Genomic DNA, 57,449 nt, shown 5'->3' on the forward strand with positions numbered 1-57,449 from the left:
CCCGCAATGGGATGGGTGCACACAATCCCCCTTGTAGGAGCTGCCGCAGGCTGCGATCTTTTGATCCTGCATTTGCGGCGGCCCCAAAAGATCGCAGCCTATCGGCAGCTCCTACGCCAATCGCGTGCACCCGCAATGGGATGGGTGCACACAATCCCCCTTGTAGGAGCTGCCGCAGGCTGCGATCTTTTGATCCTGCATTTGCGGCGTCCCCAAAAGATCGCAGCAATCGGCAGCTCCTACGCCGACCGAGGACATCCGCCCGTTCGAAGCATGTGCGAATCAACTGATTGCGCCAGGCGCATCCATCGGAATCTTGCTACCGCTGGCCGGTCCGCGCTCGGGTGTAGCAATTGCAATCTGACTGACGCGTTCGGTCTGGGGGGCGGCTTTAGGACGGTTTCACCGTCCAGCGGGAGCAAGCTCCCTCGCCACAGGCCTCCTAACGTCGGCGAAACAACGGTCGCGGCTCAATCGCCGAGCGGCCATACAACACGCTCATCCCGGCCAGGCCCTTGAGCGCGTCTTCGGCGGATTTGTCTTCACGCACCGCAAAGGCGTCGAAACCGCATTGGCGCATGTGGCTGAGCTGGTCGCGCAGGACATCGCCAATCGCCCGCAACTCACCCTGCCAGCCGAAGCGGGTGCGCAGCAGATAGGCCTGGCTGTAGGCGCGTCCGTCGCGAAAACTCGGGAAATCCAGGGCAATCAGCGGCAACAGAGTCAACCACGGCTTGAGGCTTTCCACTTCGTCGTCCGGACCTAACCAGACCGAGTCCTGGGCTGGGTTGTGCTCGATTCGGCGGCTCAGCCATAGCGCCAGCGGCAGGATCAGCGGCCCCGGGGGCAGATCGACGGCCATTTCCCTGATCAGGGTCCAGCGATCGTCATTGACCACCCGCGGCACACCCTCTTGCAAACGCAGCAGGTTGTTCATGCCGACACCTCCAGAGCCTTCGGATAGACCCCTTCCTTGAAGGGTTCCAGGCCAATGCGCTGCAAGGTGTCGACGAACGACTCTTCACTTTCCCGATAACAAACGAAGGTGGCAATGATGCGCTCGATGATCTCCGGCACTTCGGCCGCGCTGAACGACGGGCCGATGACCTTGCCCAAGGCGCTGTTCTTGCCCTGGGAACCACCGAGGGTGATCTGGTACCACTCGCTGCCGTTTTTATCGACGCCAAGAATGCCGATATTGCCGATGTGGTGATGGCCGCAGGCGTTCATGCAGCCGGAGATGTTCAGGCTGATTTCCCCCAGGTCGTGCAGGTAATCCAGATCGTCAAAACGCGCCTGGATCGCCTGGGCGATGGGGATCGACTTGGCGTTGGCCAGGGCGCAGAAGTCACCGCCGGGGCAGGCGATGATGTCGGTCAGCAAGCCGATATTGGCGCAGCCCAGGCCCTGTTCACAGGCCAGGCACCAGAGCCCATAGAGGTCGGCCTTGGGCACATCCGGCAGGACAATGTTCTGTTCATGGGCGATGCGGATTTCGCCAAAGCCGAACTGCTCGGACCAGTCGGCAACGGCTTCCATCTGCTCGGCGGTGACGTCGCCCGGTGGAGAGCTGATGCCAGGTTTGGTCGAGAGCACCACGCTGCTGTAGCCCGGCACTTTGTGCGGCTGCACGTTGCGCGAGACCCAGCGGGCGAAGGCCGGGTTCTCGCTCAGACGGGTGCCGAAGTCCAGATCGGTATCGGCCAATGCGCGATAGGCCGGCGGCACAAAGGCACTGGCCACGCGCTCGTACTCGACGTCGGTCAACTGTGCCGGACCGTCCTTGAGGTGTTGCCACTCTTCTTCAACTTCCCTGGCAAAAGCTTCAATACCCAGAGCCTTGACCAGAATCTTGATCCGCGCCTTGTACTTGTTGTCCCGCCGACCATGGCGGTTGTAGACCCGCAACACAGCCTCGACATAGGACAACAGGTGCTGCCAGGGCAGGCCTTCGCGAATCTGTAAACCAAGGATCGGTGTGCGCCCCAGACCACCACCGACTATCACGCGCAGGAGCATTTGCCCGTCAACGTCACGATAAAGATACAGGCCGATGTCATGCATCATGATCGCCGCCCGATCCTGCTCCGCCGAGCAGATGGCGATCTTGAATTTACGCGGCAGAAACAGGAATTCCGGGTTGACGGTAGACCACTGGCGCAGGATCTCCGCCAGGGGCCGCGGGTCGAGCAATTCGTCGGCGGCGACCCCGGCAAAGGCTTCGGTGGTGATATTGCGCACGCAGTTGCCGGAGGTCTGGATCGCGTGCATTTCCACTTCGGCCAGGCGTTCGAGGATCGAAGGCACCTGGGCCAGTTCGATCCAGTTGAACTGCATGTTCTGCCGGGTAGTGAAGTGGCCGTAGCCGCGATCGTAATCCCCGGCGATGCTCGCCAAGGTACGCATCTGCCGGGCGCCGAGGGTGCCATAAGGGATCGCGACCCGCAGCATGTAGGCGTGTTTTTGCATATACAGGCCATTCTGCAGCCGCAGCGGGAGGAACTCTTCCTCGCTCAACTCACCGCCCATGAAACGCTCGACCTGATCGCGAAACTGCGCGACCCGCTCAAACACCAAGGCACGGTCATAGTCATCATAGTGGTACATGGTCCTACCTCATCAGTGCTGACCCAACTCACACATCACGTAGCAGCTGCCGAGCCCGCGAGGCTGCGTTCGAGTAGCGCTCGCAATCCAGAAGACGCGGTATGACAGACACACCGCATGCTCGGGCCATACGACTGCTTCGCAGCCGAACGCAGCCTCGCGGGCTCGGCAGCTGCTACGTTCTTGTGTGGTGGTGACTATGGACCTGCGGCTCAGCACGTTACAGATTCAGATAAAGATTAAAAAACCATATCAGCGCCCTGCTGAGCTTTACTGGCAGGCCATTTTATCTGATCCGCATTAATGCGGTTTTTCTGAGTCTGTTTTGTTTCTCCCCTACTTTCTACAGTTCATGGCATGTCAGACCGGGTGGCCTGGCAAGACTTTGCAACCGTGGAAGAATTGACCATGAGCACAGCAGCAACCGGACAAGCCTATAACTACAAGGTGGTCCGCCAATTCGTCGTGGCAACAGTGGTATGGGGCATTATCGGGATGGCGATGGGCGTATGGATCGCCTCGCAACTGGTCTGGCCGCAAATGAACCTGGACCTGCCGTGGACCACCTTCGGTCGCTTGCGTCCGCTGCACACCAGCCTGGTGATTTTCGGCTTTGCCGGCAGCGCGCAGTTCGCCGCCAGCTATTACGCGGTACAACGAACCTGCCAGGTACGACTGTATTCCGACAAGCTGGCCGCCTTCACCTTCTGGGGCTGGCAGTCGGTGGTCACCATCATGCTGATCACCTTGCCGCTGGGCTACACCACCACCAAGGAATACGCCGAGATCGAATTCTCCGGCGCGGTATGGATGACGGTGGTCTGGGTCGCCTATGCCATTGTGTTCTTCACTACCGTGGTGCAGCGCAAGACCAAACATATCTACGTCGGCAACTGGTTCTTCGGCGCGTTCATCGTGGTGATCGCCATGCTGCACGTGGTCAATCACCTGGCGATCCCGGTGGACTGGTTCAAGTCTTACCCGGTGTATTCCGGGGCCACTGACGCCATGGTCCAGTGGTGGTACGGGCACAACGCGGTGGGCTTCTTCCTGACCACCGGCTTCCTCGGGATGATGTATTACTTCGTGCCGAAACAGGCCGGACGGCCAGTGTATTCCTACCGTTTGTCCATCGTGCACTTCTGGGCGCTGATCACCCTGTACATCTGGGCCGGACCGCACCATCTGCACTACACCGCACTGCCGGACTGGGCGCAATCGCTGGGCATGGCGATGTCCTTGATCCTGCTGGCACCGAGCTGGGGCGGGATGATCAACGGCATGATGACCCTTTCCGGGAGCTGGCATAAATTGCGCACCGACCCGATCCTGCGTTTTCTGGTGCTGTCATTGGCGTTCTACGGCATGTCGACCTTTGAAGGGCCGATGATGGCGATCAAGACGGTCAACGCCCTCTCCCACTACACCGACTGGACCATCGGCCACGTGCATGCCGGCGCTCTGGGGTGGGTGGCGATGATCACCTTCGGCTCGCTGTACCACATGATCCCGAAAGTCTTCGGCCGCGAGCAGATGCACAGCATCGCGCTGATCAACCTGCATTTCTGGCTGGCGACCATCGGCACCGTGCTGTACATCGCCTCGTTGTGGGTCAACGGCATCACCCAGGGCTTGATGTGGCGGGCGATCAACGACGACGGCACTCTCACCTACTCCTTCGTCGAGGCCCTGCAGGCCAGCCATCCGGGGTTCGTGGTGCGCTTTGCTGGCGGGGTGACCTTTCTCGGCGGCATGCTGCTGATGGCCTACAACACCTGGCGCACAGTGCGGGTCGCGGATCTGAAAATGGTCGAAAGTGAAGCGCAGATTGCTTAGGCAAGGGGTTTGAGATGATTGAAATCGCACTGGATGTACTGGGTGTGGTGTGCCTGTATCTGTCGGTGGAGTATTGCTTGAGGAATCAGTCGCCCGAAAGCCTCGACGAGGCGAGCCTGATCCCATTTGCGGATGACCCGGAGGTGGCGCGTTGGGTGGAATTGGCGACGGGCAAGTCCATCAGGGCCGTGGCGCCCGAGGGGGTGAAGGTTGGTTGGGGGAATGTGGAAATCTAAAGTAAGACACGATCCTGTGGCGAGGGGGCTTGCCCCCGCTGGAGCGCGAAGCGGTCCCAAAGCCTGAAACCGAGTTCTATCTGAAAAAAACCCGGTTGCCGCATTTACGACTGCTTCGCAGCCGAGCGGGGGCAAGCCCCCTCGCCACAAAAGCTCGCACCGGCCTGAATACTTACCCGCGCTCCCGCGGAATCAGACTCTGCAACTGCTGCGCCAGGAAATCCGCATCAAAGGCAAAGGTATCCGGGTCTTTCAGACCGTTGGTCTTGCGCCATTGCCAGTCGCTCGACGGCGGTTGGCACACCAGCGAGATGCTGCCATAGCGGGCGGCCGTCAGGCCCATCACCGCCAGCGAGATCAAACCGCCAGCACCCATGACGTCGGGCACGAATTCCACCGGTTTGCCGGCGATCTGAATCGTCAGTTTCTCGGTTTTGAAGGGTGAGGTTTCGACGACCACGTTCGGCCCGCAAGCGACATAAGCCTCGCGGCTCACTTCAAGCAGGTTCGGACTTTTCACCGGTTCCAGCCACTGTTCGATCTGATCGAACAGTTTACCGATGCGCACCGCCCAATCGGCCGATTGGGTCTCGAACACCTGCTTCTTGTGCGCTTCGCTTTCTGCGTAGTGGCGAAGCATTTCGCCCAGTTGCTTTACGTCGTCCATCGCGATGTTCCTTGGGTGAAGCATGACTGCAAGGTATTGATCATGGCAGATGCCGACCCGCCGCGTATGACTAAAACCCGTTGGGTCTATGACCCGCCAGCGCAGGCCCTCAACCGAGGATGGAATTGATCGGCAATCACCGGCACTGTAAGCGGCCCATGGAGAATGTTTCCCTTCAGGACATTTTCCTCGATATAGCGTTGCCATCAACAGGAGAACAGCATGCGCACCATCGGCCTGATCGGCGGTATGAGCTGGGAGTCCAGCGCCGAGTATTACCGGATCATCAACCAGCGGGTGCGGGATCGACTGGGACCGTTGCGTTCGGCAAAATTATTGATGTACAGCGTCGACTTCGGCCCCATCGAACAAGCCCAGCATGCCGGACGCTGGGACGATGCGGCGCTGATTCTGGTGGACGCCGCCCAGCGACTCGAGGCGGGCGGCGCCGAATGCGTGGTGCTCTGTACCAACACCATGCATTTAGTGGCCGAGCAGATTGAGGCAGCGATATCGGTGCCTTTTCTGCACATCGCCGACCCCGCCGCGCAAGCCGCAGTGGATGCCGGCGCCATGACCGTCGGCCTGCTCGGCACCGCGTTCACCATGGAGCAGGACTTCCTCAAGCAGCGTCTGGCCGCCCAGGGGTTGAACGTATTGGTGCCCGAGGCCGCCGAGCGCGACGCTGTGCACCGGATCATTTACGACGAGTTGTGTGTCGGGGTGATCAGTGACCGCTCGCGAGAAACCTACCAGCGGATCATCGAATCCCTGGCCGTACGCGGCGCCCAGGCCATCATCCTCGGTTGCACGGAAATCAGCCTGCTGATCAAACCCGAACACAGTCTGCTGCCCCTGCTCGACACCACCGAGCTGCATGCCCGGGCCGCGGTGGCGTTTGCCCTGGACGACTGACTCAGGAGACTGAGTGCGTACGGCGCAAGCGCGCCATGCTCAGCGCATCGACCAGGCCGCCGTCGCGAACGGCATAGTCGCGCAGCAGGCCTTCGGTCTCGAAGCCGAACTTGCGGTAGAGCCCGATGGCGGCTTCGTTGTCGGCGTACACCGTCAATTCCAGTCGCTGCAGGTTCATCCAGTTATCGGCCACCTCCAGCGCCGCGGCGAGCAATGTCGAACCAACGCCCTTGCCCTGCCAGGCCACCGCGACTGCCATGCCGATATTGCCGCAATGGCTGCGGCGGATCCGCGAAAACTGCTCCAGACCGCAATTGCCGATCACCGCGCCTTGATGCACGGCCACCAACTGCAACAGCCGCTCGTTGTCCGGGGCAATGCGTTTGCGCCAGACCTCGCGGGTCTGAAATGGCATTTGCAGCACCTGGCGGGCGACCGCGGGATCGTTGTAGAGCGCGGTGATGCCGTCGATATGGGCTTCGCTGAAGCGTTCGATGGTAATAGTGGGGTCGGTGGCGGGCATGGTGGTTCGTCCTTGAAACGTCGAATGGACCGCCGAGTGTAGAACTGAATGCAGGGGTGTGGCGAGAGGCCTCAAAAGATCGCGGCCTGCGGCAGCTCCTACAGGGCATTCGCCTACACCTGCGAAATTGCGGACGTACGTGGTCGGCGTAGGAGCTGCCGCAGGCTGCGATCTTTTAGCGATTTGAAGACCGTCGAAGATCAAGATCAAAAGATCGCAGCCTGCGGCAGCTCCTACATGGATTGCGCAAGACCTGTGGGAGCGGGCTTGCTCGCGAAAGCGATGGCCCAGACAACCTAGTTCGTGGGCTGCTGCCGAAACCCCACCGCCAGCCGATTCCAGCAATTGATGGTGGCCACCGCCACGGTCAGGTCGACCATCTCGCGCTCGCTGAACTCGGCCCGTAGCGCCGTGTACAGCTCGTCCGGCACATTGGAAGTCGGCAGCAGGGTCACCGACTCGCTCCAGGCCAGCGCGGCTTTTTCCCGAGCATTGAAAAACGGTGAATCGCGCCAGACGCTGATGGCGTACAACCGGCGCTCGGTTTCGCCCTGACGGCGGGCCTCGACGGCATGCATGTCGGTGCAGAACGAACATTGATTGAGCTGCGAGACGCGAATCTTGATCAGCTCCAGCAACGGCTTTTCAATCGACAGGCCAAAGGTCGCCGCCTCGAGCATGAGGATCCCCTTGAGGGCTTGCGGCGAGGCCGTGTAGTAATCCAGGCGGGGTTCCATGGGCATGACCTCAGGCTGACATTCCATGACTCAAAGCCTACGACCCAAGGACCCGACACCCTATAGCCAATCAGCGGTTTTTTGCCCAGACCACCCAACCCCCGCGAGCTACACCAACAGCCTTGTTGCGAGTAACCTTGCACACGACCGACCGCCTTCAGGACTGCCCATGGAACTTCATGTCGTCATCAAGGGCCGCAAGGACCTGGCCGAGCAGCTGTACCAGCAACTGCGCGGCGCCATCGAATCCGGCCGTCTGGCCGCCGGTGCGCAGCTGCCGCCCAGCCGCCTGCTGGCCGAGCAATTGGGGGTCTCGCGCAAGACAGTCTCAGACACCTACGCGCTGCTGAGCTATGAAAACTTGCTGATCGGCAAGATCGGTCGTGGCACCTTCGTCAACGCTCGCGCGGCCAAGGCCGAGCGCAAGCAAAGTGCCGCGGACCTGGCCTGTGCCCAGAGCCTGGACAAGTGGCAGAACCTGCCGGCGATCTTGCGCCACCCCACCCTGGAAGGCACCTTGCGTTGCGAATTCATCGGCGGCGCGACCACCCGCAATCAGTTCCCCCAGGAAGAATGGCGGCGCTGCACCCAGGACGCGTTGCGCCGGATCGCCTTGAGCGCCGGTTTCTACAGCCAGCCCGAAGGCCTGCCAGCCTTGCGCAGCGCCATCGCCGGGCATGTCGCGTTTTCCCGTGGCGTGGCCTGTCATGACGACGATATCGTGGTCTGCAACGGCGCCCAGCAAGCCCTCGACCTGATCGCCCGGGTGGTGATCGAACCGGGCAGCCTGGTGGCCATGGAAGATCCCGGCTACACCCCGGCGCGGCTGCTGTTCACCGCCCAGGGCGCGACAGTGGTCGGGGTGCCGGTGGACGCCCAAGGTATCCAGGTCGAGCTGATTCCCGACGGCACACGGCTGATCTACGTCACTCCATCGCACCAGTTTCCCCTTGGCATGCCGATGAGCCCGGAGCGCCGTGAAGCGCTGCTGGAGCGGGCTCGCGTGCTGGGCGCGATCGTGATCGAGGACGACTACGACAGCGAATTCCGCTATGCGGGCCGTCCCACCGATTCCCTGCAAAGCATGGACACCCGGGGCGTGGTCGCCTACGTCGGGACCTTCTCGAAAACCCTGCTGCCGGAGTTGCGGCTCGGGTATGCGGTGCTGCCACCGGCGATCCTCAACGCCGTGATCAGGGCCAAGCAGTTGACCGACTGTCACACCTCGACCCTGCCGCAATGGGCGCTGGCCAAGTTTATTGCCGAGGGTTATCTGCTCAAGCACATCCGCCGTTGCCATACGGTCTACGCCAGTCGCCGGGAACACATTCTCAAGCGCCTGAATGGCGATCTGGCGCCCTGGTTCGAGGTCGTGCCGTCGATTGCCGGCTTCCACATGGCGGCGCTGTGCAAGGTGGCGGTGGATATCCCGTTGCTGGTCGAGCTGGCGAAAAAAGTCGAAGTCGGGCTTTACCCGCTGGACAGTTTCTTCCACGACACGCCGGCCAAGAGCGGGTTGTTCATCGGTTTCGGGGCGATCGAAACCCTGGACATCGACCCGGCGCTGGACAAGGTCAGGGATATTCTCAAACAGATCGCCTGATTGGCTCAGTGGTTTTCCCGCGGATTGGCTATTGGTGTTGAAAGAGTGCAGCCCTACTCTTCTCCTCACGAACTCCCAAGCCCGCAACAGGAGAACCCGCCATGCCCGGCAGCGCGATCAATACCGTCCGGATCCAGGCCGTCCACGGCCGTTCAGATGAGCTTGGCCTGCACCTGGCGCGGATTGCCGAAGCGGTCCGTGAAGCCCCGGGCTGCCTCGACTACAGCGTGCAGCCGTGCCCGGTCATTGCGGGTGGGTGGATCGTCAGCGGTCACTGGCAGACCCGCCAATCCATGGAATCGCACTTCGCACTGCCAGCGCTGCAAGGGTTTATCGAGCTGATCGACAACCGAGTGGCCAGCCGTCTGGATTTCAATCACTGACTGTCTTTCCCGAGCATCACGCCTCCAACCACGTAAAGGTACCCATCATGAACTTCGCGACCTCGATCTTCGCCGGCCTGGCCATGCTGGCCTCCCTCAATGCCGTGGCCCACGACCCGGTCGACGGCAAGGAAAAGCTCAACATCCTGCAGGAACATCAACTGAGCAACGCACCGGGCCAGAAAGCCATGATGCTCACCGTCGACTACGCCCCGGGCCAGGCCAGCGTGCCGCATATGCACCAGGGCTCGGCGATGGCCTATGTACTGGAGGGTGAGGTCACCTCCCAGGTCAACGATGAAAAAGCCATCACCTACAAGGCCGGCGAATCCTGGTACGAAGCGGCCGGCTCCCGGCACCCGGTATCGGCCAATGCCAGCGCCACCAAGCCGGCGAAGTTGCTGGTGTTCATATTGATGGGTGAGAAGGACGAGGTGCTGACGCCGTTGAAGAAGTAATTGCGGTGTAGCTACTAAAAGATCGCAGCCTTCGGCAGCTCCTACAGGATTTGTATACATTCGCAATATCCCGGGTGTGCGCGGTCAGTGTAGGAGCTGCCGAAGGCTGCGATCTTTGCGGCACCCCACCCAATCCAAACCATAGCAACAAAAAAAACCCCGCATCTCTCGATACGGGGCTTTTTCATTCAGCACTCAATCAGGCAGTGGCAGCAGCCACCGCTTGATCGCTCTTCGCCAGCTCCGGCGTGGCAGCAATCACCGCCTGACCGCTCAACGCCAGATCCAGCAGCTCACGGTTGGCCACTGCATACATGGCGTAGTCGGTGCCGCTGGCGGCACGGATTTCCACCAGCATGGCGCGCCAGCGTTCGATCATGCCGTCGTGCTGGGCCATCCACAGCGCCAGGCGTGTTTCCACACTCTGGGTGCCGTCGCCCATTTGCAGGACCGAGATGGTGATCGCCCGTTGTTGCCAGTCAACGTCATCGCGGAACGCTTCGCGAGCCAGGGCCTGCCAGTTGTTTTCCACCGGCAGCGCACTGATCTGCTGCAGGTACCAGGTGATGTCCAGCCCACTGCCCACTGCGAAGTAGGCCTTGGCCACGTCCGCCGGGTTCTGACCGGTAACGTCCGAGGCTTCGATGACCGGCAGCAAGGTGTACAGGTGAGTCGTACCGGCAACCATGCGCGCCAGCAACTCCGGTACACCGGCGGCGACATACGCCTGATAACGGGTCTGCCAGCCTTCACGGGTCGGGCCTTCCAGCAGTTCGTCGAGCTTGAGGCCCAACGCCGCCAGGTGCGGACCGAAGTGTGCGACGTCACGGGCAGCGTTCTGCTCGTTGCGCCGGCTGCGCAGGAACCAGCGGGTAGCCCGACGGCCCAGACGCATCAGCTCGTCCATCAGCTCCAGTTGGACATCCGCCGATACCTGATAGTCCAGGGCTTCGATCTGACGGAACCAGTGCGGGAGGTGGAAGATGTCGCGCACGATCACATAAGCACCGGCCACGTTCGCCGGGCTCATGCCCGTGGACTCTTTCAAGCGCTGAACGAAGGTGATGCCCATGTGGTTGACCAGATCGTTGGCGATCTGGGTGCTGACGATCTCGCGTTTCAGACGGTGACGACGCATGGCTTCGGCGAACTTGCTGACCAGGGTCGGCGGGAACGCGGTTTCCATGTCGCGGGTCAGGTACGCATCGTCCGGCACCTGGGAGTTGAGCAGCGCTTCCTTGAGGTCGATCTTGCTGTAGGAGATCAACACCGACAGCTCGGCACGGGTCAGGCCATGGCCCGCCGCGACGCGCTCGTTGAGTTGCTCTTCCAGTGGCAGGAATTCGATGGCGCGATCGAGCTTGCCACGGCCTTCGAGGTCGTTCATCAGACGCTTGTATTCGGCGATCCGCACGTAGGCACGACGGGCCGCCAGGGACAGTGCCTGGGTCTGCTTGTAGTTGTTGCCGAGTACCAGGTTGCCGACTTCATCGGTCATGCTGCCGAGCAACTGGTTACGTTGCTTCTCGGTCATATCGCCAGCCTGCACCACTTCGTTGAGCAGGATCTTGATGTTCACTTCATGGTCGGAGCAGTCCACGCCACCGGCGTTGTCGATGAAGTCGGTGTTGGAGCCGCCGCCATTGAGGCCGAATTCGACACGACCCAGTTGGGTCATGCCGAGGTTACCGCCCTCGCCCACCACCTTGCAGCGCAGCTCGTTGCCGTTCACTCGCAGCGCATCGTTGGCCTTGTCGCCGACATCGGCGTGGCTTTCGGTACTGGCTTTCACGTAAGTGCCGATACCGCCGTTCCACAACAGATCCACCGGTGCCTTGAGCAAGGCGTTGAGCAGTTCGGTCGGGGTCAGCTTGTCGGCCTGGATGTCGAAGCGCTCTTGCATCTGCGGGGAAATCGCGATGCTTTTCGCGCTGCGGGAGAAGATCCCGCCGCCTTCGGACATGATGCTGGTGTCGTAGTCGGACCAGGCCGAACGCGGCAGGTCGAACAGACGCTGACGCTCGGCGAAGCTATTGGCAGGCTCCGGGTTCGGATCAATGAAGATGTGCAGGTGGTTGAAGGCTGCGACCAGTTGCAACTTGTCCGACATCAGCAAGCCGTTACCGAACACGTCACCGGCCATGTCGCCGACGCCGACCACGGTGATGCTGTCTTCCTGGACGTTGATCCCGCGTTCGCGGAAGTGGCGTTGTACGCCGACCCACGCGCCCTTGGCGGTGATGCCCATTTTCTTGTGGTCATAACCGGCCGAGCCGCCGGAGGCGAACGCATCGCCGAGCCAGAAGCCATAGTCGATGGCAATGCCGTTGGCGATGTCGGAGAAGGTCGCAGTGCCCTTGTCCGCCGCCACCACCAGGTACGGGTCATCATTGTCATGACGAACCACGTTGGCCGGAGGCACCAGAGCGCCGTCTTTCAGGTTGTCAGTGATGTCCAACAGGCCGGAAATGAAGATCCGGTAGCAGGCAATGCCTTCGGCCTGGATTTCATCGCGACCGCCACCCAGCGGCAGACGACGGGGCAGGAAGCCGCCTTTGGCGCCAACCGGCACGATCACAGAGTTCTTCACTTGCTGGGCTTTTACCAGACCCAGCACTTCGGTGCGGTAATCCTCTTCACGATCGGACCAGCGCAGGCCGCCGCGCGCGACGTTGCCGAAGCGCAGATGCACGCCTTCGACCCGTGGCGAGTAGACGAAGATTTCGAACTTCGGTACCGGCTTGGGCAGCTCAGGAATCAGGTGCGGGTTGAACTTGAAGCTGAAATAGGACTTGTTCTGACCGTTGGCATCGGTCTGGTAGAAGTTGGTCCGCAGGGTGGCCTTGATCAGGTCCAGGTAGCGACGCAGGATGCGGTCTTCGTTCAGCACCTGAACGTCGTCCAGTGCGGAGAGAATCGCATGCTCCAGGCGCAGCTGCTTGTCGTCGAGGTCATCGCTGGTCAGCTTGCGGGCCAGGTAGAAACGGGTCTTGAACAACCGGGTCAGCTCGCGAGCGATGTCGGTATGGTTGTTCAGGGTGCTGGCGATGTAGCCAAGGTCGAAGCCCAGGCGAATCTGCTTCAGGTAACGCGCATAGGCACGCAGCAACGCCACGTCGCGCCATGGCAGGCCAGCGGTCAGGACCAGACGGTTGAACCCGTCGTTCTCGGCATCGCCACGCACGATATGGACGAAAGCGTCCTGCAGCGTGTCGTTGAGCTGCTGGATGTCGAGGTTCAGGCCTTCAGCGGCGGTGAACGCGAAGTCATGGATCCAGAACTCGCGACCATGGACCTGGCGCAGGCGATACGGGAACTCACCGAGCACGCGCAGACCGAGGTTTTCCAGGATCGGCAGGACGTCGGACAGTGCCAGCGGGGTATCGGCGTGATACAGCTTGCAGTGCAGCTCGCGCTGGCCGGACACCTGCCCCAGCGGCTGATAGAAGCTCATCACCAGCGGGTTGGTTTCGCTCAGGCTCAGCAAGTGCTGCATGTCGACCACGGCCGAATGCGCAGCGAAACGCTCGCGGTAACCGGCCGGAAAACCTTTCGGGAAGTCCGCCAGCACGTTGGTGCCATGGGCTTCGCCGAAGCTTTCGATCACCAGGCTCGCGTAGTCGTCCTGCCAGCTGCGGCAGGCCTGCACCACTTCTTTTTCCAGCAACAGCGGGTCGATGTCCAGGCGATTCTTCGGGTCGACCCGCAGAATCAGCTGCACACGAGCCAGCACGGACTCGGAGAAGAAGGTCCAGAACTCACAATCCGAGGCTTTCAGGCGATCCATCAGCACTTGCTGGATCTTCTGCCGCACTTCGGTGGAATAGATATCACGCGGCACATAGGCCAGGCAGTAGCAAAAACGGCCGTACGGGTCTTTGCGCAGGAACACGCGGATCTTGTTGCGTTCCTGGATCTGCACGATCGACATCACGGTGGTGAACAGCTCGTCCACCGGGGTCTGGAACAGATCGTCACGGGGCAGTACTTCGAGCACCTGCGCCAGTTCCTTGCCCAGGTGAGCCTTGGCCTGGAAGCCGGAACGCTGTTCGATGATCTCGACCTTACGACGGATGTAAGGAATGACCCGCACGCTTTCGCCATACACCGATGAGGTGTACAAGCCCATGAAGCGGCATTCCTTGATGACCTTGCCATCGGCATCGATCTGGCGGATCGACACGTAGTCAGGGTATGCCGGACGGTGTACACGGCTTGGGTGGGCGGCCTTGGCAAACGACAGCGGTGTCGGTTCGCGCAGGTAGTTGACCGCGTAGTCTTCGATGCGCAGATCGTCGACGGTCAGGCCGGCGCGCATTAGTTTGGTCAGGCCGAGGAAAGAACTCTGGTCATATTCGATATGGCCGCCATTCTGGTCATCACCGACCACGAATTCTTCGTAACCGAGGAAGGTGAAGTGGTTGCCCACCAGCCACTCGAGGAAGGTCTTGATCTCGTGCTTTTCGTCGGCATCGATAGCGAACTGGCTATTGTCGATGCCTTCGATCAGTTCCTGGACCTTGGCTTTCATCGGTTCGAAATCGGTGACCGCGACGCGGACTTCACCAAGAACCTGCTCGAGTTCCTTGCTCAGGACATTGAGCTCGGCCACGTTGGCGCAACGGTCGATTTCCAGGTACATCAGGGATTCTTGCAGGATCCCCTCGCCCTGGGTGCCCTTGGGCAGGATTTCCAGCAGCTCGTTCTTGCTGCCGCGACGCACACTCAGCACAGTGGTCTGCAGGGTGTGGATGCTGTAGCCGCGACGGTTCAGCTCGGTGCGCACCGAGTCCACCAGGAACGGCAGGTCATGGTGCAGCACTTCGACCGCGGTATGGGTCGACTGCCAGCCGTGACGTTCGTAATCGGGGTTGTACACGCGCACTTGCGGTTGCGCGTGATCGAAGCGCTCTAGCAGGCGCCACGCAGAAAGAGTACAGCCTGCGAGGTCGGACAACCGACGCTGGGTCAGTTCGTCCAGGGAAATGATGCCGAAGAATTGTTCAGCGAACAGCGCCACTTGTGGCAGTGCCTGTTCACTGATGTGCTGCGCCAGTGCCGCTTGCAATTGGTGATGGAAGTCGGCTTTGCTGGCTGCGGTGAAGAACGACATCTGTGGTACTCCGCTTGGGCTTGTTATTGATGGAAGCGTCGCGTGTAAACCCCTTTCGGGGCAATCCGTCACCCTGTTCCTGATTCTCGGGCAGAGGAAACAGGGTACAGATGGGTGAAGCTGGACGAGACGTTCGGGTCACATTCACCTTCTTCGATGGGCATCTGCAAAAACGACTGTCGAACAGATCGACAATGCCTTTACAGGTATCCATCAGTTGCGCAGCTTAACCAGTGCGGCAAGGCCCGTGCTTGCGATGCTGCGACATATTCGGTCATCGGCACGTAACTCGCGTGCCGCGCATCGAACAACACTAGCAGTCGCGGAGGAAAACAGAGGCTTTATGGGGAGAATCCGGGCGCGTTAGTGCTGGAAATGACTGTCAACGGGTCAATTGTTCACGGCTGAGATCAATACCCGAGCTCAGGCCTATGACCGATGAGCAGACCATGGGCTATGCAGGAGCGAGCTTGCTCGCGATGGACGTTAACGATAACGCTTGTTTTCTGAATAAACGCGCCGCTCTCGAGTCCATCGCGAGCAAGCTCGCTCCTGCAATTTGGGCCATGGGCGCCCCTCGAGGTGGAACGGCTGGTGATCGAGCCTGTCCCGGTGGCCAGGCTCGAAGCTGTCAATCATCATGAATTGCCTGAAATTTGCTCAGGGTCGAACAGTCATAGCAGAGCATCTGCACCGAGACCTTATCCATCCTGACCTCGATATTGCTGGAGTCACACTCGCGGCAGAACAGATGCATGGGCTCAGCGAGGTCCGAGCCAGCAGCAGCGGAAAAAAACCGCGGCACCCACTCATCACGCCAATAGATCCCGGGAGACTTGGAAAACCCTGCGCCGCTGTCCTTGAGCACCACGTCATACAACAATCGATGCAACGCGGATTGCGGGACCCGGGAATCCCGATAGGCGCTCTTTCTCCAATGTCTGGTCAGCGCGTCCTGCGCCGTGCCCAGCATATTGTTTGGAATGGTATTGGCGGCATGGGATCGGCCTTTGGACTTGCCAGTGGCATAAAAATGCGCAGCGTTCTTTACCGCCAGCCTGGCGAAATAGTAAATCTCACTCACGGAGAAATCCTGGAGCAACTGACTTACGACTGACTCAGCCCGGGCCTCTGCATTAAAGACCAAATCAACTTCAGCGGCCAACAGGCGAATGTACTGAATAGACTCTTGCCTGGCCAAATCGAATACCAGGGAATACAGCTCACTTTTCCAGGCGGGTTGAATCACCCCGACCAATTCTTCATACAGCGCCAGATAAAGCGCTTGACGCGAACTTCGCGCGGAATCCAAAAGTGCCACATTCGCCAACCAACGCACTTTTGAATAGTCGAGTATTTTATAACCGGCCGCCGGATCAAACGCCTTGATATCCGAATCCGGATCCACCCTCAGCACACCGACCTTGTGAAGGCGCTTGAGCACCTCCTCCGACGCCGCGTCACTGGGCGCCAGCCGTTCCGCTCTGGCGGCTGAATCGAGAGACTCGACCGGCTCGCTGGCAACCGACTTCCTTACATCAAGCAGCGCCAGCAACGACAATTTCTGAACGAAGCCGAGGCTGTCGTAGGGCACCGGCGGGCAAGGCGCTCCGTACCTTTTCTGCAACTCGTCGCGGTTCATCTGCGCTTGTGCTGCAAGCTTCGCTTGGACGGCCTTGTAACATTCCACACAGGTACATGCGGTACGACGGCCGTAGTAGTACCCGGCGGAAAAAACCTGATGCTCGCAGCGCAAGCATTTGAAGGGCGGCACCGAGGTCGCGCTCGTGCCTTTGGCTCGTCGCTTGGTCCACATGGGGACATCGCAGTAAGGACACAGCAGGTCTTTACTGATAATGGGCGGTAACACTTTGAGCAAAGCCCGAGGCTCGATGGCGATTTTGTATTCGGCAAGCAGATCGGCATTTTTCTCCCCTGCCAGATAACGCTCGTATAACCTTTCAATATCGGCTTCGCAAAGATGTTTAATCTCCGCTGCCCACGCAAAATACTGTTCCATGCAATCCCGCTCCATACCGTCGAATCAGTCGAATACCACCTTAAATAAAATGAACAATGGACAGTAAAAAAACAATAACAAACCTGATAAAAACTCTTTTTTTCTTACGACCTTACTGCCTCCTACAACACCCTCGGAAACACCCTAAAACAATTGAATAAAATGCTTTCAGCAATGTCCTACACAATCATTTATCCGTTATTTTTTCTCTCGATATCACCCGCTACGCAAAATAGAAAGTTTGACGATTCATGAACGCAAACCAGCAGAAAATCCTTCGGGCTGGCAGAATTGCACTTTGTCAGCCTTCACCGCGCTCAAGCGCCAGGAACCTTCCCATGCAACTGACCACCGCCCACCTGATCGCCAACCCCTGCGATGACGAAGAAGACAACATGGCCATGCTCTGCTGCCACAGCGACAAGGGCGAGATGTTCCTGATGACCCGCTACCCGGACGAGGATGAAGTCGAGATCACCCTCGACGGCGAACCTTCGACCCTGGATGGCTTGAAAGTCACCCTCAGCGCCGACCGCCTGTTGATCGAAATCGGCGCCGCCGATGCCGATGCCCTGAATGGCGACGACCATCTGGAAATCCACCACGGTACCGCCGCCTCGGACCTGCCCGAAGTCGAAGAAACCCTGCAAAACATCCTCAAAGGCACTGGCATCTATATCAGCCAGCTGGCCTGATAAACCGCTTCGCGAGCATGGCCCGGGAGCAAGATCAAAAGATCGCAGCCTGCGGCAGCTCCTACGGGGGTTGCGTACAACCGATCAATCAGGGTTGTACCCGGTCGGCGTAGGAGCTGGCGCAGCCTGCGATCTTTTGGCGGTTTCGGGGATGCCGAAGAGCAAGATCAGAAGATCGCAGCCTGCGGCAGCTCCTACAGGGCTGGCGTCCGCAAGAGCACCATTTCCTCCCTGCCATGCAAAAAAACCTTCGATTACACAAATCCCCCGCACAAATGCCGAAAAACCCCTGATCGCCGTTAGTCGTCACCCCCTGCTATGGATTAAAGTAACGCCCCCAGCCCTGGCGTTATTCGAACGTCTTTGCTCACCCTCTCCAGGAACAGTCATCGATGGAACATCGTGAAGCGCTGCTTGCGCTGCGAACCTTTCTTTCAACGCAGATTCTCGGCCAGGAAAAACTCATCGAGCGCTTGCTCATTGCCCTGCTCGCCGACGGTCACATGCTGGTCGAAGGTGCCCCCGGCCTGGCCAAGACCAAGGCCATCAAAGAACTCGCCGAAGGCATCGAAGCACAGTTCCATCGAATTCAGTTCACCCCTGACCTGCTCCCCGCCGACATCACCGGTACTGAGATCTATCGCCCGGAAACCGGCAGTTTCGTGTTCCAGCAAGGGCCGATTTTCCACAACCTGGTACTGGCCGACGAGATCAACCGCGCCCCGGCCAAGGTCCAGTCGGCCTTGCTCGAGGCCATGGGCGAGCGGCAAGTCAGCGTCGGCCGCAGCACCTACGAGCTGTCGCCGCTGTTTCTGGTGATGGCGACCCAGAACCCCATCGAGCAGGAAGGCACCTATCCGCTGCCCGAAGCCCAGCTCGACCGTTTCCTGATGCACGTCAAGATCGGCTTCCCGGACGCCGCCGTCGAGCGGCGCATTCTGCAGCAGGCTCGCGGCGAAGCCCTGCATGGTGAAACCAAGCCTGAGCGGCGCGTCAGCCAGCAGGCGATTTTCGCCGCGCGCAAGGAAATCCTTGGGTTGTACATGGCCGATGCCGTGGAGGAATACCTGGTGCAATTGGTCATGGCCACCCGCACCCCGGCCAAGTTCGACCCCGAGATGGCCGAGTGGATCGCCTACGGCGCCAGCCCCCGCGGCTCGATTGCCCTCGATCGTTGCGCCCGGGCCCACGCCTGGCTGGCCGGTCGGGACTTCGTCAGCCCGGAAGACATCCAGGCGGTGCTGTTCGACGTATTGCGCCACCGCATCATCCTGTCCTTCGAGGCGGAAGCCGCGGGCATCGACCAGGACCGGGTGGTCCAGCGGATTCTCGACGTCGTAGCTGTCGCTTGACTCCGATGAACACCAACCTGGAACCCGGTATCCGCATCAGCCTCGCCGAGCTGATAGGGATGCGCCATCGCGTGCGTGAAGTGCAGTTGTTCTCCACGCCGAACCAGCGCAGCCCGCTGATCGGCCTGCACCACTCGAAACTGCGCGGACGCGGGGTGGACTTCGACCAGGTGCGGGTCTACCAGGCTGGCGACGATGTGCGGACCATCGACTGGCGCGTCACCGCGCGGACCCAGGAACCCCACACCAAGCTGTTCCATGAAGAGCGCGAACGGCCGATCTTCATCATGGTCGAACAGAGCCATCGACTGTTTTTCGGCTCCGGCCTGATGTTCAAATCGGTGCTCGCCGCCCAGGCCGCGGCCCTGATCGGCTGGGCGGCGCTGGGTCATAACGACCGGGTCGGCGGGCTGGTGTTCGGCGACAACGAGCACTATGAAATCAAGCCGCGACGCAGCAAGCAGAGCCTGTTGCAACTGCTCAACCGCCTGGTGCGGGTCAACCAGTCGCTGCACAGCGAAATCGAGCCGAACCGTGATGCCTTCGGTATCGCCCTGCGTCGGGCCCGGGAAGTGTTGCGTCCCGGCAGTCTGGTGATCGTGATCTGCGATGAGCGGGCCTTGGCCGATGGCGTCGAGCAACAACTGAGCCTGCTGTCCCGGCATTGCGACCTGCTGTTGCTGCCGTTGTCCGACCCGCTGGACCATGCCCTGCCCGCCGCCGGACTGCTACGTTTCGCCGAGCGTGGCGCGCAGCTGGAACTGGACACGCTGAACTACGAGTTGCGCCAGGCCTATCGCGCCCAGGGCGAAGCACGCATTGCTCACTGGGAGTTGCTCGCGCAGAAACTGCGGGTGCCGTTGATGCCCTTGAGCACCCAGAGCGAGATGGTCGACCAGCTGCGTGATTACCTCAATCCCCAGCGTCCGGGGAAAACCCGATGAGCAGCCTCGACCAACTGCAACCCTTGATCTCCCCGCCGCCGATTGGCTTCTGGCCGCCCGCGCCGGGATGGTGGCTGCTGTTGATCCTCCTGCCGCTGTTGGGTTTCGGTGTTTGGCAACTGCGGCACTTGTTACCGGGCAAACGTCCGTTGGTCCGTGCCGAGCAACCCCTTGATCCTTTGCGCGTGGCGGCCCTGGCCGAGTTGGCCCTGATGCCTAAACCCTATGACGGCGCGCCCGCTGGTGCCTGGCTGCAACAACTCAACGGGCTGCTCAAACGCCTGTGCCGCAACGATTACCCCTACAGCCAGAGCCACACCCTCAATGGCCGCAAATGGCTGGCGTTTCTCGACAACCGTTGCCCGGCTGCCGGCCTGACCCGCTGGATGGTGTTGGTCGAGGGCGCCTACAAACCCGAATGCAAACTCGATGACAAGGCCATCGCCGGCCTGACCCAAGCGGTCGACACCTGGATACGCAAGCATGTTTGAGTTCGCCTGGCCATGGATCTTCGCCCTGCTGCCACTGCCCTGGCTGTTGCGGGTGCTGCTGCCGGCAGCCGACAGTGGCGAGCCGGCACTGAAAGTCAGCTTTCTCGCCGACCTTGAGGGCCTGGCCCGACGTCGCGCCCGGGCCAATCTGCCGGCCTGGCGCCAGCAGACACCGTTTCTGCTGCTCTGGCTGCTGCTGTTGATCGCCGCCGCACGCCCGCAGTGGCTGGGTGAGCCCTTGCCGGTTGCCGCCAGTGGCCGTGACCTGCTGGTGGCGGTGGATGTGTCCGGTTCCATGGACTTTCCCGACATGCAGTGGCAAGACGAGGACGTCAGCCGCCTGACGCTGGTCAAGCACCTGCTGGGAGACTTTCTCGAAGACCGCGAAGGCGATCGAGTCGGCTTGATCCTGTTTGGCAGCCAGGCTTATCTGCAGGCGCCGCTGACCTTTGACCGCCGCACCGTGCGCATCTGGCTGGACGAAGCGCGGATCGGCATCGCCGGCAAGAACACCGCCATCGGCGACGCCATCGGCCTGGCCGTCAAACGTCTGCGCCAACGTCCGGCACAAAGCCGGGTGCTGATTCTGGTCACCGACGGCGCGAACAATGGTGGCGAGATCAACCCGATCACCGCGGCGCGGCTGGCCTTCGAAGAAGGCGTGACCATCTACCCGATCGGCATCGGCGCCGACCCGGACAGCGGCACGCTGAGTTTTCTTGGACTGAACCCGAGCCTGGACCTTGACGAACCGGCCTTGAAGGAAATTGCCGAAGTGACTGGCGGGCGCTACTTGCGTGCCCGCAATGGCGAAGAATTGCAAGCGATCAAGGAAACCCTCGACCAGCTTGAACCCGTCACCCAACAACCCACCCAGGCCCGCCCTGCCCAGGCGCTGTACCATTGGCCCCTGGCTGGGGCATTGCTGCTGAGCATGCTGTGGGTGGTTCGCGCGCGCTGGCCGGACAACCCCCTGCAGCGTTTGTTCATCAGGGAGCACTTTTTGCAACAACACCCTGACTGGCGCCAGCGGCTCAAACGCCTGCGACTGCGGAGGCGCCGATGATCGCCCTCTGGCCGCACTGGTTCCGTCCCTGGTGGTTGCTGCTGTTACCGCTGCTGGGCTGGTTGCTCTGGCAACTCTGGCACCGGCAAAAGCGCGCCGGCCGCTGGCAGATGATCCTGCCCCCGGCCTTTCACGCCGCCTTGCTCAGCGCAGGCAAAGCTCGCGAAAGCAAGTTGCCCTGGGTCGCCCTCGGCCTGGCCTGGGTTCTGGCGATTCTGGCCCTGCTCGGCCCGAGCTGGCAGCGGGTTGAACAGACCAGCCAGAAGCCCGCCGACCCGCTGGTGGTGCTGCTGGAACTGACTCCGGAAATGCTCGCCACGGATGTTGCGCCGAACCGCCTGGAGCAGGCCCGGCGCAAGCTGCTGGACCTGCTGCAGCAGCGCAGCGATGCGCAAACCGCGATCATCGTCTACGCCGGCAGCGCGCACACCCTGGTGCCGTTGTCGGATGATCTGGCCACCAGCCACAACCTGCTGGAAGCGCTGAAACCCTCGATCATGCCTGAGGTCGGCCATCGCGCCGACCTGGCAGTGGAAAAAGCCCTGACCCTGCTCGAACGCGGTGCCCTCGGCCAGGGCCGGGTACTGCTGATCGGCTCATCGCTCACCGAGCAGGAACGCCAAGGGATTCGTCAGACCCTCGGCGGCCAGGCACCCCGGCTATTGATACTCGGCATCGGTAGCAGCGAAGGTGCGCCGGTGGCTGAGGAAGACGGCAGTTTCCTCAAGGATGCCCAGGGCGCAATTCTCGTCTCGCGCCTGGACGGGCCAAGCCTCAAGGCCTTTGCCAACGAATTGGGCGGGCGCTACCGCCAGGCACGCCTGGACGATAACGATCTGCGCGGCCTGGGGCTGCTCGACGACCCGCGCAGCGTGCGCAATGACGGCCAGACCCTGCGCCTGGACACCTGGGCCGATCAGGGCTACTGGCTGCTGCTGCCGTTGTTGCTGCTCGCTGCTTGTGCCGGGCGCCGGGGCTGGCTGTTTTGCCTGCCATTGCTGTTTATGCTGCCGCAACCGAGCTACGCCTTCGAATTCACCGATCTGTGGTTGCGCCCGGATCAGCAGGGCCAGCACCTGCTCAAGCAAAAACGCCCCGCCGAAGCCGCCAAACACTTCGAAGACCCGCAATGGCAAGGCGTTGCGCTCTATGAAGCGGAAAATTACAGTGCTGCCGCTCAGCGCTTCGCCCAAGGCAGTGACGCCCACGCCCACTACAATCGTGGCAATGCCCTGGCCAGGAGCGGTGAACTGGAAGCCGCCCTGGATGCCTACGAACAGGCACTGGAGCGCCAACCGGACTTACGCCCCGCGCTGAAGAATAAAGCCCTGGTGGAAAGCCTGCTGAAACAGCAGCAACTAGCGGCGCAAAACCAGGCGCAAAAGACCGAGGACGCTGACGCCGAGCCCGCCACACAAAACCCGCCAGCGGACGCAGCCACTCAACCCTCGACCGCGGACGAACAGAAGGACGGCACGCAGGCGCCCTCGGCGGACAGCGATCATCAGGCACCCGGCACTCCACCACCGGGCAAAAACGAAGTACCGGGCAGCGAACCGGGGGACGAACTGAGCACCACGCCGCCCCTCAGGCCCGCCGAGGGCCGCATCGACAGCGAGCATCGGCAGGCACTGGAACAATGGCTGCGGCAGATTCCGGATGACCCGGGTGAACTGCTCAGGCGCAAATTCTGGTACGAACAGCAGCAACATCAGGATCAGGGAAAAACTCGATGACCCGCTTCACCGCCCTCTTGCTCGCACTCCTGCTCTGGACCTGTCAGGCCCAGGCTGCAGGGCTGGTTGCCAGCGTGGATCGCAGCCGCCTGAACTCCGGCGAAACAGTCGAACTGACCCTCGAGTCCAAGGATGTCACGCTGTTTGGCAAACCGGACCTGAGTCCGCTGGACGCACTGTTCGAAGTACGCGGCACCCGTCAGGTCAACCAACTCACCACATTGAATGGCGACACCCGCGCCACCACCCGCTGGATCATCACCCTGCTGCCCAGACACAGCGGCACCGTGGAAATCCCGCCGTTGCAACTGGGCGATATCAAAAGCCAGGCGATCAGCCTGCACGTGCTCGAAAGCCCGAGCCAGGACAACGCGAACAAGCTGGCTCCGGTGTTCATCGATGCCAGTCTCGACCAGGACAGCGTCTACGTGCAGGCCCAGGCGGTCCTGACCCTGCGCATTTATCACTCGGTGTCGCTGTATGACGACAGCAGCCTGACACCCTTGCAGATTGCCGATGCGCGTATCGAACAGCTGGGCGAGTCGCGCACCTACGAAAAAGTCATCAACGGCCTGCGCCATGGCGTGATCGAACAGCGTTACGCAATCTATCCGCAACACAGCGGCGAGCTGAAAATCCCGCCACTGATGTTCAGTGCCACCCTGGTCGATTCCCAACCGCTCCAGGAGCCAGCACCTTTTGGCCCGAAACAGGGCAAGCTGATGCGCGTCAGCTCCGCCGAGATCCCGCTGACCGTCAAGGCCAAACCCGCCGACTACCCGGCCAACATACCCTGGTTGCCGGCACGCAGCCTGAGCCTGAGCGAAAGCTGGAGCCCGGAGCCGGATCACAGCCAGGTCGGCGACTCCCTGACCCGCAGCCTGACCCTCAAGGCTGAAGGCCTGTCCGGCTCACAACTGCCGCCCCTGCCGGCCACCGATGTCAACGGTTTGCGCCGTTACCCGGACCAGCCGGTGCTGAGCAACCAGAACAGCGAGCGCGGGCTGATCGGCAGTCGCGAAGAGCGCGAAGCCCTGGTGCCCAATCGCAGCGGCCCGATCGAGCTGCCGGCGGTGGAAGTGGTCTGGTGGAACACCTTTGAGGATCACCTGGAACGCAGCAGCCTGCCGGCCCGGACCCTGCAAGTCGCGAACAACCCAACCCTGATGGTCGACACCCCCACCGGCAAAACATCAGCGACTTCGGCCGCTGGCAACGCCACTCTCTGGCGCTGGCAACTCAGCAGCCTGATTCTGGCCTGCACCACCCTGCTCGGCTTTGGCCTGTGGTGGCGTGCCCGTTGGCAACCGGCGATCCTGCGTGCCGCACAGACCGGCCCCAGCCCACGGACCCTGCTCGACGACCTCAAGCGAGCGAGCCTGGCCAATGATCCGCAAGCGACCCGCCAGGCGCTGGATGCCTGGGCCCGCCAGCAACCGGAAACCCTGGCCGACATGGCCGCACGCTTCGTGCCGCTGTCCGATGCTCTCGATGGTTTGAATGGTGCGCTGTACAGTGAAACCGGCCAGCATTGGCAAGGTGAAGAACTGTGGCGGGCGATCCGCGCCATCCCGATCACCGAGCGCGTTCAGGACCCAACGGGCGACAGCAGCAGCCTGCCGCCGCTCTACCCGAAATAACCTTTCTGGTCGAGCGCTCCCCCTGTGGCGAGGGGGCTTGCCCCCGCTGGAGCGCGAAGCGGTCCTAAAATCAGGCAATGGGTTCTTTCAGTTAGAATACAGGCACCGGTTTTACGACTGCTGCGCAGCCGAGCGGGGGCAAGCCCCCTCGCCACAGGGGTCCTCGGACAGCTTGAGAGGACCCACATCAACCACCCCCTCTCGATTTTTTGCCAGTAAACTCTCTGCCCTTTCGCCGTTATCATTTCCCTCACGGCCATACCTTATTTTCAAGCGGAGTTTACCTTGCGTCTGTTTCACACCTCCGACTGGCACCTTGGGCAAAACCTGCACGGCCAGGAACGCGATTTCGAACACGCCTGCTTCCTCGACTGGCTGCTGCGGCAACTGGCCCAGCACACGCCGGACGTGCTGCTGATCGCCGGCGATATCTTCGACACGGTCAACCCGCCGGTCAAAGCCCAGGAACGCCTCTACGACTTCATCGTCAGCGCCCATGAGCAGCAGCCACTGCTGACCATCGTGATGATCGCCGGCAACCACGATTCCGGTTCGCGCATCGAATTGCCAGCGCCGCTGATGCGGCGTTTACGCACGCATGCGCTGGGTCGGGTGCTGTGGCTGGATGATGGTCAACTGGACGCCGAGCGCCTGTTGCTGCCGCTGCCGGATGCCAGCGGCGAAATCGCCGGCTGGTGCCTGGCGCTGCCATTCCTGCGACCGGCCGAAGTCACCGGTGCGCATTTGGGCGACAACTACCTGCGCGGTATCGGTCAGGTTCACGAATGGCTGATCGAAGCGGCGAACGCCAAGCGCCAGCCGGGCCAGGCGCTGATCGCCATCAGCCACGCGCACATGGCCGGAGGTTCGGTGTCCGAAGACTCCGAGCGCAGTTTGATCATCGGTAACGCCGAAGCCCTGCCCGCCAGCCTGTTCGGGCCGAGTATCAGCTACGTCGCCCTCGGCCACTTGCACAAGCCGCAGAAGGTCAACGGTGAAGAGCGCATCCGCTACAGCGGCTCGCCGATTCCTTTGTCGTTCTCCGAGATTGGTTACCAGCACCAGATTCTTGATATCGAACTCAAGGGTGAAACCTTGATCAGCGTCGAACCCAGGTTGATCCCCCGCGCCGTCAACTTGCAACGCCTGGGCCCTGCGCCCTTGGCCGAGGTCCTGGGCCAATTGGCTGAGCTACCGAATATCGACCTGTTGGCCGATATCCAGCGCCAACCCTGGCTGGAAGTGCGGGTGCGCCTCGACGAGCCGCAGCCGGACCTGCGCCAGCAAGTGGAGACCGCGCTGCAAGGCAAGGCCGTGCGCCTGGTACGGATCGCCGCCGAATACGCTGGCAACGGCAGCCGCGAGGGTAGCGAGGATGGCAAGCAGTTGATCGAACTGGACCAACTGACCCCGCAGGAGCTGTTCAGCCGCGCCTGGAAGGAGAACTACGGCAGCGAGGTCGATGAACAGACCCTCAAGGACTTTGCCGTGCTGCTGCAAGACGTTCAGCTGGAGAGCGAATAACCATGAAGATTCTCGCGATCCGCCTGAAAAACCTCGCCTCCCTGGCCGGGCCGTTTGAACTCGACTTCACGGCCGAGCCATTGGCCAGCGCTGGTCTGTTCGCCATTACCGGGCCGACCGGTGCCGGCAAAAGCACCTTGCTCGACGCCTTGTGCCTGGCGCTGTTTGGCGCCGTGCCGCGGCTGAACAACACCGGGCGCGATGCCAAGGTTCCGGACGCCGATGGCGAAATCGGCACCGGCGACCCGCGCACCCTGCTGCGTCGCGGCACCGGTGAAGGTTATGCCGAAGTGGATTTCGTCGGCATCGACGGCCGCCGCTATCGTGCCCGCTGGGAAGCCAATCGCGCCCGGGACAAGCCCGGCGGCAAGCTGCAAACCAGTCGCCAGAGCCTGCGGGATATCGACCAGGACCAACTGCTGGCCAGTCAGAAAGGCGAGTACAAGACTCAGCTTGAAGCGGCGCTGGGCCTCAACTTCGAACAGTTCACCCGCGCCGTGATGCTGGCCCAGAGCGAGTTCAGCGCGTTCCTCAAGGCTGACGATAACGATCGCAGCGAACTGTTGGAAAAGCTCACCGACACGGCGCTCTACACCCGTCTCGGTCGCCGGGCCTTCGACAAGACCAAGGAAGCCCGGGAAGCCCACAAGGTGTTGCAGGATCAGGCCACCGGGGTGACGCCCTTGTCCGCCGAAGCCCGGGCTGAGCTCGATGAGCGCTTCAACCAGGCTCAGCAGCAACTCAGGACCCGGCAGGCACAGCTCAAACAGCTTGAATTGCAGCACACCTGGCTCAAGGATTTGCGCCAGTTGCAGGAAGCCCAACAGAGCGCCGCCGAGCAACTGCATAGTGCCCAACAGCACTGGGACAGTCTGGCCGGCGAACGGTTGAAGTTGACCCGCCTGGAGCAACTGGCCCCGCAACGGCATCAGTTCGCGCGCAAAAGCGAGCTCAGCGCCCAGCTCACACCGCTGGCCGCGCAGATTCAGCAGCACACTCAGCAACAACAAGCACAGCAGGCGCGCCAGACTCAACTCGAACACAGCCTGAGCAGCGCCCACACCGCGCTGACCGAGGCCCAGGGACAACACACCGCCAGTGCCCCGCTGCTGCGTCAGGCCTTTGAAGAGCAAAGCGCCCTCGCCCGTCTGGTCAAGGATGCCAGCCTGAGTGCCGAGCTCGAGCAACAGGCAGAGCTTGCCTGCACCCAGGGTCAGAGCACGATTCAAGGCTTGCAAGACCTGCAAAGGCAGGTCGCTTCACGCCTGCAGCGGATCGCCACGCAGCTTGCGCAAAGCACTCATCTGGCGCCGCTGAGCGATGCCTGGAACGCCTACCGGGATCGCCTGCAGCAGCTGATGCTGATCGGCAATCGCTTGAACAAGGGCCGGGCCGAGCTGGTCACCCTGGAACAGAGCGCCACTGACGCCGGCGAAGCACTCGCCGCCCAGCGCCAGAACCTTGAAGTCCTGTACAAAGAGGCCGGTGCGGAACCCGAAGCGGTGGCCGAGCAGATCCGGATTCTTGGCAGTCTGTTGCAGGACAATCGCAAACAGTTGCGGGCCTTTGAAGAGCTGACGCGACTGTGGACCAGCCATCAGGAGCTGGACAAGCGCGTAGCAGAGCTCCAGCAGCGGCAGCTTGAAGCTCAGCAAGAGCGTGATCGTCTGACCCGCGAAGGTGGAGAAGCCAAAGCCGAACTGGCCGTCGCCGAACAGACCCTGACCGTCACCCGCGAACTGCTGGAGCGCCAGCGACTGGCTCGTAGCGAAAGTGTCGAGCAATTGCGCGAACAACTGCAAGACCATCAGCCCTGCCCGGTCTGTGGCAGCGCCGAGCACCCCTATCATCAGCCCGAGGCGTTGTTGCAAAGCCTGGGTCGCCACGATGAAAACGAGCAAGCCAGCGCCAGGAAAGCCGTCGACTTACTCAATGAAAAAGTCACCGATCTGCGAGCTCAATTCAGTGGATTGATCGCTCAACAGAAAGAGTTAAGGCAACAGCAAGAACAACTCGCCGCTCAGCAACAAAGCCTGGCCCCCAGCCTCGAAGCGCATCCGCTGTCGACCCAGTTGCTGGCTCAGGACCCGGCCACGCGCGACGCCTGGCTGACGCAGCAAAGCAGCCAGCTGAACCAGAGCATCACTCAGGACGAGCAACGGCAAACCGCCTTGCTCACCTTGCAACAGGATGCCGCGCGGCTTGCGCAGCAACTGCGCAGCGCAGAAACGGCGAGCCAGCAAGCGACGCAACATCTGATCAGTCAGAAACAGGAACTAAGCAAGGATCAGCAGCGCCTGGACCAAGAGCTGACCGCCTTCAGTACCCTGCTCCCGACCGATACCCTGGAGGCCTTGCGCAACGAGCCCGCCGCCACCTTCATGCAGCTCGACCGACAGATCGCCCAGCGCCTCGAACAACTCGACCAGCAGCGCGATGAACTCAATGAACAGCAGCAGCGTCAGCAGACGCTGGAGAAAGAACAGGATCGCCAGCTGACTCGCGTCCAGCAGTTGGAAACCGCCCGGCAGCAGTTCGCCGCTCTCGCCGAGCAGCAACAGACTTGCCAGCAAAAACTGACGCAGTTGTTAGGCGAGCACATCAGCGCCGAGCAGTGGCAGCAGCAACTGGATCAGGCCGTCGAACAAGCCCGCAACGCCGAAACCGCCGCCAATCAGGAACTGCAAACCGTGCGCACGGGGCTGGTGCAATTGGCCGCCGAACTCAAGGCGCAGCAAGAACGCTTGCGGGCCCTGGAGGCCGAAGATCGCGAGCTGAGCGGCAAGATCGCCGACTGGCGCGGGTTGCATCCAGAGCTGGACGACGGTGGCGTGGAAGATCTGCTGAGGGTCGACGACCAGCAGGTCAGCGCATTGCGTCAACAGATGCAGCAGAGCGAAAAAGCCATTGAACAAGCCAAGGTCTTGTTGCAGGAGCGGGATCAGCGCTTGCTCAATCACCAGGTGCAACACAACGGCAATCTCGACGCCGAGCAGCTCGCAACGCAGCTGGCTGAGCTGCAAACCCTGTCCACCGCCAGCGAACACCGCTGCGCCGAACTGCGGGCCGAACAGGCCGAGGATCAGCGTCGGCATAACGCCAATCAGGCCCTGGCGCAGCAGATTGCCGACGCTTACACCGAGTACCAGCGCTGGGCACGCTTGAATGCCTTGATCGGCTCGGCCACCGGTGACACTTTCCGCAAGATCGCCCAGGCCTACAACCTCGACCTGCTGGTGCATCACGCGAATGCACAACTGCGGCAGCTGGTGCGTCGCTACCGGCTCAAACGCGGTGGCAGCATGCTCGGTCTATTGGTGATGGATACGGAAATGGGCGACGAGCTGCGCTCGGTGCATTCGTTGTCCGGCGGCGAGACCTTCCTGGTGTCCCTGGCCCTCGCCCTGGGCCTGGCGTCGATGGCTTCCAGCACGCTGAAAATCGAATCGCTGTTTATCGATGAAGGGTTCGGCAGCCTCGATCCGGAGTCGCTGCAACTGGCGATGGACGCCCTCGACGGTCTGCAGGCGCAGGGACGCAAGGTCGCGGTGATTTCCCACGTGCAGGAAATGCACGAGCGAATCCCGGTGCAGATCCAGGTCCGGCGCCTGGGCAATGGCCTGAGTACCCTGGAGGTGAAATGAGCACCGCGACCCTCTACTCCTTCCGCCGCTGCCCGTACGCTATTCGCGCGCGCATGGCCCTGCGTTACAGCGGGGTGGCGGTGAACATTGTCGAGGTCAGCCTGAAAGCCAAGCCGGCGGAAATGCTCGCGCTGTCCAGCAAAGGCACCGTGCCGGTGCTGAGCGTCGATGGCCGGGTCATTGAGCAAAGCCTGGAGATCATGCACTGGGCGCTGGAACAGAACGATCCGCTGGACTGGCAGCTCAAGAACGATCCCGTGGCACAGCAGGCGAGCGCCGCATTGATCGAAGAGAACGATCAGCTGTTCAAGGTGCATCTGGATCGCTACAAGTACGCCGATCGTTATCCCGAGCAGCCGATGGAACATTACCGTGGGCAAGGCGCGGTTTTTTTACAGAAGCTTGATAGTCTGTTGCAGCAGCATGGCTATCTGGTGGCTGATCACCCGAGCCTGGCGGACGTCGCCCTGGCGCCGTTCGTGCGCCAGTTTGCCCATGTCGATCGGGACTGGTTTGCGCAGACGCCCTATCGGCGTTTGCAGGCGTGGTTGCAGCGGTTTCTGGAGTCGGAGTTGTTTGTCAGCGTAATGGCCAAGTAGCGCTGATCCAAGAGAACACTTAACTGTGGCGAGGGGGCTCCTGTGGCAAGGGGGCTTACTGTGGCGAGGGGGCTTGTCGGAACGCCGCATCGCCCCGTTCGGCTGCGCAGCAGTCGTAAAACCGGCAAATGCGTTCTGTCTGGAAAACTGCGGTTACCGATTTCAGGGCCGCTCCGCGCCCCAGCGGGGGCAAGCCCCCTCGCCACAATAGCCCCCTCACCACAGGTGATGTTTGCCTCGAAGCTGCATTCTCAAACCACCCCCCACCGGGCAAACACGCGGCACATCTGCAGCGCCGAACAATCCACCTTGAACGGCCCCAAAAACTCGGCACTGCGCTTGATCGGCGGATTACCTACCAACAACCTCAAGGCCTTGGCGGTCTCGATGCTGTGAGCGATGCTGTGATTGCACTGGATGGCCCGTGCCAGCGAACCTGCCGAGCCCTGCCCCACCCCCAGCAATGAAAAGCCGTTGGTCAAGAATGCCATGAAGGCGACGACCCAGAGTTTGCGTCCTTTCATAACACCGCCACTTCCTCGGCTCGCGCCTGTTCAGCAGCAATGCTCAGTGTGCGATGTTCGAATTGAATGCCTGGGTGAGCGACTTGGATCGGCGGCTCGATAGAGTGCTGAATCTGGCCGGACAGCGCGACCACAAGGATCAACACCGCATACACCGCGAGGGCAATATAAGCGCCGTGCCTGGCAGAAGTCAGAAGTTTGCTGGCCATGGGATTCTCCGTGGGCTTGTTTTTCAGTGCCCACAGAATCGGTCAAATACCGAAGTATGAAAAACGACCTTCATGCATAGTAACTATCATCTTTGTTGATCCTGAATCCGGCGTGTTTCAGTCCTGCAGTAAGCGTTCAGGCGCAGCCTCCGGTTCGTCTGGAACGGGCCGTTCAGGCGACAGAATGGGGTTGAATAGAAAAAGCTCAAATTCAAGAAGTGGCCATACGCCATTACCAGGGGATTTTGTACTGACAGAGGATCGTGTCGCAAACGCTTTATGCAGGAGCGATATCACTCGGTTTTCTGCCGGCAACTATTCGCCGATCAGAGCCAGTGATTTCGCTCCTGCATAAATGTTGTCGTGCGCAGGTTTCAGTGTTGGATCTTGTGATCCAGAGCGGCATAGAAGTTGGCGCTTTGTTGCAGATATTTCTGGGTGTAGGTATGGGTGCCGGATTTTTTCTCGCTTATCTCAACGTTGGCACTGGCTGGCAGAGCCACGGTAGCCGAGATGGCGGAAGCGGCGATGACGGAGAAGATATTGAAGTTCATGGCGGTAACCCTCGTGGATTCAGTTGGCTGGCTTGCCCGTGCGGGCCGTGAAGCAAACTTACGCGGGAGGGTCGACTCTCTGAAATTCTTTGTAACAGTAACCCATATCAGCGTCATTGATAGAACTACGCAGGCCCCGGCGTTCGGGGCCTGCGGCTTATTGACGCAGCAAGAACCTGATATCGCTGGGGGCATCGAACGGCAGCTTTTGCACGGTTTTGCCTAACAAACCGGTGTTGGCATCGCGCTCCAGCACCACGATCTGGTTGCTTTTCTGGTTACCGATCAACAGGAACTTGCCGCTTGGATCGAGGCTGAATTCCCGCGGATGATCCCCTTCCACCGAGCGTCGCTGGATTTCCTTGAGCTCACTGGTCGCAGGATCGATGGCAAACACCAGCAACTGATTGGCGGTGCCACGATTACTGACGTAGAGGAACTTGCCATCCGCCGAGGCATGCAACGCACCGGCGGCCTTCTGTTCCATGGGTTGGCCGGCGGCCAGTTCGACGATCTGGCGCTGCACCAGCTTGCCAGCCTGATAAACGAATACCGCGACCTGCGCGCTCATTTCCATGGTCAGCCAGGCATGCTTGCCATCGCTGCTGAACAGCAGATGTCGTGGCCCGCTGCCCGGCGGCAATTGCACCGAGGCCGGGGTGGCAGCGGTCAATGGCTGCTCGGGATTGGCCTTGGGGTCGTAGCGGTAGACAAAAATCTTGTCCGCCCCCAGGTCGCTGGAAAATACGTACTGACCGTCCGGCGATGACACCGTCGAATGCACATGCGCCGACATCTGCCGCTCGGGATTGACCCGACTGGACGGATGACTGCTGAGCTGCACCGGCGGCGCCAGCTTGCCATCGGCCGCCACGGGCAAGACCGCGAGGCTGCCGCCTGGATCCTGCGCCACCGAGTAGTTACTGACGAACAGGTAGCGACCGTCAGCGCTCAGGCTGGAATGGGTCGGCTCGTTGCCGAGGGACTGGACCTGATTGATCGGGCTCAGTTGAAGGCTCTTCGGTTCAATGGCAAAACTGCTGACACGGCCGACCGGATCAGCCTGGCCCGGACCGTTCTCGTTGACCACGAACAGCTGTCGTTGATCCCTGGACAGGGTCAACCAGGACGGGTTGGCGCTCTTCACCACCTGCAAGGGTTTGCCATCGAGCTGACCGGTGCGGCTGTCGAACTGCAAGCGATAGAGGCCCTGGCTTTGCCCCTGGGTGTAGGAGCCGACCAGCAGCTCATAGCTATCGACCGCTGCGGCCTGTGCCGATAACGCCGCGAGACTGCCAGCCATCAGCAATGGCCAGAAGTTACGCATCTTCATGCTCGTCATCCGCATCATCCCCACCCCCGAATGCGCTCATGCACACCAGCCGGTGCTCACCGGAATCACCGGTGATGGTCCAGCTTTGCAGCGTCTCATCGAAGGTCGCGGCCTGGACCTGGGCCATAGTGAAAACCCAGCGCTTGGCTGCCCGGCCGTCCATGCATTCGATGTGCAGTTGATCCTCTTCGTCGAGCGAGAAATCAAAGGCGTGCAGCCCGTCGATTTCCAGCATGTCGCAGGTTTCGAGGACGTTGAGCAAGGTGTCGGTAGCGGCAGTCATGGCGATCAATCATCAAGGGGAAAGTGGCAATGATAGCCCATGATCGAACTTCAAACCCCGGACCAATCGCCGAACACAAAACCCTGTGGCGAGGGAGCTCGCTCCCAAAGCAAGATCAAAAGATCGCAGCCTGCGGCAGCTCCTACGCAGACCGCGTACATCCGCAATTTTGCGGGTGTCCCCCCGCAGATCGCATACACCCGCAATTTTGCGGGTGCCCCCCCGCAGATCGCATACATCCGCAATTTTGCGGGTGCCCCCCCGCAGATCGCATACATCCGCAATTTTGCGGGTGTACAGAAATCCCCCGTAGGAGCTGCCGCAGGCTGCGATCTTTTGATCTTGCTTTCAGCGAGTACAAAAAAGCCGCAACCTGAGTTGCGGCTTTGTTGTTTCAGCTAACCCTTAATGGGCAAACAACGAATTACCCTTCTGCCCCGCCAATTGCTCCGGTTTGATCAGGAACCGCGCCAGCGCCGGCAACAGCCACAACGCGCCGAACATGTTCCACAGCAGCATGAAGGTCAGCATCAGACCCATGTCGGCCTGGAATTTGATCGCCGAGAAGATCCAGGTTGCCACGCCGATGGCCAGGCACAGGCCGGTGAACAGCACCGCTTTACCGGTGGATTTCAGCGTCTGGTAATAGGCCTCTTGCAGCGGCAGACCGGCGCGCAGGAAGCTTTCGAGGCGGCTATAGATGTAGATGCCGTAGTCGACACCGATCCCCACCCCCAGCGCCACCACCGGCAAGGTCGCGACTTTCACGCCGATGCCCATGAAGGCCATCAGGGCGTTGCCGAGCACCGAGGTCAGTACCAGCGGCAGGACAATGCACAGGGTCGCTGCCCAGGAACGGAAGGTGATCATGCACATGGTCGCTACGCAGATGTACACCAGGATCAGGATGATCAGTTCCGACTCCCTGATCACTTCGTTGGTGGCTGCTTCGATCCCGGCATTACCCGCGGCGAGGATGAATTCCAGGCCGTCCTTGTTGTTCTCCTTGGCAAACTCCTGCACCGCATGCACCGCCCGATCCAGGGTTGCGGCCTTGTGGTCGTTGAGGAACACCAGTACCGGCGCCAGCGAGCAACTGTTGTTGTACAGGCCATCGGCGCGAGCAATGGAGTTGTTCAGCACATCCGGGTTGCGCGACAGGGTTTCCCATTTCAGGTTGCCTTCGTTCATGCCCTTGATCATCTGCTTGGAGACGGTCACCAGGGAAATTGCCGACTGCACGCCTTCGGTGTTCTGCATCTTCCACATCAACTCGTCGATCGGCGCCATGGCTTCGTAGCGCGAGCAGCCTTCGGACTGGGTCTTGACCATCACCACCAGCACATCGGAGCTGGTGGAATAGTTGCTGATAATGAAGTTGTTGTCCTGGTTATAGCGCGAGTCGGGACGCAGTTCCGGCGCGCCTTGATCGAGATCGCCGATCTTCAGGTTCTGGCTGTACCAGAGGCCGCCGCCAAAGGCCACCAGCGCCAGGGCGATCGACACCGGCGCGACTTTCGGGCTGGCAAAGTTCGACAGCAGGCGCCAGAACGGATGCTCGCGCACCGCGTCTTTCTTGCTGCGCTCGATGGCGCGCCGGCTGATGCCGACGTAGGAAATCGCTACCGGCAGCAGGATCAGGTTGGTGAACACGATCACTGCCACACCGATGGAAGCACCGATGGCCAGTTCACGGATCACGCCGATGTCGATGATCAGCAAGGTGATGAAGCCCACCGCATCCGCCAGAATCGCGATCATCCCCGGCAGGAACAGTTGCCGGAAAGTTCGCCGCGCCGCGGTCAGGGCGTTGTCGGCCTCACCCGACTGCAAGGCGATGCCGTTGATCTTCTGCACGCCGTGGGAAATACCGATGGCGAAGATCAGGAACGGCACCAGCATCGAATAGGGATCGAGGCCGAAACCGATGGCGTGCATCAGTCCAAGCTGCCAGACCACCGCCACCAGCGTGGTAATCAACACCGCAATGGTGCTGCGAATACACCAGGTGAACCAGTACAGCAGCACCAGGGTGATGACGAAAGCAATGCCGAAGAACATCACCACCATGATCAGGCCATCGATCAGGTCGCCGACTTTCTTGGCAAAACCGACGATGTGGATCTGCACGTTGGGGTTCTGCGCTTCGAACTTGTTGCGGATCTTGTCTTCAAGCTCGTGAGAAAACTTCTGATAGTCCAGCGCGAGCAACTTGCCCTGGTCTTCAGGGTCCGGGTAAGACTCCAGCAACGGGATATCGACGATGCTCGACTTGAAGTCGTTGGCCACCAGCCGACCGACCTGGCCAGACTTGAGCACGTTGTTGCGCAATTGATCGAGACTGTCGGCCGAGCCGTTGTAGCTCTGGGGAATCACTTCACCCCCGGCGAAGCCTTCCTCGGTCACTTCGGTCCAGCGAATGCTGGGGCTCCACAGCGACTTTAGCCCGGAACGGTCAACCCCGGAGATGTAGAACACCTCGTCGTTGATCTGCCGCAGGGTCTCCATGTACTCCTTGGAGAAGATGTCGCCATCGGTGGCTTCCACCGAGATCCGCACGGTGTTGCCGAGGTTGGCCAGGTCATTGCGGTGCTCGAGCATCTTCACGATGAAGGGATGCTCGAGCGGGATCATTTTTTCGAAGCTGGTGGACGGTTTGATCAGCGTGGCCTGCCAGAACAGGAACACACTGACCAGCAGGCAGATGACGATCACCGCCGGGCGGTTGTTGAAAATCAGGCGTTCGAGAAACGTCGCCTTGTCTGTTTGATGACTGCTCATGGAAATCCCCCGCCTTCTTATTGTTTGCCCAGCTCAGCGCCGGTTGGCGTGGTAGCGCGAACGCCGCCCTGTCCTACCAGAATCAAGTTGCCATTGCCCGCTGCCGTGACCGCCGATAAGGAAATGCGGTCGGGCCGATTGAATACGCTGAAGGTCAAACCGTTGTCGCTGCTGCGCACCACGCTGCCGCCGTTGCCGACGATCACCAGCGAGCCGTCGTCGAGCAGGGTCGCGCCGGACAGGCCGAACTCCAGTGCGCCACGGGCCGCCTTGAGCTCAACCGGCTCCCAGGTCGTGCCGAAATCAGTGGAACGGAACAGATTGCCGCGCAAACCGTAGGCCAGCAGCGTGCCGGGCTCGGCGGTGCCGATCACCCCGAACAGCGAGCCCTGGTACGGGCCTTCGAGGCGTTCCCAGGTTTGCCCCCAATCGGCGGAACGGAACATGCTGCCCTGCTCGCCGACGATAAACAGACCGGAATCCTTGACCGCGGCGATGGCGTTGAGGTGGTACTGGTCTTCGTTGTCCAGGCGCTCGCTGGCATTTTCCCAGTTCTTTCCGCCATCGGTGGTTTCCAGCAGTGCGCCATAGGCGCCTACGGCAAAGCCGTTGTTGCCATCCTTGAACCAGACGTCGAGCAATGGCGCTTCACGGGTCAAGTCTTCGTATTGCTTGGTCCAGGTGCTGCCGCCGTCTTCGCTGGCGAGGATCTGCGCATCATGCCCGACCGCCCAGCCATGTTTGGCGTCGACAAAAAACACCGCCGTCAGCAGCTGGCGGGTCGGTACTTTGGCCTGGGTCCAGGTCTTGCCCTGGTCATCGGAACAGAGAATGTGACCGCGGTCCCCCACGGCCACCAGTCGCGCGCCGGCCTGCACGACATCGAGCATCAGGCCTTTGGCGGACTTCGCGGATTCAATCGAGTAGACAGTATCGACCGCCGCCGTGGCAGCGGCCTGGACGGGCGCCGACAGTACGGCGACGCCCAACAGCGAGAGCGCTGTAGCCAGCAACGCGAATCTGCGTAACGCCGGCGGGCGGCAAAAACCCACACCCATGACAGGCTCACTCATAGACCTTCCCCCATTATTATTGTTAGGTCATTCAACCTTTCAGGGCGCCGTTCAGGGCAGTTCTTTCTGATTTGCCGTTTCGGATCGTTATCCTGAAACCTGCAATCTAGAGCCCCTTCGGAAGCTGGCCTATCCTATCCAGCTTTGGAAAGTCCTGACAATCGATACGACGTTATGTTTTGTTAACCCGGGGCTTGAGAGTAGTGCCTGAATGGCTAGGTATTCGCTGGATTGATGAATAAAGGCCGTTAAATGGCCTTTATCAAGGAGGTGGGAGGCTGGATGGAGGTTTCGCGGACCCCCGCGACATCATGGCTGTGCACAAACCCTGTGGGAGCGGGCTTGCTCGCGATGGACTCAAGGGCGGCGCGTTTATTCAGACAACACGCGTAATCGTTAACGTCCATCGCGAGCAAGCTCGCTCCTACAGGGGATGTGGGTACATTCGCGAGAGACAGGGCAGCTGTCAGGCCGCTTTCGCGAGCAAGCCCGCTCCCACAGGGTCCGCTGGACACCTGGGGAGCCAGGACCCATTCAGGCCAAGCTTTTGCTGACCACTTCAAAGACGTCGCTGGAAAGCTCACCGGACGCAAGAATCCGCTCCAGCTCGCTCTTCATCAGCGCCTGACGAGCACTGTCGTACTTGCGCCAGCGAGTCAGCGGCGCCAGTTGCCGCGAAGCGATCTGGGGGTTGAAGCCGTTGAGCTGGATCACCAGATCCGCCAGGAAGCGATAACCGGAGCCATCCGCGGCGTGGAAGTTGATCAGGTTCTGCCCGGCAAAGGCACCGACCAGGGCGCGGACCTTGTTCGGGTTCTTGATGTTGAACGCCGGGTGCTGCATCAGCGCCTTCACTCGCTGCAAGCCGCCTGGCAAACCGCTGCCGGCCTGGACACTGAACCACTGGTCCATGACCAGCGGGTTGTCCTTGAAGTTTTCCGCGAAGGTCGCCAAGGCCTTGGCCTTCTCTTCGTCGAATGGCGAATTGACCAGCACCGCCAGCGCCGTCAGGCGTTCGGTCATGTTGTCGCAAGCGTCGAACTGCTCCAGGGTCGCCGCCAGAACTTCCGGCTTGCCGTTGAGCATCAGGTAGGACAGCACAATGTTTTGCAGACTACGCCGGGCAAAGTGCTCGGCTTCGGCGATGTAAGGGGTGTTTTTCGACAGATCGCGATTGGCCTGGTAACGCAGCCACAAGGCTTCGAACAAGCCGTCGGCCAACTGCGCGCGAGCGAACTCGCGAGCGGCGTGGATCGCCTCCACATCGGCCACTTCGCTGATTTCGGTGAGGTAGGCTTCGCTCGGCAGCGAAAGCATTTCCGCGACCATCGCCTGATCCAGCGTCTCGTCCGCCAACACAGCGCGCAATGCCGTCACCAGACGTTGATCCATCACCAACGCCGTGCCTTGCTGGTGCTGAACGATCAATTCCTGCAGTACCTGCACCGACAATTGCTGGCCGGCTTCCCAGCGATTGAAGCCATCGTTGTCGTATTGCATCAGGAACATCAACTGGTCGCGATCGTAGGGGAAGCTCAGTTTCACTGGCGCCGAGAAACCGCGCAGCAGGGAAGGCAATGGCTTTTGCGCGATATCGACGAAGGTGAACGTCTGCTCGGCTTCGGTCACCGAGAGGACCCGCGAGGTGCCCACCGCGGCGGTCTCACCGGCCAGGCGCAGGGCAATGCCGTCACCCTCGGCGTCCAGCAGGCCGAGTTCGACCGGGATCACGAAGGGCTGTTTCTCAACCTTGTCCGGGGTCGCCGGGTAGCTCTGACGGAAGGTCAGGCTGTAGGTTTTCGCGGCACTGTCATAGGCCTCGCTGACGGTCAGGCGCGGCGTGCCGGCCTGGCTGTACCAGCGTTTGAACTGGGTCAGGTCGACACCATTGGCATCTTCCATGGCCTTGATGAAATCGTCACAGGTCACGGCCTGGCCATCATGGCGTGCGAAATACAGGTCGCTGCCTTTGCGAAAACCCTCGGCGCCAAGCAAGGTGCGAATCATCCGCACCACTTCCGAGCCCTTCTCGTAGACGGTCAGGGTGTAGAAGTTGGAGATTTCGATAAAGCTTTCCGGGCGCACGGCGTGAGCCATGGGGCCGGCGTCTTCGGCGAACTGGTGGGTGCGCAGATAAGCCACGTCCTCGATGCGCTTGACCGTGCGCGAGTTCATGTCCGCAGAGAACTCGGCATCGCGGAACACCGTGAAGCCTTCCTTGAGCGACAGCTGGAACCAGTCGCGACAGGTCACGCGGTTGCCCGACCAGTTGTGGAAGTACTCGTGGGCGACCACCGCTTCGACCCGCTGGTGCGCAGCGTCGGTGGCGGTTTCGGCACGGGCCAGCACGCAGCTGGAGTTGAAGATGTTGAGGCCCTTGTTCTCCATGGCGCCCATGTTGAAGTCGTTGACCGCGACGATCATGAAGATATCCAGGTCGTACTCGCGGCCATACACCTCTTCGTCCCAGCGCATGGATTTCTTCAGGCTGTTCATTGCGTGCTGGCACTTGTCGATGTTTTCCGGCTCGACATAAATGCGCAGCGCCACCGAGCGCTCGGTCATGGTGATGAAGGTATCTTCGACGCACCACAGGTCACCGGCCACCAGCGCGAACAGGTAGGCCGGTTTCATGAACGGGTCTTCCCAGGTCGCCCAATGCCGCCCGTCTTCTTCCGGACCGCTGCCAATCGGGTTGCCGTTGGACAGCAGCACCGGATAGCGATGCTGCTCGGCGATGACCGTGGTGGTGAACTTGCTCATCACGTCCGGGCGGTCGAGGTAGTAAGTGATCTTGCGGAAACCTTCAGCCTCGCACTGGGTGCAGAACATGCCGCTGGATTTGTACAGGCCTTCCAGGGCGGTGTTGGTTTCCGGGTGGATCCTGACGCTGGTGTCGACCGTAAAGGTTTCGCTGGTCGGCTGCAGGGTCAGGTGATGCTCCGTCAACTGATAGCCGGTCAACTGGTCATCGGTGGCGCTCAGGTCGCGGTCATCCAGTTGCACCGACAGCAATTCCAGCTGCTGGCCATCGAGCACCAGCGGCGGCAGGCCCGGGCCACGTTCCGGGTTGCGGCGCATCAGCAGTTGCGCATGGACCAGGCTGTGGTCCTCGAACAACTCGAAGGTCAGGTGCGTCTCGTCGATCAGGTATTCAGGCGCCTGATAGTCCTTCAGGTAGATCATCTTCGGTTGTTCGGTGCGCATGCTGGAGTCCTTCTACTGATGCACGGCGAGCTGGTAGGCCGTGTATTTACGAATATTGATAACGCCGGTATCGAAGATCAGGTACTGGCCCTTGATCCCCATCAGCGTGCCTTCGGCAATCGGATTCTTGTCCAGATTGAAGCTGACGATCTTGGCCGGGTACTGCTCGACCGGATAACGGATGTCGATCGGTTCGACGTCATTGATCACCTGCATGGCCTGCAGGCCGAAGCGTTCCTGCAAACCCGACAGACCGTCGGCACAGCTGTCGAACAGCTGCTGACGAACCTGTTTGAGATCCACCGCCACGGCATCGCCCTTGAGCAAGGCGCGCCAGTTGGTTTTATCGGCTACCTGACTGCGAAACAGATCTTCGACGAAACCCGATTGCTGGCGAGTCGAGACCCGCATGATCGGCAACGCCTGGCTGGCGCCCTGGTCGAGCCAGCGAGTCGGCAGCTGGGTGGCGCGGGTAATCCCGACTTTGACGCCCGAGGAGTTGGCCAGATAGACCACGTGATCGGTCATGCAGAACTGCTCGCCCCAGGCCGGATCGCGACAGGTACCGGCGTCGTAGTGGCAGCGCTCAGGGCTCATGATGCAGATATCGCACTGGGCCAGCTTGGTCATGCACGGGTAGCAGTAACCCTGACTGAAACTGGTTTTGGTCTTGCGCCCGCAATGGGTGCAGTGGATCGCCCCCAGGTACTCGAGGCGCACCGTGGTGCCGATCATTGGATTGACCGGCACCTCGATGTCGCCCAGACGGAATGCGTACTGAACGGCCGACGCGTCGAGACGCGCCGACATCTTGCTGATTGCACCGCGGCCAATCTCGATCAATGGGTGGCGTCCGACTTGAACAGCAGGTTCGGTACCGGTTCCGACTTGGAGCCACAATCCTGCGGGCCGCCCATGTAACCGGTACGCTGATCTTCCGGCAAATTGTGGATTTCCCAGGCGATCATCGCCTGCAGCGACAGTTCGCGCTGCTCGGCAGTCAGCTTGCCGCCGTCCGACCATTTGCCGATCTCTACCGCCAGCTTCAGGTTCCGGTAGATATCCGGGGTGATGTTGTTGATCATTTCGTTAAAAGAGGACATCAGGTTCTCCGCGAACTCTATTCATACGGCAATTTTTAGACGGCCAGTTTACGTCGGCTGAACAAGCCACCCAACAAACCGGTAAAGCATCCGACGAGCAACCCGCCGACATGCGCCGCATTGGCAATTTCACCGAAACCGATCATCGAGATCAGCCCGGACATACACAGCAGCAACCACACCAGCATCATCACCAGCACCCCACGGGGCAGGCGATAAGCCGGATTGGGCGACAACAATTGATAGATCCAGCAATGCCCGAGCAACCCGTACAGCACTCCTGACAGCCCGCCAAACAAGGTCGGACCGCTGAAATAATATTGCGCGTAATTGGACACCAGGCTGAACAGCAGTGTCAGGCCCAGCAGGTTGATACTGCCCTGGCGTATTTCGATGCGCCGGCCCAGCTCCCAGTACCACATGCCGTTCATGGCCAGGTGCAGGAAGCCGAAGTGGATCAGCATCGGCGTCACCAGACGCCACCACTGCCCCGCCGCGAGGCTGTCGGCCAGTGGTGTGAACTGGATGTACTCGCCGATGATGCGAAATTCGAGGAAGGTCAGCCAGCGCATGATATCAAGGTTGTCGCCGAGCATAGTCACGCCGCCAACAATCAGGCTGAGCAACAGGATCAGCGCGGTCGCCGGGCTGTGGCGCAATTGCTCGACGAAACCCGGTCGCTGGAATGCGGCCTGGGTGTCGGGAATGTCCAGTTGCTGATCGGGATCGCCGGCAGGGAAACGCTCATACAGTGAGCGGACATCCTCACTGATCGCGTCCGGCACCCAGAGCACCTGCTCACCGGCTTCTTCGCTGACCCGATGGGGAACCCGCATGCGCTGCAGCAGTTTGACGAACCCGCTCAGATCGACTGCCAGCGGCAGGCGTAACACCGCGACGGCACTCATTGCAGGACCTCCGGGCGTTCGACATCGACCCAGACGAACTTGCGCGGATCGAGGCGGGTTTCCTGGTCCAGCCGGTAGGCGACCAGTTTGCCGTAGAGCACTGCGCTGTAGTCCAGGCAGGCCAGGTTCGGCCGGATCGGTGCCGGCTTGCCGCTGCGCCAGTAGTGACCGACGAACAACAGCGGCTCGTCGACGCCATAGCGCAGCAAGGTGTTTTTCTCGATGGACGACAGCGGTGTCTGGGCAATCGGCTCAGGTAAGGCGTCAGGTTGGAACACGATGTCTCCGTAGGTTTGCGGGTCGTCTTCCCAGAACTTGGTGCGGAAAAATGCCCGGGTCAGGCCGTCGCCGCTGGTCATGGTCAAGCCGTGGGGCAAGCGCATGTCGGTGCCGCGCAACAGCCGATCGAACACCGTGCAGGCAAAACTGCCGGGCACGGCGGCAGCCTGGAGGAAGTGTTCGTCGATGCAGCCATTATGATATTGCGCCCGCAACGGCCCGATCAGCCCGGCATCCCAGCAGGCATGCACCACCCGAAAGCGCCCGGCATCGACGAACAGCGGCATCTGGTAGAACCACTGGAGGAAGTCGTGCCAGTCCGCCGGGTGCTGATCGAATTGGGTCAGGGTTTCGTTGATCAACCGCGCATGCCGTGGGGTGTGTTCGCGCACGTATTGCTTGCCACTGCCCGGTGGTGCCGGGGTGCTCCAGCCGAGGGCGTTGAACTCATGGTTGCCCATGATGCACAGCGCCTGCCCGGCTTCGGTCATGTCGTGGACGATATGCAGCGCTTCGCGAATCCGCGGGCCACGGTCGATGATATCGCCGAGGAACACCGCCATGCGCGAAGAATGGTGCCAGGTACCGCCCACCTTGTTATACCCGAGCTGGTCGAGCAAATGTTCAAGGGTATGAGCGCAACCATGCACATCACCGATCAGGTCGTAGCTACGCGCGGGATCAAGCATCAGTCGCCTCCACCACCCAAGCGGCTGCCCCAGCCGAGCTTGGTCCGGCAAACTTCATAATAATTGTGGTCCAGCGGATGGATCAGCCGCAGTTTCTGCGCTTTCTTGCTGATGGTGATGGTGTCGCCCGGCGCGCAGGTGAAATGGTTCTGCCCGTCACAGGAGACTTGCGGGTAGATCTGCATATCCTTGGACACGACGATTTTCAGCTCACTGTTGCCATCGACCACAATCGGCCTTCCAGACAAGGTATGGGGGTACATCGGCACGATAACAATGGCATCGAGTTTGGGATGCATGATCGGCCCGCCTGCCGACAGCGCATAGGCGGTCGAGCCGGTCGGCGTCGCGACGATCAGGCCGTCGGCCTTCTGGCTGCAGACGAACTGGCCGTCGATGTACAGCTCGAACTCGATCATCCGCGTCGACTTGCCGGGGTGCAGTACCACATCGTTGAGCGCATCGCCCTGGCCGATGGCCTCGGCGTGGCGGCGGACTTCGGCCTGCAACAGGAAGCGGTTTTCCACCAGGTAGTGGCCGTCGAGCACCTCGGCGACTTTCACTTCCAGTTCGTCGGGACGAATATCGGTCAGAAAGCCCAGGCTGCCACGGTTGATCCCCAGCACCGGAATGTTGTGGCGGGCCAGCGCCCGGGCGGCGCCCAGCAGGCTACCGTCACCGCCGACGACAATGACCATGTCGCAGACTTCACCGAGCATCTTGCGCGATGAGGTTTGCAGGCCGTGACCTGGCAGGACTTCGGCAATGGTGTCCTCGAGGATCACGTGCATGTGCCGGTCGAGCAGAAACCTTTTCAGCCGGCGAACCGTGTCGAGTACCTGGGAACTGCCCAGGCGACCGATGATGCCGATATTACGAAATTGCTCCATGGGGTTCCTGCGAAGTTCTGGGACGGGCCGAAAAGGACGATTATGGGCGAAAGCCGCCCGCAGACAAAATCCTTTCAACTTCAAGGGTGTGTTCCGGCCAGGCCGACGCGCCGGTGATTTATCGAGAACACAGCCTTATAGGCTATGCTCGCAGAATGATCCTGTTCCCCGGCTTGCTCAGTTTACCCCGCCAGTTGCGCCACCCTGAGGTGCGCGACCTGGCATGGGTCATCCTCGCGCCGCCGATGCTCAGTGAAACCCCGTGGCCGCAGCGCCATCCGCTGGCCGGCAGTGATTGGGTAGAGGCGCCCGAACAGCTTGCACTGTGGCTTGAACAGCTGGATCAGGACAGCAGCCCGTTGCGCCACTGGCTGGCTCTGGGCCCGACCCGTCGTCTGGGCCTGTATTACGAGCGCCTGTGGCAATTCGCCGTGCAGCACGCCCCTGGCATCGAATTGATCGCCGCCAATATGCCGATCCGTCGTGCAGGCCACACCCTTGGCGAACTGGACATGCTGCTGCGCGATCGCGACGGCGTGCACCACCTGGAACTGGCGATCAAGCTCTATCTCGGGCCGCAACAGGGCGATGGCCATGACACGGCGCAGTGGCTCGGCCCCGGTTGTCATGACCGGCTGGACCGCAAACTGGCGCATCTGAGCCAGCATCAGTTGCCGATCTCTGCCCGCCCCGAAAGCCGTGAAGTCCTTGCCGCTCTGGATATCCAACAGTTCAGTGCACAGTTGTGGCTGGGCGGATACCTGCTGTATCCATGGCCAGGCAAGGCCCAGTCGCCGGCCGGCGCGCACCCGCAGCATTTGCGCGGCCGCTGGCTGCACCAGCGCGACTGGTCGAGATTTGTCGTTGAACAGCCACCGGGACGTTGGCAACCCCTGCCCCGCCATGCCTGGCTGGCACCGGCGCATTATCCCCCCGATCAGACCTGGGATGCCGACCAGTTAAATGCCTGGCTGGCCGCTCTGGAACCCCAGGCACCGGCGCAGTTGATGGTGCGCCTGACAGAAAATGCCACGGGCGAATGGGAAGAAGCCGAGCGCTTGTTCCTGGTGGCGGATCTTTGGCCGAATGTGCCGGGGTCAGGTTGAAATCGGGTTGTTGTTGAGGGCCTCATCGCGAGCAAGCCCGCTCCCACAGGTTTAGAGTCGATCACACCATGGTGGGTTGACCCAGATCTAATGTGGGAGCGAGCTTGCTCGCGATGGGGGCAACCCGGTCTAAGGATTGCCCACCGACAACCGCACAGCCAACGCCGCCAATGTCACCAGCAACACTGGCACGGTCAGCACTATCCCGACCTTGAAATAGTAGCCCCAGCCGATCTGGATGTTCTTGCGCGACAGTACATGCAGCCAGAGCAAGGTCGCCAGGCTGCCGATCGGGGTGATTTTCGGCCCCAGGTCACTGCCGATGACGTTGGCATAGATCATCGCCTCCTTGACCACGCCAACAGCCTGGCTGGCATCAATGGACAGCGCGCCGATCAGCACCGTTGGCAGGTTATTCATGATCGAGGACAGCAATGCCGTCAGCAAGCCGGTACCCATGGCCGCGCCCCAGATGCCATAGCCGGCAAACCAGTCCAGCAGACCGGCGATGTGCCCGGTCAACCCGGCATTGCGCAGGCCATAGACCACCAGATACATGCCCAGCGAGAAAATCACGATCTGCCACGGCGCCTCTTTCAGCACCTTGCGGGTGGAAATCTTGTGCCCGTGGGCGGCGACTGCCAGTAGCAAAGCCGCGCAAACCGCCGAGATGGCACTGATGGGAATCCCCAGTGGCTCCAGGGCGAAGCAACCCACCAGCAAAATCATCAATACCCACCAACCGGCGATAAAGGTCGGCTTGTCGTGAATGGCATGCTCAGGCTGTTCCAGCTGATCCGGGTCGTAACGGCGCGGAATGTCGCGCCGGAAAAACCACATCAGCATCCCCAGGGTGGCCGCGACGCTGACCAGGTTCACCGGCACCATCACCGCCGCGTACCGGTTGAAACCGATCTTGAAGAAGTCCGCCGAAACAATGTTCACCAGATTCGACACCACCAGCGGCAGGCTCGCGGTATCGGCGATAAACCCGGCGCCCATCACGAATGCCAGGGTTGCCATCGGAGAAAAGCGCAGGGCCAGCAGCATTGAAATAACGATGGGCGTCAGGATCAACGCCGCTCCGTCATTGGCAAACAGGGCCGACACCAGCGCCCCCAGCAATACCATGAAGGCGAACAATCTGCGCCCACTGCCACGCCCCCAGCGAGCGACATGCAAGGCTGCCCAGGCAAAAAAGCCGGCCTCATCCAGCAACAGGCTGATGATGATCAACGCCACGAAAGTTCCGGTGGCATTCCAGATGATCTGCCACACCAATGGAATATCGCTCAACTGCACGACGCCAGCGAGCAACGCCAGAACCGCGCCGAACACCGCGCTCCAGCCAACCCCCAGGCCTTTGGGCTGCCAGATCACCAGGGTAATGGTCAGCAGGAAAATCGATAACGCTATCAGCATTCAAAACAGCCTTGGTTAAGTGTAAAAGTGTTCTTTTGAATGGTTCAGCAGCAACGGACAGGACGGCTATCCATGGCCTGCAGGCGCTGAAAGTCGGCGGCGAGCCAGGCACTACTGGCCTCCAGCGCGCCTTTCAACAGCGTCGTGACCCATTCGGATAATTGCGGGCGCAGGCGATAAAACACCCACTGCCCCTGGCGCCGATCAGCCAGCACGCCGGCGCCGCGCAGTTGCGCCAGATGACGGGAGATTTTCGGCTGGTTCAGATCGAGCGCGGCAGTCAACTCGCACACGCACAACTCGCCTTCGCGCGCGATAAGCAAGGCGATCCGGCTGCGGGTTTCATCGGCCAGGGATTTGAAGATCTCGACGAGGCTGGGTATTTCGAACATGGCTGGGGCAAGCGTCTTGATGCAGAGAGCGGCGAATATATGGATATTCGCATATTCAGTAAAGCAGAAAGTCGATCCGTAGCACTAGCGAAGCCTGCGTTCGGCTGCCCGTAGCAGCTGGCGAAGCCTGCGTTCGGCTGCGCAGCAGTCGTAAAACCTGCCACCGCGGCGGAGCAGATGCAACGCGGCGACTGGATTACGACTGCTGCGCAGCCGAACGCAGCCTTCGGCAGCTGCTACGAGTATGTGCGAAGCCGAATGCAGCCTTCGGCAGCTGCTACGAGTATGTGCGAAGCCTGCTGCGGCCATTGACCTCAGCGGTGCTTCTTGTGCTGCTCGACCCAGGCCCCGTAGGCATTGATGAATTTCTGCAGGATCGGCCGGACAGCCTCGGAAGGCTTGCCCGCGTCGTCGAACGCGGAGCCGGCACCGCTCAGATAGGTTTCGGGTTGCTGCATGCACGGCACATCGAGGAAGACCAATGACTGGCGCAGGTGGTGATTGGCGCCAAATCCGCCAATCGCTCCCGGTGACGCGCTGATCACTGCACCCGGTTTGCCGCTCCAGGCACTTTTGCCATACGGGCGGGATCCGACGTCTATCGCGTTCTTCAATACACCCGGCACCGAGCGGTTGTATTCCGGGGTCACGAACAGCACCGCGTCGGATGAGCTCACCTGTTGTCGGAAAGTGCTGTAGGCTGCCGGCGGTGCGGCATCAATGTCTTCGTTATAGAGCGGCAAATCACCAATCTCGATGATATTCAGTTTGAGATTGGCCGGCGCCAGCTCTGCCAATGCCATTGCGACCTTGCGGTTGATCGATTGTTTTCTCAAACTACCGACCAACACTGCAATCGTGTAGACGTTGCTCATTGAGGGATTCCCGACTTTCTATCTATAGGAGCCTGTAGTTATAGATGATTCGGGCGGCATCACAACCGACCTGTTTCAAGGAATCGCTGCCCATGACTATTTTTTTCCGTCAGGAAAACTTACCGCGCCCAACTACGGTCTACACAGCCGCAAATTGAGTGATTTATCCCTAGAGGTTCTAAGCAGATGGCAGCAGTACTCGTTGGACAATTCCATGCAAGAGACGCGGAAGGCCGTGTCTATTCGGTGCATGAGTTCCAGGAATCCACCCCGTCGTCCGATGGCCTGGCCGGCTCGGAACCTGTTATCACCTATCGCCTGGCCATTGGCGATCGGGTCGACAAACTGAATGCTAACGAGTTTCAGTTGAAGCAGTCGGGCGTTACCATCACTCGTGAACCCGAAACCTACGTCGCCTCATAACCCCGTGTTATGAGCGGAAGTCATATGCGCGGACTTGGGTTAGGATTCAGTCACTGAATCCCTCACCCGCTGGACATGGACTTCACGCATGCGTTTACGTCATATCGAAGTGATCCAGGCGCTGCTGCAAACCAGTCATCTGGGCACTGCCGCCGAGTTGCTGCAACTATCGGTGGCCGAGGTTGAAGCGATTCTGCGCGATGCCGAGGACCAACTCGGCTTCATGTTGTTCGCCAGCGTGCGCGGACGGCTGCAAGCCACCCGCGAAGCACGAGAGCTGCAGATCGAGATCGCCCGTGTCTACGAAGCGTTCGAGCCTTTGCAGCGCCTGGCCAGCAGCCTGAAGCAATATCAGGCCCCGCCGCTGCGAATCATCTGCACTCCCCCGCTGGCACAGCAACTGCTGCCGCAAAGCATCGCCAACCTGCGGCGAAATTTTCCCGATGTGCCCTGCAACCTCGCCAGCCAGCCCACCCGTGAGATCGTCAAAAGCCTGCTGTTGCGCGAGAGCGATCTGGGCTTGAGCCTGCACAACCCGGACCATGGCGACCTGCACTGCGAAGCGCTGGCGCAAGGCAAACTGCAGCTGCTGGCCCCCCATGGCTGGCTGCAACCCAAGCAAAAATACCTGTCCGTGCAGGATCTGGCTGGCCAGTCGATGGTCGGCCTCGAAGGTCATGACCCGCTCAGCGTGATGCTCGACAGCAAGCTGCAAGCCTTGCGCCCGGCACCGGTGATCCAGATCCGGGTGCAGACCCATCAGATGATGCGCAGCATGGTCGAGGCCGGGGAAGGCCTGGCCATCGTCGATCCCTTTACCGCTCTCGGCGCACGCGCGGGTGGCCTGGATGTGTGCCCACTGTCACCGCCGGTACCGATCACGCTCTATTCCCTGAGGCTCAAGGACAGCACGCCCTCCCCCGCCTTGCAGGCCCTGCTGGAGATTGTCACGGAGAAAGCCGCGGCGATGCTGGCGGGTTGATCACTGGCTCATTCCAGTGGGTTTTCAAACAGCCGATACCAGAAAATCGCCACCTCGGCGGTGTGCGGGTCGATCCCGCGATAGCGCAGGTGATCGATGCCACCGATCACGTAACCACAGCGCTCATAAAGCCGGCAGGCGCCGAGGTTGTTGTTCTGGGTTTCCAGCATGATGCCCGGCAACTTCTTCTTGCGACTCCAGAACTGTGCGACGTCGAGTAACGCCTTGGCCACCCCATGGCGACGCGCCGGGGCATGCACCGCCAGCTCATCGATATGGGCATAACCGTTCCAATTGGTGCTGACCACCACATGTCCCACGGGCTGATCATCGAGCCAGGCCATGAAAATAGCGCTGTCAGCGGCGTCGCGATAACTCTTGAACTCCTCCGGGTCGATGCCATAACACTTGCGATAAGGCGCGATTTTCTCCACCGGCCATTGGTCGACGCTTAAACCGACTTGCGCCGCCGCATAGGTACTGACCTCAAAACTGAAGTCACTGCCCCAGATGTAAGCTGCGAAGCCGTCATCGGCCACTCGCACCGACAAGCCAGGGTATTGGGGATTGATCACGGGTCGCATGGCGGGAAACGTCCTCAAACCTTTATGCAATCGACGGTATAGCACCGTCCATTGCCTTCGTCTTCGTGCTGCAAGCCATGCACATCCGCGACAAAGCCGGGAAAGCTGCTGTCGAAGGTGCGGGCGAACGCCAGGTAGTCGACGATCGAGCGGGTCGACTCGGTGAACCGCTCGCCCGGCATGATCAGCGGAATGCCCGGCGGATACGGCACCAGCATCACGGCAGCGATCCGTCCCTGCAGGGCGTCGATGGACACCGCTTCAACCTCGCCACGTACCAGCTGGTCATAGGCATCGGCTGGTTTCATGGCAATCTCCGGCAGTACCGTGTACATGCGCTTGAGGTGTTTGGCCGTGGCATTGCTGCGATAACAGGCATGCAACTGGTCGCACAGATCCCGCAGGCCCATGCCCTGATAACGCGCAATGTCCTGTTTCGCCACGCACGGCAGGCAGGTCGCCAGGCTGACGTTGGCGTCGTAGCTGCGCTTGAATTCCAGCAGTTCGGTGAGCAGCGTGCTCCACTTGCCTTTGGTGATGCCCATGGAGAACAACACTAGAAACGAATATAGCCCGGTCTTCTCCACCACCAGACCGCGCTCCCAGAGGAACTTGCTGACCACCGCCGCCGGAATGCCGGACTCGCTCAAGGCACCGCCAGCGGTCAGCCCGGGCATGACCAGGGTGACCTTGATCGGATCGAGCAGGACGTAATCTTCGGCAATATCGCCAAAACCATGCCAGTCGGCTTCGGGCTCCAGCAGCCAGTCGGCGGTGATGACCCGGTCGATACCTGCAACCGACGGCGGCTGCCAGATCGAAAACCACCAGTCATCCGCAGCGATATGTTGCCGCAGATTGGCCAGCGCCCGGCGAAAACTCAGCGCCTCATCGAACATTTCCTGCAACAGCGAACGCCCCGCCGGACCTTCCATCATCGCCGAAGCGACGTCCAGCGAGGCGATAATGCTGTACTGCGGCGAAGTGGAGATATGCATCATGAAGGCTTCGTTGAACCGGTCACGGTCCAGCTGCCGTGCGCCGCCGTCCTGCACGTGGATCATCGAGGCCTGGCTGAACGCCGCCAACAACTTGTGGGTGGAATGGGTGGTGAACACCAGGGGGCTGTCGGCGCTGCGCGAAGTGCCCATGCCGTAACGCCCGGCAAAGAACTCGTGAAACGCCGCGTAGGCGTACCAGGCCTCGTCGAAGTGCAGGACCTCGACGCTGTTGCCCAGGGTCTGCTTGATCAGCTCGGCGTTGTAGCACAGGCCGTCGTAGGTGGAATTGGTGACCACCGCCAGCTTGACCTTGGGTGGCCGGCCCTTGGTCAGCGGGCTGGCATCGATCTTGGCCTTGATCGACTCGGGGCTGAATTCGCTCAGCGGAATCGGCCCGATGATCCCCAGCTCATTGCGTTCCGGGCACAGGTACAGCGGAATCGCCCCGGTCATGATGATCGAGTGCAGGACCGACTTGTGGCAATTGCGGTCCACCAGCACCAGATCGTCGCGCCCGACCATCGAATGCCAGACGATCTTGTTCGCCGTCGAGGTGCCGTTGATCACGAAAAACGTATGGTCGGCGCCAAAATTGCGCGCTGCGCGGGCCTCGGCTTCAGCCAGGGGACCGGTGTGATCGAGCAGCGAGCCCAACTCTGGCACCGAGACCGACAGGTCCGAACGCAGGGTATTTTCCCCGAAAAACTGATGGAATGCCTGCCCCACCGGGCTCTTGTGATAGGCCACGCCACCGCCATGCCCGGGAGTGTGCCAGGAATAATTGGAATCGGCGGTGTGTTGCACCAGCGCCTTGAAAAACGGTGGCAACAGGCCATCAAGGTAGTTGCGTGCGGCGCGCGCCACTTGGCGGGCGAGGAACGGCACGGTGTCTTCGAACAAGTACAGAATGCCGCGCAGCTGATTGAGCTCGCTCATGGCATCGGCCGGGGCGTTTTCCAGGGTCACCTGCTCGCCCAGGGCGAAAATCGGCAGGTTCGGCGCACGGACCCGGGCCAGGCGGATCAGCTGGGCCATGTTCTGTAGCAGGTGAGTATTCTCCCTGGCGTCTTCGGCCGCAATCAACATGCAGGACAGACCGTGGTGCGTCGAGGCCACCAGGCGGCCTTCGGTGTAATCCACCGCAGAAACAATGCTGAAGCCTTCCTGCTCCAGCTCCCGGGCGATTCCGCGGACCCGATCACCGGCGACGGTGTCGGCCTTGATGTCGCGGTGCACGATAAGGACGGGGAATTTCAAGTCTTTATACATGGGGCGGGTGTCCTGAGACGGCAGACCGCAGCCTGCCAATGACTTCAGGGTAGAGGGTTGAAGCTCCTGTGGCGAGGGGGCTTGCCCCCGCTGGGTCGCGAAGCGGCCCTGAAACCTGCAATCACATTTCGCCAGGAACACCGCATTCACAGGTTTTGCGGCTGCTGCGCAGCCGAGTGGGGGCAAGCCCCCTCGCCACAGAAAGCTCCCTCGCCACAGTCAGCACCGCAGGATTAACCCCTGGCCTCAGCCAACTGCACCCAAAGCGCTGGAGCTCCGGCAGACTTGGCAATTGCTTCCATCCGCGCCAGATGTTCGGCCAGATCGGTTTCACTGGCACGAATGATTCGGGTCGGCTGGCGATCGGCGGGCAGACGGCGGATCTCGGTGGCGGAGTTGTCCGCCCCTGCGCCGGAACCATTGCCATCCGAAGCATTACCGGCCAGGGACAGACTGGTCTGGCCGCCGGTCATGGTCAGGTAGACGTCGGCGAGGATCTCCGAGTCGAGCAAGGCGCCGTGCAGCTCACGACCGGAGTTGTCGACGCCATACCGCTTGCACAAGGCGTCGAGGCTGTTGCGTTGCCCGGGGTGGCGCTCACGGGCCATCATCAGGGTGTCGAGGATCGTGCAGTGCTGAGTGATATCAGCCCGATCCTTGTGCCCCATCAGGGCGAATTCATTGTTGATGAAGCCGACGTCGAACGCCGCGTTATGGATGATCAGCTGCGCGCCCTTGATGAACTCGAAGAATTCTTCGGCCACTTCAGCGAAACGCGGTTTGCCCACCAGGAATTCGTTGGTGATGCCGTGCACGCCAATGGCGCCTTCATCACTTTCCCGGTCCGGCTGCAGATAGACATGGAAATGCCGACCGGTCAGGCGCCGACCGATCAACTCGACGCAACCGATTTCGACAATCCGGTGGCCGTCGGTCACCGGCATGCCGGTGGTTTCGGTATCGAGTACAACGGATCTGTTGGCCATCAGGGGTCAGCTCTCAACGGGTCATTCGGGCAAAAGCGGCGATATTAACACGCTCACGGACCATGACGCGCGCCAGCCAATGACCGGCAGGGTTGCGTCTGTCTGGCAGATCCTTTTGCCGGACACAGTCGGGGAGCTGGGTAGGAGCTGGGTAGGAGCTGTCGAGTGAAACGAGGCTGCGATCTTTCCAGGTCCACTTGAGTCCCAAGCGAAAGATCAAAAGATCAAAAGATCAAAAGATCGCAGCCTGCGGCAGCTCCTACAGGGGATTGCAGACACCCACACCATTGCAGGTGCACGCGGTCAGCGTAGGACGGGTGAAATCAGGATTGTTTGTAGCCGCGCACTTCATCCACCCCACGGTTGGCCAGTTGGTCGGCGCGTTCGTTGCCGTGGTGGCCGATATGGCCGCGCACCCACTTCCAGGTAACGTTATGGCGATTGACCTGCTCATCGAGCAGCTTCCACAGGTCAGCGTTTTTCACCGGTTCCTTGGCAGCGGTTTTCCAGCCGCGTTTCTTCCAGTTGTCCATCCATTCGTTGATGCCTTTCATCACGTACTGGGAGTCGGTCACCAGCAGCACGTCGCAGGAACGCTTGAGCTCTTCCAGACCCCGAATCGCCCCCATCAACTCCATGCGGTTATTGGTGGTGTTGGCTTCGCCACCCCAGAGTTCTTTTTCAACGCCCTTGCACACCAGCAACGCCCCCCAGCCGCCCGGGCCGGGGTTGCCCTTGCAGGCGCCATCGGTGAAAAGTTCTACGCTATCGCTATCGCTCATGCCCAACCTATCCAGAAAATGCTTGTGGCCTGCCGATCGTTGACCGACAACGCCCGAGGCCGGGCAAGCCCGGCCGGGAATATTATAAAGAGTGTTTTACGGCTCGATGTCGCGTCGATTGACCTTGGCCATCGGCAATGGAATCAGCTTGCCCATCGGTTCGCGACGAACCTGGCGCACCGGCCTCAAGCCGACCACGATCTTGCGCGCGACCAATAAATAGAAGCCGCCACCGGACAACTGCCAGTCAACGGCCTTGCGTTCCCAACCGGCCAGACGGGCCTGCCATGCCGGTGACGCAAGCGGCGGACGATAGCACCCGAAGCGGCGTTTCTCCAGCGCAAAGCCCAGCAGGTTCAACCAGTCACCGACCCGCGAAGGCGAAATGCAGCGCGCCTTGCGTAGCGCGTCATGGGCGAACACATGGCGCAAGCCCCAGCTACTCCAGGGGTTGATGCCGACAATCAGCAGATGCCCACCCGGGCGCACACTGCTGGCCGCTTCACGGAGCAAGCCATGGGGCGACAGACAGAAATCCAGGCCGTGCTGCAACACCACCACATCGGCGGCATGCTCGCTGAGGGGCCAGGCCTGCTCCTCACAGACGATCTCCACGCCGGGCAAGGGTGCGCCGAGCCGGACATTGCGCTGCACCTGGGGCGCCGCCGGCGGCGTTTCGGCCGAGGGACCGTAATGCACCAGGTAGCCGCCGAAAAACCGCCCAAGCTCGTCTTCAAGCATGCGCCGCTCTTCGTCCAGCAAGAATTGCCCGATGGGACCTGACAGCCATTCACGGGCCGCGCCGATCAATGCCAGCCAGTCAGGATCAGCCTGAGCGAACGCTTTATCGGTCATTTGCTTTCTCCAACCCGCCAAGAAGTTCTAAGATGCGCCATTGTTTTCCGCTTGGCGAATCCGACGATGATACAGATCAGTGCCCTGCCCGCCTTCACCGATAACTACATCTGGTTGTTGCAGGATCACCGCACCCAGCGCTGCGCAGTGGTCGATCCGGGCGATGCCGCGCCGGTCCAGGCCTGGCTCGAACAGCATCCCGAGTGGACCCTCAGCGACATCCTGGTCACCCACCATCACCATGACCACGTCGGCGGCGTCGAGCAGCTTAAACAACAGTCCGGTGCCCGGGTCTATGGACCGGCGAGCGAAAACATCCCGGGCCGCGATGTGGCGCTGCACGACAATGACAGCATCAGTGTACTCGGCTGCGAAATGAAAGTATTCGCCGTCCCCGGCCATACCCTCGGGCATATCGCGTATTACCATCATGGGCTGCTGTTCTGCGGCGACACGCTGTTCGCGGCCGGTTGCGGGCGGCTGTTCGAAGGCACGCCCGAGCAGATGCACCACTCGTTGAGCCGTCTGGCAGCCTTGCCTGAAGACACCCTGGTGTATTGCACCCACGAATACACCCTGAGCAATCTGCGCTTTGCCCAGGCGGTCGAGCCGAACAATCCGCACATCGCCGAACGGCTGGCGCAAGTCTCCCAACTGCGCGAAGACGGCCGCATGAGCCTGCCCTCGACCCTGGCCCTGGAAAAGCTCACCAATCCGTTCCTGCGCACTGGCGAAACATCTGTTAAACAAAAAGCGGACGAACGGAATGGCCTCGATAACCGTGGTCCCAGTGCGGTTTTTGCTGCCTTGAGGGCTTGGAAAGATAAGTTCTAGACGTACCACTGTTGACACAAAAATTCTGAATGGTTGACCGGACCCCGCGTGCTTCCTAGAATCGCCCGACATTTTTGCCCGGAACTTACTTCCAGCCAATGTCGTCATTTATCAGTAAAGCCATCAATTCAGACGCATTGACCCGCCTGGCTCAAGCCATCGCGGTGGCTGTGTCCGCCACTCTGGCGGGCTGCCAAAGTACCAGTTATGCCCCGCAAACCGACGCGGCGCATGTCCCCAATCTTTCCAACCGGGTCAAACAAAAACCCGTCTGGCTCAGCGAAAAACCAACCCCGCAAGCCCCTCAGGATGTCTGGGAGCGCATGCGTCTGGGCTTCCAGTTGCAAGACCGGCTCGGCGTCAACCCGCGCATCGAGCAACAGCGCCTGTGGTTCGCCAGCAACCCGTCGTTCCTGGAGAACGCCGGTGAGCGCGGCAGTCTTTATATTCATTACATCGTCGAACGCCTCGAAGAACGCAACATGCCGCTGGAGCTCGCGCTGCTGCCGGTGATTGAAAGTGCCTACAACCCGATGGCCTACTCCCGGGCCCATGCCGTCGGCCTGTGGCAGTTCATCCCGTCTACCGGGCGCTACTTCAACCTGCGCCAGACCCGTTTCTACGACGGTCGTCGGGACATCACCGCCTCCACCACCGCGGCGCTGGATTACCTGACCCGCCTGCACGACATGTTCAATGGCGACTGGATGCTGGCCCTGGCGGCCTACAATGCCGGCGAAGGCACGGTCAGCCGGGCCATCGAGCGCAACGAAAAGCTTGGCCTGCCCACCGATTACTGGAACCTGCCGCTGCCTGCCGAAACCCAGGCTTACGTGCCCAAGTTGCTGGCCTTGTCCCAGGTAGTCCTGGCGCCGGAAGCTTATGGCGTGAACCTGAACCCGATCGCCAACCAGCCCTATTTCGAAGTCGTCGAAATCAACCAGCGCATGGACTTGTCCCGTGTCGCCGCCGTGGCCAACATCGACGAAGACGAGCTGTTCCAGCTCAACCCGGCCTTCAAGCAACGCACCACCATCGACGGTCCCCAGCATCTGCTGGTGCCGACGTCCAAGGCACAGTTGCTGACCGCCAGCCTGTCGACCATGAAGCCGGAAGAACTGATCAGCAAACGCTCGCTCAAGCCGGTGTTCGATGACGTGGCTGGCGACGAGTCCCCCAGGCTCAAGCGCAGCTACCGGGTAAAACGCGGGGACAATCTGTCGCTGATCGCCAAGGCCAACAAGGTCGACGTCAAGGACCTGCAACGCTGGAACAAACTGACCGGCAAGAACCTGAAAGCCGGCCAGACCCTGGTC

General features: G+C 60.8%; 48 protein-coding genes and 1 pseudogene (1 of these 49 running past the window's edge). 21 read left to right on the forward strand and 28 right to left on the reverse strand.

The window, feature by feature from the left end; translation table 11 throughout:
• Positions 1 to 442: 442 nt before the first annotated feature.
• On the reverse strand, positions 443 to 937 hold the full coding sequence (locus tag F8N21_RS03650; protein WP_150640824.1) for a DUF934 domain-containing protein: 495 nt from the start codon (positions 935 to 937) through the stop codon (positions 443 to 445).
• Positions 934 to 2,607 (reverse strand): nitrite/sulfite reductase, encoded by a 1,674-nt coding sequence (locus F8N21_RS03655; protein WP_150640825.1) that lies wholly within the window; start codon positions 2,605 to 2,607, stop codon positions 934 to 936. Before F8N21_RS03655 ends, F8N21_RS03650 begins: the two co-directional genes overlap by 4 nt.
• Positions 2,608 to 3,015: 408 nt before the next feature.
• Between F8N21_RS03655 and ccoN the strand changes: the two genes are divergently transcribed.
• Positions 3,016 to 4,443, forward strand: coding sequence for a cytochrome-c oxidase, cbb3-type subunit I (gene ccoN / locus F8N21_RS03665; protein ID WP_150640826.1), 1,428 nt, complete (start codon positions 3,016 to 3,018; stop codon positions 4,441 to 4,443).
• 14 nt (positions 4,444 to 4,457) lie between these two features.
• Positions 4,458 to 4,679: a cbb3-type cytochrome c oxidase subunit 3 gene (locus F8N21_RS03670; RefSeq protein WP_150640827.1), complete on the forward strand. Its 222-nt coding sequence runs from the start codon at positions 4,458 to 4,460 to the stop codon at positions 4,677 to 4,679.
• A 172-nt stretch (positions 4,680 to 4,851) separates the two neighbouring features.
• On the opposite strand, the gene F8N21_RS03675 is transcribed toward F8N21_RS03670, so the two are convergent.
• A complete protein-coding gene (locus F8N21_RS03675; protein ID WP_150640828.1) occupies positions 4,852 to 5,346 on the reverse strand; it encodes a hypothetical protein in 495 nt (164 codons plus the stop codon).
• Between the two features lie 222 nt (positions 5,347 to 5,568).
• Here F8N21_RS03675 and F8N21_RS03680 point away from each other — a divergent pair, with 222 nt between their 5' ends.
• Positions 5,569 to 6,261 carry an aspartate/glutamate racemase family protein gene (locus F8N21_RS03680; protein ID WP_150640829.1) on the forward strand — a complete coding sequence of 231 codons (693 nt, stop codon included), beginning with the start codon at positions 5,569 to 5,571 and terminating at the stop codon, positions 6,259 to 6,261.
• A gap of 1 nt (position 6,262) precedes the next feature.
• Here F8N21_RS03680 and F8N21_RS03685 read toward each other — a convergent pair whose 3' ends face one another.
• Both F8N21_RS03685 and F8N21_RS03690 read right to left on the reverse strand, forming a co-directional pair.
• A complete protein-coding gene (locus F8N21_RS03685; RefSeq protein WP_150640830.1) occupies positions 6,263 to 6,784 on the reverse strand; it encodes a GNAT family N-acetyltransferase in 522 nt (173 codons plus the stop codon).
• A gap of 296 nt (positions 6,785 to 7,080) precedes the next feature.
• Positions 7,081 to 7,521, reverse strand: coding sequence for a carboxymuconolactone decarboxylase family protein (locus F8N21_RS03690; RefSeq protein WP_150640831.1), 441 nt, complete (start codon positions 7,519 to 7,521; stop codon positions 7,081 to 7,083).
• A 169-nt stretch (positions 7,522 to 7,690) separates the two neighbouring features.
• Here F8N21_RS03690 and F8N21_RS03695 point away from each other — a divergent pair, with 169 nt between their 5' ends.
• From F8N21_RS03695 to F8N21_RS03705, 3 genes are all read left to right on the forward strand, one after another.
• Positions 7,691 to 9,124, forward strand: a complete 1,434-nt coding sequence (locus tag F8N21_RS03695) for a PLP-dependent aminotransferase family protein (protein WP_150640832.1) — start codon at positions 7,691 to 7,693, stop codon at positions 9,122 to 9,124.
• Between the two features lie 101 nt (positions 9,125 to 9,225).
• On the forward strand, positions 9,226 to 9,507 hold the full coding sequence (locus tag F8N21_RS03700) for a putative quinol monooxygenase (RefSeq protein ID WP_150640833.1): 282 nt from the start codon (positions 9,226 to 9,228) through the stop codon (positions 9,505 to 9,507).
• Positions 9,508 to 9,554: 47 nt separating this feature from the next.
• Positions 9,555 to 9,965: a cupin domain-containing protein gene (locus F8N21_RS03705; RefSeq protein ID WP_150640834.1), complete on the forward strand. Its 411-nt coding sequence runs from the start codon at positions 9,555 to 9,557 to the stop codon at positions 9,963 to 9,965.
• 199 nt (positions 9,966 to 10,164) lie between these two features.
• Here the strand turns inward: F8N21_RS03705 and F8N21_RS03710 are convergent, their stop codons facing one another.
• Both F8N21_RS03710 and F8N21_RS03720 read right to left on the reverse strand, forming a co-directional pair.
• On the reverse strand, positions 10,165 to 15,078 hold the full coding sequence (locus tag F8N21_RS03710; protein ID WP_150640835.1) for an NAD-glutamate dehydrogenase: 4,914 nt from the start codon (positions 15,076 to 15,078) through the stop codon (positions 10,165 to 10,167).
• Between the two features lie 631 nt (positions 15,079 to 15,709).
• Complete coding sequence (locus F8N21_RS03720; protein WP_150640837.1) at positions 15,710 to 17,098, reverse strand: hypothetical protein; 1,389 nt, start codon at positions 17,096 to 17,098, stop codon at positions 15,710 to 15,712.
• A 338-nt stretch (positions 17,099 to 17,436) separates the two neighbouring features.
• On the opposite strand from F8N21_RS03720, the gene F8N21_RS03725 reads away from it, so the two are divergent.
• The 10 genes from F8N21_RS03725 to F8N21_RS03775 all read left to right on the forward strand — a co-directional run bounded on the left by F8N21_RS03725 (position 17,437) and on the right by F8N21_RS03775 (position 30,789).
• The gene (locus F8N21_RS03725) at positions 17,437 to 17,793 is read left to right on the forward strand and encodes a hypothetical protein (RefSeq protein WP_150640838.1); all 357 of its coding nucleotides are present in this window, start codon (positions 17,437 to 17,439) and stop codon (positions 17,791 to 17,793) included.
• 392 nt (positions 17,794 to 18,185) lie between these two features.
• Entirely contained in the window at positions 18,186 to 19,145 is a 960-nt protein-coding gene (locus tag F8N21_RS03730) for an AAA family ATPase (protein ID WP_150640839.1), read from the forward strand.
• A 5-nt stretch (positions 19,146 to 19,150) separates the two neighbouring features.
• Entirely contained in the window at positions 19,151 to 20,089 is a 939-nt protein-coding gene (locus F8N21_RS03735; protein WP_150640840.1) for a DUF58 domain-containing protein, read from the forward strand.
• On the forward strand, positions 20,086 to 20,580 hold the full coding sequence (locus F8N21_RS03740; RefSeq protein WP_150640841.1) for a DUF4381 domain-containing protein: 495 nt from the start codon (positions 20,086 to 20,088) through the stop codon (positions 20,578 to 20,580). The genes F8N21_RS03735 and F8N21_RS03740 overlap by 4 nt, the downstream gene beginning before the upstream one ends.
• Positions 20,573 to 21,646 carry a vWA domain-containing protein gene (locus F8N21_RS03745; protein ID WP_150640842.1) on the forward strand — a complete coding sequence of 358 codons (1,074 nt, stop codon included), beginning with the start codon at positions 20,573 to 20,575 and terminating at the stop codon, positions 21,644 to 21,646. Before F8N21_RS03740 ends, F8N21_RS03745 begins: the two co-directional genes overlap by 8 nt.
• A complete protein-coding gene (locus F8N21_RS03750) occupies positions 21,643 to 23,382 on the forward strand; it encodes a tetratricopeptide repeat protein (protein ID WP_150640843.1) in 1,740 nt (579 codons plus the stop codon). The genes F8N21_RS03745 and F8N21_RS03750 overlap by 4 nt, the downstream gene beginning before the upstream one ends.
• The gene (locus F8N21_RS03755) at positions 23,379 to 25,022 is read left to right on the forward strand and encodes a BatD family protein (protein WP_150640844.1); all 1,644 of its coding nucleotides are present in this window, start codon (positions 23,379 to 23,381) and stop codon (positions 25,020 to 25,022) included. Before F8N21_RS03750 ends, F8N21_RS03755 begins: the two co-directional genes overlap by 4 nt.
• Before the next feature lie 285 nt (positions 25,023 to 25,307).
• Positions 25,308 to 26,546 (forward strand): exonuclease SbcCD subunit D C-terminal domain-containing protein, encoded by a 1,239-nt coding sequence (locus F8N21_RS03765; RefSeq protein ID WP_150640845.1) that lies wholly within the window; start codon positions 25,308 to 25,310, stop codon positions 26,544 to 26,546.
• 2 nt (positions 26,547 to 26,548) lie between these two features.
• Positions 26,549 to 30,190 (forward strand): AAA family ATPase, encoded by a 3,642-nt coding sequence (locus F8N21_RS03770; protein ID WP_150640846.1) that lies wholly within the window; start codon positions 26,549 to 26,551, stop codon positions 30,188 to 30,190.
• Positions 30,187 to 30,789, forward strand: a complete 603-nt coding sequence (locus F8N21_RS03775; RefSeq protein ID WP_150640847.1) for a glutathione S-transferase — start codon at positions 30,187 to 30,189, stop codon at positions 30,787 to 30,789. The genes F8N21_RS03770 and F8N21_RS03775 overlap by 4 nt, the downstream gene beginning before the upstream one ends.
• 251 nt (positions 30,790 to 31,040) lie before the next feature.
• Here the strand turns inward: F8N21_RS03775 and F8N21_RS03780 are convergent, their stop codons facing one another.
• The 13 genes from F8N21_RS03780 to F8N21_RS03850 all read right to left on the reverse strand — a co-directional run bounded on the left by F8N21_RS03780 (position 31,041) and on the right by F8N21_RS03850 (position 44,622).
• Positions 31,041 to 31,313, reverse strand: coding sequence for a hypothetical protein (locus tag F8N21_RS03780; RefSeq protein ID WP_150640848.1), 273 nt, complete (start codon positions 31,311 to 31,313; stop codon positions 31,041 to 31,043).
• The gene (locus F8N21_RS03785; RefSeq protein ID WP_150640849.1) at positions 31,310 to 31,522 is read right to left on the reverse strand and encodes a hypothetical protein; all 213 of its coding nucleotides are present in this window, start codon (positions 31,520 to 31,522) and stop codon (positions 31,310 to 31,312) included. The genes F8N21_RS03780 and F8N21_RS03785 overlap by 4 nt, the downstream gene beginning before the upstream one ends.
• A 374-nt stretch (positions 31,523 to 31,896) precedes the next feature.
• Positions 31,897 to 32,076, reverse strand: a complete 180-nt coding sequence (locus F8N21_RS03795; protein WP_150640851.1) for a hypothetical protein — start codon at positions 32,074 to 32,076, stop codon at positions 31,897 to 31,899.
• A gap of 157 nt (positions 32,077 to 32,233) precedes the next feature.
• Positions 32,234 to 33,409 carry a lactonase family protein gene (locus F8N21_RS03800; RefSeq protein ID WP_150640852.1) on the reverse strand — a complete coding sequence of 392 codons (1,176 nt, stop codon included), beginning with the start codon at positions 33,407 to 33,409 and terminating at the stop codon, positions 32,234 to 32,236.
• Entirely contained in the window at positions 33,396 to 33,692 is a 297-nt protein-coding gene (locus F8N21_RS03805; RefSeq protein WP_150640853.1) for a DUF5629 family protein, read from the reverse strand. The genes F8N21_RS03800 and F8N21_RS03805 overlap by 14 nt, the downstream gene beginning before the upstream one ends.
• A gap of 405 nt (positions 33,693 to 34,097) precedes the next feature.
• On the reverse strand, positions 34,098 to 36,473 hold the full coding sequence (locus tag F8N21_RS03810; protein WP_150640854.1) for an efflux RND transporter permease subunit: 2,376 nt from the start codon (positions 36,471 to 36,473) through the stop codon (positions 34,098 to 34,100).
• 17 nt (positions 36,474 to 36,490) lie between these two features.
• Positions 36,491 to 37,546, reverse strand: coding sequence for a WD40/YVTN/BNR-like repeat-containing protein (locus F8N21_RS03815; RefSeq protein ID WP_150640855.1), 1,056 nt, complete (start codon positions 37,544 to 37,546; stop codon positions 36,491 to 36,493).
• A gap of 534 nt (positions 37,547 to 38,080) precedes the next feature.
• Complete coding sequence (gene pepN, locus F8N21_RS03825; protein ID WP_150640857.1) at positions 38,081 to 40,753, reverse strand: aminopeptidase N; 2,673 nt, start codon at positions 40,751 to 40,753, stop codon at positions 38,081 to 38,083.
• A gap of 12 nt (positions 40,754 to 40,765) precedes the next feature.
• Positions 40,766 to 41,596: a DUF2797 domain-containing protein gene (locus F8N21_RS03830; protein ID WP_150640858.1), complete on the reverse strand. Its 831-nt coding sequence runs from the start codon at positions 41,594 to 41,596 to the stop codon at positions 40,766 to 40,768.
• Positions 41,593 to 41,856, reverse strand: coding sequence for a YeaC family protein (locus F8N21_RS03835; protein WP_150640859.1), 264 nt, complete (start codon positions 41,854 to 41,856; stop codon positions 41,593 to 41,595). Before F8N21_RS03835 ends, F8N21_RS03830 begins: the two co-directional genes overlap by 4 nt.
• A gap of 35 nt (positions 41,857 to 41,891) precedes the next feature.
• A complete protein-coding gene (locus tag F8N21_RS03840; RefSeq protein WP_150640860.1) occupies positions 41,892 to 42,764 on the reverse strand; it encodes a rhomboid family intramembrane serine protease in 873 nt (290 codons plus the stop codon).
• Positions 42,761 to 43,732: a metallophosphoesterase gene (locus F8N21_RS03845; RefSeq protein ID WP_150640861.1), complete on the reverse strand. Its 972-nt coding sequence runs from the start codon at positions 43,730 to 43,732 to the stop codon at positions 42,761 to 42,763. Before F8N21_RS03845 ends, F8N21_RS03840 begins: the two co-directional genes overlap by 4 nt.
• Complete coding sequence (locus tag F8N21_RS03850) at positions 43,732 to 44,622, reverse strand: NAD(+) kinase (RefSeq protein WP_150640862.1); 891 nt, start codon at positions 44,620 to 44,622, stop codon at positions 43,732 to 43,734. Before F8N21_RS03850 ends, F8N21_RS03845 begins: the two co-directional genes overlap by 1 nt.
• A 155-nt stretch (positions 44,623 to 44,777) precedes the next feature.
• On the opposite strand from F8N21_RS03850, the gene F8N21_RS03855 reads away from it, so the two are divergent.
• The gene (locus F8N21_RS03855; protein WP_150640863.1) at positions 44,778 to 45,728 is read left to right on the forward strand and encodes a DUF1853 family protein; all 951 of its coding nucleotides are present in this window, start codon (positions 44,778 to 44,780) and stop codon (positions 45,726 to 45,728) included.
• Between the two features lie 129 nt (positions 45,729 to 45,857).
• On the opposite strand, the gene F8N21_RS03860 is transcribed toward F8N21_RS03855, so the two are convergent.
• The 3 genes from F8N21_RS03860 to F8N21_RS03870 all read right to left on the reverse strand — a co-directional run bounded on the left by F8N21_RS03860 (position 45,858) and on the right by F8N21_RS03870 (position 48,417).
• Positions 45,858 to 47,150, reverse strand: a complete 1,293-nt coding sequence (locus F8N21_RS03860) for an arsenic transporter (protein WP_150640864.1) — start codon at positions 47,148 to 47,150, stop codon at positions 45,858 to 45,860.
• Between the two features lie 44 nt (positions 47,151 to 47,194).
• Positions 47,195 to 47,542 carry a metalloregulator ArsR/SmtB family transcription factor gene (locus tag F8N21_RS03865; protein WP_150640865.1) on the reverse strand — a complete coding sequence of 116 codons (348 nt, stop codon included), beginning with the start codon at positions 47,540 to 47,542 and terminating at the stop codon, positions 47,195 to 47,197.
• Between the two features lie 314 nt (positions 47,543 to 47,856).
• Positions 47,857 to 48,417 carry an NADPH-dependent FMN reductase gene (locus F8N21_RS03870; RefSeq protein WP_150640866.1) on the reverse strand — a complete coding sequence of 187 codons (561 nt, stop codon included), beginning with the start codon at positions 48,415 to 48,417 and terminating at the stop codon, positions 47,857 to 47,859.
• Positions 48,418 to 48,603: 186 nt separating this feature from the next.
• Here F8N21_RS03870 and F8N21_RS03875 point away from each other — a divergent pair, with 186 nt between their 5' ends.
• Both F8N21_RS03875 and F8N21_RS03880 read left to right on the forward strand, forming a co-directional pair.
• Positions 48,604 to 48,840, forward strand: a complete 237-nt coding sequence (locus F8N21_RS03875) for a hypothetical protein (protein WP_150640867.1) — start codon at positions 48,604 to 48,606, stop codon at positions 48,838 to 48,840.
• A gap of 88 nt (positions 48,841 to 48,928) precedes the next feature.
• Complete coding sequence (locus tag F8N21_RS03880; RefSeq protein WP_150640868.1) at positions 48,929 to 49,822, forward strand: LysR substrate-binding domain-containing protein; 894 nt, start codon at positions 48,929 to 48,931, stop codon at positions 49,820 to 49,822.
• On the opposite strand, the pseudogene F8N21_RS03885 reads toward F8N21_RS03880, so the two are convergent.
• From F8N21_RS03885 to F8N21_RS03910, 5 genes and pseudogenes are all read right to left on the reverse strand, one after another.
• A pseudogene (locus F8N21_RS03885) lies at positions 49,788 to 50,406 on the reverse strand (GNAT family N-acetyltransferase). The gene F8N21_RS03880 and the pseudogene F8N21_RS03885 sit on opposite strands and share 35 nt — an antisense overlap.
• 14 nt (positions 50,407 to 50,420) lie before the next feature.
• Entirely contained in the window at positions 50,421 to 52,676 is a 2,256-nt protein-coding gene (locus tag F8N21_RS03890; RefSeq protein WP_150640870.1) for an arginine/lysine/ornithine decarboxylase, read from the reverse strand.
• 233 nt (positions 52,677 to 52,909) lie between these two features.
• Entirely contained in the window at positions 52,910 to 53,662 is a 753-nt protein-coding gene (dnaQ, locus tag F8N21_RS03900) for a DNA polymerase III subunit epsilon (protein ID WP_150640871.1), read from the reverse strand.
• A 323-nt stretch (positions 53,663 to 53,985) separates the two neighbouring features.
• Positions 53,986 to 54,444: a ribonuclease HI gene (rnhA, locus tag F8N21_RS03905; protein ID WP_150640872.1), complete on the reverse strand. Its 459-nt coding sequence runs from the start codon at positions 54,442 to 54,444 to the stop codon at positions 53,986 to 53,988.
• Between the two features lie 96 nt (positions 54,445 to 54,540).
• Positions 54,541 to 55,299 carry a methyltransferase domain-containing protein gene (locus F8N21_RS03910; RefSeq protein ID WP_150640873.1) on the reverse strand — a complete coding sequence of 253 codons (759 nt, stop codon included), beginning with the start codon at positions 55,297 to 55,299 and terminating at the stop codon, positions 54,541 to 54,543.
• Between the two features lie 66 nt (positions 55,300 to 55,365).
• Between F8N21_RS03910 and gloB the strand changes: the two genes are divergently transcribed.
• Positions 55,366 to 56,133, forward strand: coding sequence for a hydroxyacylglutathione hydrolase (gene gloB / locus F8N21_RS03915; RefSeq protein WP_150640874.1), 768 nt, complete (start codon positions 55,366 to 55,368; stop codon positions 56,131 to 56,133).
• Between the two features lie 98 nt (positions 56,134 to 56,231).
• Positions 56,232 to 57,449, forward strand: partial view of a transglycosylase SLT domain-containing protein gene (locus F8N21_RS03920; RefSeq protein ID WP_150640875.1) — the 5' portion only. 201 nt of this gene lie beyond the right edge of the window; only the first 1,218 of its 1,419 coding nucleotides appear in the window; the start codon lies at positions 56,232 to 56,234; its stop codon lies off the right edge, out of view.

The sequence above is a fragment of the Pseudomonas fluorescens genome (genome assembly GCF_902497895.1).
Lineage (GTDB): Bacteria > Pseudomonadota > Gammaproteobacteria > Pseudomonadales > Pseudomonadaceae > Aquipseudomonas > Aquipseudomonas fluorescens_BP.

Bases quoted from the DNA above. Each gene is read 5' to 3' on its own strand.
- F8N21_RS03650 (WP_150640824.1), bottom strand. From the start codon at position 937: ATGAACAACCTGCTGCGTTTGCAAGAGGGTGTGCCGCGGGTGGTCAAT.
- F8N21_RS03655 (WP_150640825.1), bottom strand. From the start codon at position 2,607: ATGTACCACTATGATGACTATGACCGTGCCTTGGTGTTTGAGCGGGTC.
- ccoN (WP_150640826.1), top strand. From the start codon at position 3,016: ATGAGCACAGCAGCAACCGGACAAGCCTATAACTACAAGGTGGTCCGC.
- F8N21_RS03670 (WP_150640827.1), top strand. From the start codon at position 4,458: ATGATTGAAATCGCACTGGATGTACTGGGTGTGGTGTGCCTGTATCTG.
- F8N21_RS03675 (WP_150640828.1), bottom strand. From the start codon at position 5,346: ATGGACGACGTAAAGCAACTGGGCGAAATGCTTCGCCACTACGCAGAA.
- F8N21_RS03680 (WP_150640829.1), top strand. From the start codon at position 5,569: ATGCGCACCATCGGCCTGATCGGCGGTATGAGCTGGGAGTCCAGCGCC.
- F8N21_RS03685 (WP_150640830.1), bottom strand. From the start codon at position 6,784: ATGCCCGCCACCGACCCCACTATTACCATCGAACGCTTCAGCGAAGCC.
- F8N21_RS03690 (WP_150640831.1), bottom strand. From the start codon at position 7,521: ATGGAACCCCGCCTGGATTACTACACGGCCTCGCCGCAAGCCCTCAAG.
- F8N21_RS03695 (WP_150640832.1), top strand. From the start codon at position 7,691: ATGGAACTTCATGTCGTCATCAAGGGCCGCAAGGACCTGGCCGAGCAG.
- F8N21_RS03700 (WP_150640833.1), top strand. From the start codon at position 9,226: ATGCCCGGCAGCGCGATCAATACCGTCCGGATCCAGGCCGTCCACGGC.
- F8N21_RS03705 (WP_150640834.1), top strand. From the start codon at position 9,555: ATGAACTTCGCGACCTCGATCTTCGCCGGCCTGGCCATGCTGGCCTCC.
- F8N21_RS03710 (WP_150640835.1), bottom strand. From the start codon at position 15,078: ATGTCGTTCTTCACCGCAGCCAGCAAAGCCGACTTCCATCACCAATTG.
- F8N21_RS03720 (WP_150640837.1), bottom strand. From the start codon at position 17,098: ATGGAACAGTATTTTGCGTGGGCAGCGGAGATTAAACATCTTTGCGAA.
- F8N21_RS03725 (WP_150640838.1), top strand. From the start codon at position 17,437: ATGCAACTGACCACCGCCCACCTGATCGCCAACCCCTGCGATGACGAA.
- F8N21_RS03730 (WP_150640839.1), top strand. From the start codon at position 18,186: ATGGAACATCGTGAAGCGCTGCTTGCGCTGCGAACCTTTCTTTCAACG.
- F8N21_RS03735 (WP_150640840.1), top strand. From the start codon at position 19,151: ATGAACACCAACCTGGAACCCGGTATCCGCATCAGCCTCGCCGAGCTG.
- F8N21_RS03740 (WP_150640841.1), top strand. From the start codon at position 20,086: ATGAGCAGCCTCGACCAACTGCAACCCTTGATCTCCCCGCCGCCGATT.
- F8N21_RS03745 (WP_150640842.1), top strand. From the start codon at position 20,573: ATGTTTGAGTTCGCCTGGCCATGGATCTTCGCCCTGCTGCCACTGCCC.
- F8N21_RS03750 (WP_150640843.1), top strand. From the start codon at position 21,643: ATGATCGCCCTCTGGCCGCACTGGTTCCGTCCCTGGTGGTTGCTGCTG.
- F8N21_RS03755 (WP_150640844.1), top strand. From the start codon at position 23,379: ATGACCCGCTTCACCGCCCTCTTGCTCGCACTCCTGCTCTGGACCTGT.
- F8N21_RS03770 (WP_150640846.1), top strand. From the start codon at position 26,549: ATGAAGATTCTCGCGATCCGCCTGAAAAACCTCGCCTCCCTGGCCGGG.
- F8N21_RS03775 (WP_150640847.1), top strand. From the start codon at position 30,187: ATGAGCACCGCGACCCTCTACTCCTTCCGCCGCTGCCCGTACGCTATT.
- F8N21_RS03780 (WP_150640848.1), bottom strand. From the start codon at position 31,313: ATGAAAGGACGCAAACTCTGGGTCGTCGCCTTCATGGCATTCTTGACC.
- F8N21_RS03785 (WP_150640849.1), bottom strand. From the start codon at position 31,522: ATGGCCAGCAAACTTCTGACTTCTGCCAGGCACGGCGCTTATATTGCC.
- F8N21_RS03795 (WP_150640851.1), bottom strand. From the start codon at position 32,076: ATGAACTTCAATATCTTCTCCGTCATCGCCGCTTCCGCCATCTCGGCT.
- F8N21_RS03800 (WP_150640852.1), bottom strand. From the start codon at position 33,409: ATGAAGATGCGTAACTTCTGGCCATTGCTGATGGCTGGCAGTCTCGCG.
- F8N21_RS03805 (WP_150640853.1), bottom strand. From the start codon at position 33,692: ATGACTGCCGCTACCGACACCTTGCTCAACGTCCTCGAAACCTGCGAC.
- F8N21_RS03810 (WP_150640854.1), bottom strand. From the start codon at position 36,473: ATGAGCAGTCATCAAACAGACAAGGCGACGTTTCTCGAACGCCTGATT.
- F8N21_RS03815 (WP_150640855.1), bottom strand. From the start codon at position 37,546: ATGAGTGAGCCTGTCATGGGTGTGGGTTTTTGCCGCCCGCCGGCGTTA.
- pepN (WP_150640857.1), bottom strand. From the start codon at position 40,753: ATGCGCACCGAACAACCGAAGATGATCTACCTGAAGGACTATCAGGCG.
- F8N21_RS03835 (WP_150640859.1), bottom strand. From the start codon at position 41,856: ATGTCCTCTTTTAACGAAATGATCAACAACATCACCCCGGATATCTAC.
- F8N21_RS03840 (WP_150640860.1), bottom strand. From the start codon at position 42,764: ATGAGTGCCGTCGCGGTGTTACGCCTGCCGCTGGCAGTCGATCTGAGC.
- F8N21_RS03845 (WP_150640861.1), bottom strand. From the start codon at position 43,732: ATGCTTGATCCCGCGCGTAGCTACGACCTGATCGGTGATGTGCATGGT.
- F8N21_RS03850 (WP_150640862.1), bottom strand. From the start codon at position 44,622: ATGGAGCAATTTCGTAATATCGGCATCATCGGTCGCCTGGGCAGTTCC.
- F8N21_RS03855 (WP_150640863.1), top strand. From the start codon at position 44,778: ATGATCCTGTTCCCCGGCTTGCTCAGTTTACCCCGCCAGTTGCGCCAC.
- F8N21_RS03860 (WP_150640864.1), bottom strand. From the start codon at position 47,150: ATGCTGATAGCGTTATCGATTTTCCTGCTGACCATTACCCTGGTGATC.
- F8N21_RS03865 (WP_150640865.1), bottom strand. From the start codon at position 47,542: ATGTTCGAAATACCCAGCCTCGTCGAGATCTTCAAATCCCTGGCCGAT.
- F8N21_RS03870 (WP_150640866.1), bottom strand. From the start codon at position 48,417: ATGAGCAACGTCTACACGATTGCAGTGTTGGTCGGTAGTTTGAGAAAA.
- F8N21_RS03875 (WP_150640867.1), top strand. From the start codon at position 48,604: ATGGCAGCAGTACTCGTTGGACAATTCCATGCAAGAGACGCGGAAGGC.
- F8N21_RS03880 (WP_150640868.1), top strand. From the start codon at position 48,929: ATGCGTTTACGTCATATCGAAGTGATCCAGGCGCTGCTGCAAACCAGT.
- F8N21_RS03890 (WP_150640870.1), bottom strand. From the start codon at position 52,676: ATGTATAAAGACTTGAAATTCCCCGTCCTTATCGTGCACCGCGACATC.
- dnaQ (WP_150640871.1), bottom strand. From the start codon at position 53,662: ATGGCCAACAGATCCGTTGTACTCGATACCGAAACCACCGGCATGCCG.
- rnhA (WP_150640872.1), bottom strand. From the start codon at position 54,444: ATGAGCGATAGCGATAGCGTAGAACTTTTCACCGATGGCGCCTGCAAG.
- F8N21_RS03910 (WP_150640873.1), bottom strand. From the start codon at position 55,299: ATGACCGATAAAGCGTTCGCTCAGGCTGATCCTGACTGGCTGGCATTG.
- gloB (WP_150640874.1), top strand. From the start codon at position 55,366: ATGATACAGATCAGTGCCCTGCCCGCCTTCACCGATAACTACATCTGG.